The 56,297-nt window shown below is 73.8% G+C and carries 51 protein-coding genes (2 of these 51 only partly in view); 40 read left to right on the top strand and 11 right to left on the bottom strand.

What is annotated here, in order from left to right; all coding sequences use genetic code 11:
- Nucleotides 1-784: the 5' portion of an aromatic acid exporter family protein gene (locus tag ACFYXU_RS17280; protein WP_389405659.1), read on the bottom strand. It extends 464 nt beyond the left edge of the window; only the first 784 of its 1,248 coding nucleotides appear in the window; the start codon lies at nt 782-784; its stop codon lies beyond the left edge, outside the window.
- Between the two features lie 343 nt (nt 785-1,127).
- On the opposite strand from ACFYXU_RS17280, the gene ACFYXU_RS17275 reads away from it, so the two are divergent.
- The 4 genes from ACFYXU_RS17275 to ACFYXU_RS17260 all read left to right on the top strand — a co-directional run bounded on the left by ACFYXU_RS17275 (nt 1,128) and on the right by ACFYXU_RS17260 (nt 4,868).
- Nucleotides 1,128-2,588: a catalase gene (locus tag ACFYXU_RS17275; RefSeq protein ID WP_376516527.1), complete on the top strand. Its 1,461-nt coding sequence runs from the start codon at nt 1,128-1,130 to the stop codon at nt 2,586-2,588.
- A gap of 74 nt (nt 2,589-2,662) precedes the next feature.
- Complete coding sequence (locus ACFYXU_RS17270; RefSeq protein WP_389405660.1) at nt 2,663-3,217, top strand: SMI1/KNR4 family protein; 555 nt, start codon at nt 2,663-2,665, stop codon at nt 3,215-3,217.
- 139 nt (nt 3,218-3,356) lie between these two features.
- A complete protein-coding gene (locus tag ACFYXU_RS17265) occupies nt 3,357-4,259 on the top strand; it encodes a class I SAM-dependent methyltransferase (protein ID WP_389405661.1) in 903 nt (300 codons plus the stop codon).
- Nucleotides 4,260-4,424: 165 nt separating this feature from the next.
- A complete protein-coding gene (locus tag ACFYXU_RS17260) occupies nt 4,425-4,868 on the top strand; it encodes an SRPBCC family protein (protein ID WP_376516520.1) in 444 nt (147 codons plus the stop codon).
- Nucleotides 4,869-4,941: 73 nt separating this feature from the next.
- Here ACFYXU_RS17260 and ACFYXU_RS17255 read toward each other — a convergent pair whose 3' ends face one another.
- Entirely contained in the window at nt 4,942-5,277 is a 336-nt protein-coding gene (locus tag ACFYXU_RS17255) for a UBP-type zinc finger domain-containing protein (RefSeq protein WP_389405662.1), read from the bottom strand.
- Between the two features lie 106 nt (nt 5,278-5,383).
- Nucleotides 5,384-6,328, bottom strand: a complete 945-nt coding sequence (locus tag ACFYXU_RS17250; protein ID WP_389405663.1) for a LysR substrate-binding domain-containing protein — start codon at nt 6,326-6,328, stop codon at nt 5,384-5,386.
- Nucleotides 6,329-6,509: 181 nt separating this feature from the next.
- Here ACFYXU_RS17250 and ACFYXU_RS17245 point away from each other — a divergent pair, with 181 nt between their 5' ends.
- From ACFYXU_RS17245 to ACFYXU_RS17195, 11 genes are all read left to right on the top strand, one after another.
- Nucleotides 6,510-7,925, top strand: coding sequence for a 2-hydroxymuconic semialdehyde dehydrogenase (locus ACFYXU_RS17245; protein WP_389458244.1), 1,416 nt, complete (start codon nt 6,510-6,512; stop codon nt 7,923-7,925).
- Complete coding sequence (locus tag ACFYXU_RS17240; RefSeq protein WP_389458242.1) at nt 7,922-8,737, top strand: 2-keto-4-pentenoate hydratase; 816 nt, start codon at nt 7,922-7,924, stop codon at nt 8,735-8,737. Before ACFYXU_RS17245 ends, ACFYXU_RS17240 begins: the two co-directional genes overlap by 4 nt.
- Nucleotides 8,734-9,486, top strand: coding sequence for a 2-keto-4-pentenoate hydratase (locus tag ACFYXU_RS17235; RefSeq protein ID WP_389458240.1), 753 nt, complete (start codon nt 8,734-8,736; stop codon nt 9,484-9,486). The genes ACFYXU_RS17240 and ACFYXU_RS17235 overlap by 4 nt, the downstream gene beginning before the upstream one ends.
- Complete coding sequence (locus ACFYXU_RS17230; RefSeq protein WP_329857563.1) at nt 9,483-9,926, top strand: RidA family protein; 444 nt, start codon at nt 9,483-9,485, stop codon at nt 9,924-9,926. Before ACFYXU_RS17235 ends, ACFYXU_RS17230 begins: the two co-directional genes overlap by 4 nt.
- Entirely contained in the window at nt 9,923-10,495 is a 573-nt protein-coding gene (locus ACFYXU_RS17225; RefSeq protein ID WP_376516506.1) for a 3-hydroxyanthranilate 3,4-dioxygenase, read from the top strand. The genes ACFYXU_RS17230 and ACFYXU_RS17225 overlap by 4 nt, the downstream gene beginning before the upstream one ends.
- Nucleotides 10,492-11,514, top strand: a complete 1,023-nt coding sequence (locus ACFYXU_RS17220; RefSeq protein ID WP_376516504.1) for an amidohydrolase family protein — start codon at nt 10,492-10,494, stop codon at nt 11,512-11,514. The genes ACFYXU_RS17225 and ACFYXU_RS17220 overlap by 4 nt, the downstream gene beginning before the upstream one ends.
- Nucleotides 11,511-12,425 (top strand): acetaldehyde dehydrogenase (acetylating), encoded by a 915-nt coding sequence (locus ACFYXU_RS17215; protein WP_389458237.1) that lies wholly within the window; start codon nt 11,511-11,513, stop codon nt 12,423-12,425. The genes ACFYXU_RS17220 and ACFYXU_RS17215 overlap by 4 nt, the downstream gene beginning before the upstream one ends.
- Nucleotides 12,422-13,501, top strand: coding sequence for a 4-hydroxy-2-oxovalerate aldolase (gene dmpG / locus ACFYXU_RS17210; RefSeq protein WP_389458235.1), 1,080 nt, complete (start codon nt 12,422-12,424; stop codon nt 13,499-13,501). Before ACFYXU_RS17215 ends, dmpG begins: the two co-directional genes overlap by 4 nt.
- Before the next feature lie 4 nt (nt 13,502-13,505).
- Entirely contained in the window at nt 13,506-14,804 is a 1,299-nt protein-coding gene (gene kynU, locus ACFYXU_RS17205; RefSeq protein WP_389458233.1) for a kynureninase, read from the top strand.
- A gap of 180 nt (nt 14,805-14,984) precedes the next feature.
- Nucleotides 14,985-16,748, top strand: coding sequence for a hypothetical protein (locus ACFYXU_RS17200; protein ID WP_389405671.1), 1,764 nt, complete (start codon nt 14,985-14,987; stop codon nt 16,746-16,748).
- A gap of 74 nt (nt 16,749-16,822) precedes the next feature.
- Nucleotides 16,823-18,274 (top strand): amino acid permease, encoded by a 1,452-nt coding sequence (locus tag ACFYXU_RS17195; RefSeq protein ID WP_389405672.1) that lies wholly within the window; start codon nt 16,823-16,825, stop codon nt 18,272-18,274.
- A 69-nt stretch (nt 18,275-18,343) separates the two neighbouring features.
- Here ACFYXU_RS17195 and ACFYXU_RS17190 read toward each other — a convergent pair whose 3' ends face one another.
- Nucleotides 18,344-19,942 carry an alpha/beta hydrolase gene (locus ACFYXU_RS17190; RefSeq protein ID WP_389458231.1) on the bottom strand — a complete coding sequence of 533 codons (1,599 nt, stop codon included), beginning with the start codon at nt 19,940-19,942 and terminating at the stop codon, nt 18,344-18,346.
- A gap of 302 nt (nt 19,943-20,244) precedes the next feature.
- On the opposite strand from ACFYXU_RS17190, the gene ACFYXU_RS17185 reads away from it, so the two are divergent.
- From ACFYXU_RS17185 to ACFYXU_RS17130, 12 genes are all read left to right on the top strand, one after another.
- Entirely contained in the window at nt 20,245-21,459 is a 1,215-nt protein-coding gene (locus ACFYXU_RS17185; RefSeq protein WP_389458229.1) for a 4-hydroxybenzoate 3-monooxygenase, read from the top strand.
- Between the two features lie 271 nt (nt 21,460-21,730).
- Nucleotides 21,731-23,425, top strand: coding sequence for a methyltransferase (locus ACFYXU_RS17180; protein WP_389405675.1), 1,695 nt, complete (start codon nt 21,731-21,733; stop codon nt 23,423-23,425).
- A gap of 771 nt (nt 23,426-24,196) precedes the next feature.
- Complete coding sequence (locus ACFYXU_RS17175) at nt 24,197-26,191, top strand: BTAD domain-containing putative transcriptional regulator (RefSeq protein WP_389405676.1); 1,995 nt, start codon at nt 24,197-24,199, stop codon at nt 26,189-26,191.
- A 262-nt stretch (nt 26,192-26,453) separates the two neighbouring features.
- Entirely contained in the window at nt 26,454-28,700 is a 2,247-nt protein-coding gene (locus ACFYXU_RS17170; protein WP_389405677.1) for a TOMM precursor leader peptide-binding protein, read from the top strand.
- Between the two features lie 92 nt (nt 28,701-28,792).
- Nucleotides 28,793-30,715 carry a TOMM precursor leader peptide-binding protein gene (locus ACFYXU_RS17165; protein WP_389458509.1) on the top strand — a complete coding sequence of 641 codons (1,923 nt, stop codon included), beginning with the start codon at nt 28,793-28,795 and terminating at the stop codon, nt 30,713-30,715.
- 41 nt (nt 30,716-30,756) lie between these two features.
- The gene (locus tag ACFYXU_RS17160; RefSeq protein WP_389458227.1) at nt 30,757-32,385 is read left to right on the top strand and encodes a nitroreductase family protein; all 1,629 of its coding nucleotides are present in this window, start codon (nt 30,757-30,759) and stop codon (nt 32,383-32,385) included.
- A gap of 10 nt (nt 32,386-32,395) precedes the next feature.
- On the top strand, nt 32,396-35,212 hold the full coding sequence (locus ACFYXU_RS17155) for a lantibiotic dehydratase (protein WP_389458225.1): 2,817 nt from the start codon (nt 32,396-32,398) through the stop codon (nt 35,210-35,212).
- Entirely contained in the window at nt 35,200-36,366 is a 1,167-nt protein-coding gene (locus ACFYXU_RS17150; protein WP_376517254.1) for a lantibiotic dehydratase C-terminal domain-containing protein, read from the top strand. Before ACFYXU_RS17155 ends, ACFYXU_RS17150 begins: the two co-directional genes overlap by 13 nt.
- Complete coding sequence (locus tag ACFYXU_RS17145) at nt 36,363-37,460, top strand: metalloprotease (protein ID WP_389458223.1); 1,098 nt, start codon at nt 36,363-36,365, stop codon at nt 37,458-37,460. Before ACFYXU_RS17150 ends, ACFYXU_RS17145 begins: the two co-directional genes overlap by 4 nt.
- Nucleotides 37,461-37,586: 126 nt before the next feature.
- Nucleotides 37,587-38,576 carry an ABC transporter ATP-binding protein gene (locus tag ACFYXU_RS17140; protein WP_389458221.1) on the top strand — a complete coding sequence of 330 codons (990 nt, stop codon included), beginning with the start codon at nt 37,587-37,589 and terminating at the stop codon, nt 38,574-38,576.
- 2 nt (nt 38,577-38,578) lie between these two features.
- Nucleotides 38,579-39,334, top strand: a complete 756-nt coding sequence (locus ACFYXU_RS17135; RefSeq protein WP_389458219.1) for an ABC transporter permease — start codon at nt 38,579-38,581, stop codon at nt 39,332-39,334.
- Nucleotides 39,316-41,313: a TOMM precursor leader peptide-binding protein gene (locus ACFYXU_RS17130; RefSeq protein ID WP_389458217.1), complete on the top strand. Its 1,998-nt coding sequence runs from the start codon at nt 39,316-39,318 to the stop codon at nt 41,311-41,313. Before ACFYXU_RS17135 ends, ACFYXU_RS17130 begins: the two co-directional genes overlap by 19 nt.
- Before the next feature lie 91 nt (nt 41,314-41,404).
- Here the strand turns inward: ACFYXU_RS17130 and ACFYXU_RS17125 are convergent, their stop codons facing one another.
- Nucleotides 41,405-41,575: a thiazolylpeptide-type bacteriocin gene (locus tag ACFYXU_RS17125; RefSeq protein ID WP_030757923.1), complete on the bottom strand. Its 171-nt coding sequence runs from the start codon at nt 41,573-41,575 to the stop codon at nt 41,405-41,407.
- Between the two features lie 155 nt (nt 41,576-41,730).
- On the opposite strand from ACFYXU_RS17125, the gene ACFYXU_RS17120 reads away from it, so the two are divergent.
- Complete coding sequence (locus tag ACFYXU_RS17120; RefSeq protein WP_389458215.1) at nt 41,731-43,032, top strand: amidohydrolase; 1,302 nt, start codon at nt 41,731-41,733, stop codon at nt 43,030-43,032.
- Nucleotides 43,033-43,265: 233 nt separating this feature from the next.
- On the top strand, nt 43,266-43,523 hold the full coding sequence (locus ACFYXU_RS17115) for a DUF6213 family protein (RefSeq protein ID WP_376517711.1): 258 nt from the start codon (nt 43,266-43,268) through the stop codon (nt 43,521-43,523).
- Between the two features lie 90 nt (nt 43,524-43,613).
- Here ACFYXU_RS17115 and ACFYXU_RS17110 read toward each other — a convergent pair whose 3' ends face one another.
- Nucleotides 43,614-44,006, bottom strand: a complete 393-nt coding sequence (locus ACFYXU_RS17110; protein WP_389458213.1) for an ATP-binding protein — start codon at nt 44,004-44,006, stop codon at nt 43,614-43,616.
- Nucleotides 44,007-44,137: 131 nt separating this feature from the next.
- Nucleotides 44,138-44,515: a thiol-disulfide oxidoreductase DCC family protein gene (locus tag ACFYXU_RS17105; RefSeq protein ID WP_389458211.1), complete on the bottom strand. Its 378-nt coding sequence runs from the start codon at nt 44,513-44,515 to the stop codon at nt 44,138-44,140.
- A gap of 155 nt (nt 44,516-44,670) precedes the next feature.
- Between ACFYXU_RS17105 and ACFYXU_RS17100 the strand changes: the two genes are divergently transcribed.
- The 3 genes from ACFYXU_RS17100 to ACFYXU_RS17090 all read left to right on the top strand — a co-directional run bounded on the left by ACFYXU_RS17100 (nt 44,671) and on the right by ACFYXU_RS17090 (nt 45,729).
- Entirely contained in the window at nt 44,671-44,952 is a 282-nt protein-coding gene (locus tag ACFYXU_RS17100; RefSeq protein ID WP_389458209.1) for a hypothetical protein, read from the top strand.
- Nucleotides 44,953-45,070: 118 nt separating this feature from the next.
- Nucleotides 45,071-45,265 carry a hypothetical protein gene (locus tag ACFYXU_RS17095; protein ID WP_376517722.1) on the top strand — a complete coding sequence of 65 codons (195 nt, stop codon included), beginning with the start codon at nt 45,071-45,073 and terminating at the stop codon, nt 45,263-45,265.
- A 203-nt stretch (nt 45,266-45,468) separates the two neighbouring features.
- On the top strand, nt 45,469-45,729 hold the full coding sequence (locus tag ACFYXU_RS17090) for a GlsB/YeaQ/YmgE family stress response membrane protein (RefSeq protein ID WP_329857608.1): 261 nt from the start codon (nt 45,469-45,471) through the stop codon (nt 45,727-45,729).
- Between the two features lie 211 nt (nt 45,730-45,940).
- Here ACFYXU_RS17090 and ACFYXU_RS17085 read toward each other — a convergent pair whose 3' ends face one another.
- Together ACFYXU_RS17085 and ACFYXU_RS17080 are read right to left on the bottom strand one after the other, a co-directional pair.
- Nucleotides 45,941-46,114: a CsbD family protein gene (locus ACFYXU_RS17085; RefSeq protein WP_361398202.1), complete on the bottom strand. Its 174-nt coding sequence runs from the start codon at nt 46,112-46,114 to the stop codon at nt 45,941-45,943.
- Between the two features lie 84 nt (nt 46,115-46,198).
- Nucleotides 46,199-46,624, bottom strand: a complete 426-nt coding sequence (locus ACFYXU_RS17080; protein ID WP_376507791.1) for an SsgA family sporulation/cell division regulator — start codon at nt 46,622-46,624, stop codon at nt 46,199-46,201.
- Between the two features lie 351 nt (nt 46,625-46,975).
- On the opposite strand from ACFYXU_RS17080, the gene ACFYXU_RS17075 reads away from it, so the two are divergent.
- Both ACFYXU_RS17075 and ACFYXU_RS17070 read left to right on the top strand, forming a co-directional pair.
- Entirely contained in the window at nt 46,976-47,581 is a 606-nt protein-coding gene (locus tag ACFYXU_RS17075) for a hypothetical protein (protein ID WP_376507792.1), read from the top strand.
- 916 nt (nt 47,582-48,497) lie between these two features.
- Complete coding sequence (locus tag ACFYXU_RS17070; protein WP_389458207.1) at nt 48,498-50,216, top strand: thiamine pyrophosphate-dependent enzyme; 1,719 nt, start codon at nt 48,498-48,500, stop codon at nt 50,214-50,216.
- A gap of 410 nt (nt 50,217-50,626) precedes the next feature.
- Here the strand turns inward: ACFYXU_RS17070 and ACFYXU_RS17065 are convergent, their stop codons facing one another.
- Nucleotides 50,627-50,851: a DUF6458 family protein gene (locus tag ACFYXU_RS17065; RefSeq protein WP_376507796.1), complete on the bottom strand. Its 225-nt coding sequence runs from the start codon at nt 50,849-50,851 to the stop codon at nt 50,627-50,629.
- 370 nt (nt 50,852-51,221) lie between these two features.
- Between ACFYXU_RS17065 and ACFYXU_RS17060 the strand changes: the two genes are divergently transcribed.
- Nucleotides 51,222-52,124 (top strand): serine/threonine-protein kinase, encoded by a 903-nt coding sequence (locus ACFYXU_RS17060; protein WP_389458205.1) that lies wholly within the window; start codon nt 51,222-51,224, stop codon nt 52,122-52,124.
- Here ACFYXU_RS17060 and ACFYXU_RS17055 read toward each other — a convergent pair.
- On the bottom strand, nt 52,102-52,425 hold the full coding sequence (locus ACFYXU_RS17055; protein WP_376507798.1) for a plasmid stabilization protein: 324 nt from the start codon (nt 52,423-52,425) through the stop codon (nt 52,102-52,104). The genes ACFYXU_RS17060 and ACFYXU_RS17055 overlap by 23 nt on opposite strands.
- Nucleotides 52,426-52,692: 267 nt before the next feature.
- On the opposite strand from ACFYXU_RS17055, the gene ACFYXU_RS17050 reads away from it, so the two are divergent.
- The 5 genes from ACFYXU_RS17050 to ACFYXU_RS17030 all read left to right on the top strand — a co-directional run.
- Complete coding sequence (locus tag ACFYXU_RS17050; RefSeq protein WP_361398184.1) at nt 52,693-52,848, top strand: DUF6131 family protein; 156 nt, start codon at nt 52,693-52,695, stop codon at nt 52,846-52,848.
- Nucleotides 52,849-52,995: 147 nt separating this feature from the next.
- A complete protein-coding gene (locus tag ACFYXU_RS17045; protein ID WP_389458203.1) occupies nt 52,996-53,403 on the top strand; it encodes an STAS domain-containing protein in 408 nt (135 codons plus the stop codon).
- 229 nt (nt 53,404-53,632) lie between these two features.
- Nucleotides 53,633-54,853 carry an MFS transporter gene (locus tag ACFYXU_RS17040; RefSeq protein ID WP_389458201.1) on the top strand — a complete coding sequence of 407 codons (1,221 nt, stop codon included), beginning with the start codon at nt 53,633-53,635 and terminating at the stop codon, nt 54,851-54,853.
- Between the two features lie 64 nt (nt 54,854-54,917).
- Entirely contained in the window at nt 54,918-55,748 is an 831-nt protein-coding gene (locus ACFYXU_RS17035; protein ID WP_389458199.1) for an aldo/keto reductase, read from the top strand.
- 110 nt (nt 55,749-55,858) lie between these two features.
- Nucleotides 55,859-56,297: the beginning of an aldo/keto reductase gene (locus ACFYXU_RS17030; RefSeq protein ID WP_389458197.1), read on the top strand. 572 nt of this gene lie beyond the right edge of the window; the window shows 439 of its 1,011 coding nt (coding positions 1-439); its start codon is at nt 55,859-55,861; its stop codon lies beyond the right edge, outside the window.

Below are 56,297 nucleotides of genomic sequence, written 5' to 3'. Positions count from 1 at the left end.
CGCAGATCTCCAGGGTGTCGAGCCCGGTGCGCAGCACCACCCGGTGGAGGAGGCCCTCCTTCACCCGGGGGTTGAGCCGCAGGCTGTCCTCGGCGGTGCGCAGGGCGCCGTCGACGTCGGCGACGTCGTTGTCGAGGCGGCGGGCCTCGTGGAGCCGGGCCGCGGCCTGTGCGACCGGGGGCGAGCCGGTGAACTCGTCGGCCACGTCGAGGAGCAGCAGGCGCATCCGCCGGGCGAGGTCCTCGATGGAGTCGCCGGCGGTGTCGACCCAGACGGGCGGGGCGAGGAACAGGTTGAACAGCATGCCGACGACCGCGCCGATCAGGGTCTCCAGGACGCGGTCCCAGGCGGTGTCGGAGACCTGGGTGACGCCGAGGACGAGCATCGCGCTGATGGCGACCTCGGGGACGAACTCCTCGACCCGCACGATCCGGCCGACGAGGAGCGAGGCCAGGATGACGAGGGCGAGGCTCCACCAGGAGAGGCCGACGACGACGCTGAACGCGATGGCGATGAGGACGCCGACGACGACCGCGTTCACCCGGCGGAGGCTGGTCGTGAGGGTGGAGTAGAGCGTGACCTGGACGACGAGGAGGGCGGTGAGGGGCGCGGTGAGGGGCACCGGTTCGCTGCTGAGCCGGAGGGCGACGACGTAGCTGAGGGTGGCCGCCGCCGTGGACCGTACGGTCTGGACGGCGAAGGGGTCGCGGCGGAGGCGGGCGAGCCGCCCGTCGCGCGCGAACGGCCCGCCGTCCCGGTCGTGCCGTCCTCGGCCGCGTGCCACGCCCCACCTCGTCCCGTCGCCGCCCCGCAGAAGCCGTCTGGACGTCCGCTTGCCCCGACTCCCCCGGGCCCATGCCCGGGTACGTCCGGGCGGACCAGGGACTGCCCCCGCTTCGGGGGAACGGCGGCGCTCCGTCGCGCCTCGGGGACGTCCCGTGACGGCCCGGCCGGAAGGGAGAACGGAGCCGTCGTCGGCGCTCTGCCGGTCGCGCGGGACCTGAGGGGGCCGGGACCTCTTCGGCCGCGCCCGTTGGCGGCCCGCCAGGAATTAGATCGTCCGTTTTCGGGTAGCGATCTGCGTCGACGGGGCAGAGGGTGGGGAGGCAACGACGAAAGGCAGACCGATGACCGAGAGCCGACCTGCGACGACGACCGACTCCGGGGCCCCGGTGGAGAGCGACGAGCATTCGCTCACCGTCGGGCCGGGCGGACCGATCCTCCTCCAGGACGCCTACCTGATCGAGCAGATGGCGCAGTTCAACCGGGAGCGGATCCCCGAACGCCAGCCGCACGCCAAGGGCAGCGGCGCCTTCGGCCGTTTCGAGGTCACCCACGACGTCAGCCGGTACACGAAGGCGGCCCTCTTCCAGCCGGGCACCCGCACCGAGCTGGTGGCGCGCTTCTCCACCGTGGCCGGGGAGCGCGGGAGCCCGGACACCTGGCGGGACCCGCGCGGCTTCGCGGTGAAGTTCTACACCTCCGAGGGCAACTACGACATGGTCGGCAACAACACGCCGGTCTTCTTCGTGAAGGACCCGATGAAGTTCCAGCACTTCATCCGGTCCCAGAAGCGCCGGGCCGACAGCAATCTGCGCGACCACGACATGCAGTGGGACTTCTGGACGCTGTCCCCGGAGTCCGCGCACCAGGTCACCTGGCTCATGGGCGACCGGGGCATCCCCCGGACCTGGCGCCACATGAACGGCTACACCTCGCACACGTACATGTGGATCAACGCGTCCGGCGAGCGCTTCTGGGTGAAGTACCACTTCAAGACCGACCAGGGCGTCGAGTTCCTGCCCCAGGAGGAGGCGGACCGCCTCGCGGGGGCCGACTCGGACTTCCACATGCGCGACCTGTTCGAGCACATCCGGGACGGGGACCTCCCGTCGTGGACCCTGCACGTGCAGGTGATGCCGTTCGAGGACGCGGCCGGGTACCGGTTCAACCCGTTCGACCTCACCAAGGTCTGGCCGCACGGCGACTACCCGCTCATCCCCGTCGGCCGGATGACGCTCGACCGCAACCCGACCGACAACCACGCCGAGATCGAGCAGGCCGCCTTCCAGCCGAACAACTTCGTCCCGGGGATCGGGCCGAGCCCCGACCGGATGCTGCTGGCCCGGCTCTTCTCGTACGCGGACGCCCACCGGGCCCGGCTGGGCACCAACTACCAGCAGCTTCCGGTGAACGCGCCCGTCGTCGACGTCCACACGTACTCCAAGGACGGGGCGATGGCGTACCGCAAGACCTCCGACCCGGTCTACGCGCCGAACTCCAAGGGCGGACCGGCCGCCGACACGGAGCGGTACGGGACGCCTCCCAGCTGGTCGGCCGACGGGGAGATCACCCGGGCGGCCTACGTCTCGCACCCGGAGGACGACGACTGGGGGCAGGCCGGCACGCTCGTGCGCGAGGTCCTGGACGACGCGGCACGCGACCGGCTCGTGGACAACGTGGTCGGCCACCTCCTCGACGGTGTGACCGAGCCCGTCCTGGAGCGGGCCTTCACCTACTGGACGAACATCGACGCGGCCCTCGGCAAGCGCATCGCCGAGGGCGTCCGCGCCCAGCGGTCCTCCTAGGGACCCGCGGGGCCGGACGTCGGGCGGAACGGCCACCGGGCGGCCTGTCAGTGGGCTCTGGCAGCATCGGCGTCATGACCGACATCGATGACCTCGTACGACGTGTCGCCCGGCGCGCCGTGTCCGACGGCCCCGGGCTTCCGGCCCCGCTCGACGCGGGCCGGATCGCGCGGGCCGAGGGCGAGCTGGGCTTCGCGCTCCACCCGCTGCTCGCGCGGCTGTACCGCGAGGTCGCAGACGGCGGCTTCGGCCCCGACTACCGGCTGCTGCCTCTGCTCGGTCCCGGCTCCGTCGTCGGGGAGTACCTGACGCGGCGGGAGGCCTCCGCCGGGGCCGAGCACCCCGAGTGGCCCGAGGGCGTCGTACCGATCCTGACCTGGGGCTGCGGCATGTACGCGGCCGTCGACTGTCTCGACGAGGACGGCCAGGTCCTGCTGTTCGAGCCCAATCCGTACAGCGGGGGTTCGTGGGAGCCGTGCTGGTTCCTCGACTCCGTCAGCCTGGCGGCGTGGCTGGAGACGTGGCTGGCGGGGACCGGCTGGTTCGAGGAGGACGCGCACGACGGGGACGACGTGGCCGAGCCCGAACCGTGGGCCCAGGCCGCGCGCCGACTGGTCTCGCGCGCGTAGCGGGGCGCCGCCCGTCCTCGGCCCTCCCCGGCGGCAGTCGTTCGAGCGTGTGCGTGGAGTGGAAAGGACCGGCCATGATGCCGAGGATTCCGTCCGACGGGCCTCTCCCCGCGGCGCGCGGGTTCACCCGGGTGGCGGCGTGAGCGCCCGCGCCGGAGGCGACGGGGCGGAGGCGGGCCGGTACGGCCGGGACGTCTTCCGGCCCGAGCAGCCGGGTGAGGACGAGCGGATCGATCTCGGGGCCCTCGCCTACGACGACCTCACCCTGACCCGGTTGCGGGCCCTCGGCGTGGGGCCCGGGTGGCGCTGCCTGGACATCGGCGCCGGTACGGGCACGGTGTCGCGGCGCCTGCTGGGCGAGGCGGGGGTGGCGGGCGTGCTCGCGGTCGACCGTGACGTCCGGTTCCTCGCCGAGCGACCCGTTCCGGGGCTCGACGTGCTGCGGGCCGACATCACCGCACCGGACTTCGCCCCGGGCCGGTTCGACCTGGTCCACGCCAGGTTCGTGCTGATGCACCTGCCGGAGCACGAGCGGATGGTGTCGGTGCTGGCCGGGCTGGTCGCGCCGGGCGGGGTGCTGGTCCTCAGCGACGCGGTGGACCTGACCAGCGGCCGTACGGGTGCCCCCGAGGACCAAGCGGCCGACACGCCCTATGCCGCCGCCATGCGCGCGATGTGGCGGGGGCTGCGCGGTTCCATCGGCACCGACGTGTCCTGGGTGCCGTCGTATCCGCGGCTGCTGCGCGGGGCGGGGCTGCGGGCGGTCGGCGCGGAGATGTACGTGCCGCCGCTCCTGCGGGGCAGCCCGATCAGCCGGTTCTGGGCCGACACGTGGGAGCGGAGCCGGGCGTCGATGGTGGCGACCGGGCTGATCGACGGCGCCGGGATCGACGCGGCGGTGCGCTACCTGGACTCGGACGCGTGCGCGGCGCTGTCGGCCGGGATGCTCACGGTGTGGGGCACGAGACCGGGCGCTCCGGGGCCGGCGGTCCGTCGAGGTCGTTCGTTCGTTCCCGGAATGAGCGTGCTCATGGTGACGTGATCATGAATGATCGACGGGGCTCTCTACCCCCGCGGCGTCGCCGGAAGGCGAATCGACGCGACCGTGGGACGATGCCGGGTCGTGCATCCATGAGCGCCTCACGGTCCGAAGGCAGTAGGTCTGTGAAACATCGATCCGGCCCTGCGAGCCGGCAAGGAGACGGCTGTGCTGATCACGGTGAAGCGGGACATTCTCGTCGGACTTCCCCTCGGCGATCTGATCGCGTACATGGAGGACTTCTCCACGACCGAGGAATGGGATCCCGGGACGGTCAGGTGCGTGCGGGTCGGGGAGGGACCGGTGCGCGAGGGCGCGGAATGGCGGAACACCTCGCGCTTCCGCGGCCGCACCAGCGAGCTGCTCTACCGGCTCGACATCCGTGAACCGGGACGGCTCGTGTTCGTCGGTGAGAACAAGACCGTCACGGCGACCGACGACATGACCTTCACGGCACGGTCGCCCACGACGACCCTCGTCACCTACACGGCCTCGTTCCGGTTCAAGGGCCTCGCCCGGCTGGCCGCGCCCTTCCTCCGGTCCGAGTTCGAGCGGCTGGGGGACGAAGTGGCCGCACAACTCCCTTCGGCGGCCGGGCGCCGGCAGGGCTAGCGCCGGGGCTCCGGCGGCGGCATAGGGACGCCCGCACGCTCAAGTAGGGCGCGGGCGGCCGGTAGAGGACCGCTCACGGTCGGGTCCCTCGCACCAGGAACACCTCGTCGGCGAAGCACCAGGCCCAGTCCTCGTCCGGAGCGAGCGAGCGGACGACCGGGTGCCCGCTGCGGACGTGGTGGTCGTACGCGTGCAGGCCCCGCGAGCTGTCGCAGCAGCCGACGTGGCCGCAGGTCACGCAGCGGCGCAGCCGCACCCAGGTCCAGCCGCGCGCCTCGCAGGCGGCGCAGACGGCCGGCCCGTCGGGCAGGGGCACTTCGGACTCCGTCAGGAGGTCCAGGTGCGCGCAGGGCCGTCCGTCCGGCCGACCGCCGTCGGGCGCGACCACCCATCCCACGTCGCCGTCCATCCGTCCTCCTCCCATGCCGGACCGCCCCGTCACGGTGGCAGCCCGGTCCTCCTTCATGTCTTCGGCCCCCGGGGCGCCGACAGATGCACGCGATGCCGCCGCCCTCCTAGTCCCCGCCCGGCCCGCAGAGCGTCTCGCGCAGGAGGGACGCCTCGTGGTCGAGGTGGTGCAGCAGGGCCTGGAGGGCCGGGGTCCGCGTGCGGTGCGCGGCCTCCGTGGTGCCCACCGTGCGGCCCACCGAGGGGAGTTCGACCGGTAGCGCGGCGAGGTGCTCGTCGGCGCGCAGGACCAGCTCGGGCAGCAGCGCGACCATGTCCGTCTGGAGCAGCAGGGCCCGCATGGTGAGGATCGAGGTGCACTCGACCCGGTCCGCGGGCAGGGCGAGGCCCCGGTCCGCGAAGAGGGCGCCGAGCTCCTGGCGCAGGGCGGTCTGTTCGACCGGGAGGATCCACGGGTGGTCGAGGGCGTCCGTGAGCGTGGTGTCGGGGGCGTCCAGGAGGGGGTGTCCCGCGCGGACGGCGAGCCGGATGCGTTCCCGGTAGAGGCGTCGCTGGCGCAGTCCGTCCCCTTCCTTGGGGGCGGGGCCCACCCGGCCGACGATGACGTCCAGTTCACCCGCGAGGAGGGCCGGGTGGAGGACGTCCGGTGTGCCCTCCCGCACGACGACGGTGACCTGGGGCCGTTCCCGCTTGAGCTGGGCGACGGCGCGGGGCAGCAGCACGTTCGTGCCGGCGAGCAGCGCGCCGACGGTGACCGTCCCCTCCCGGCCCTGGCGCAGCCCGGTGAGGTGTTCCCCGGCGCGCCGCATCTCGGCGATCACGGCGCGGGCGTGTTCGGCGAGCGCGTCTCCGTAGAGCGTCGCCCGCATGCCGCGCGGCATGCGGACGAAGAGCGGCAGGTCGGCGATGCCCTCCAGTTCGCGGAGGGTGCGGGTGGCGGCGGGCTGGGTGAGGTGGAGGGTCTCGGCGGCCCGCCCCACGCTGCCGTGGTCCACGATCGCGACGAGGAGGGTGAGGTGCCGGAACTTCAGCCGGCCGTCCAGGAGATCCATCGCCGGGCTCCTTCCGTTTCCGTGTGCGGACCGCCGGAGGTGTGCATACCGGATTCGGTATGGGTCCAGCGCCTTTTGGCATTGGTTCGGTATGGCTCGGTGGGCGCATGATACCGGCACACGCCGGGGCCGGTTCCGAAGCCCCGGCCCGGCGACGGAGGTCTGCAAGGTGCGCTCACCGGTGCGGCATTACGTGGGGGGCGGGTTCGACACGTCGGGCGTCCCCTTCCCGCTCTTCGATCCGGCCCGTGGGGTCGCCGTCGGCGAAGCGCCGTCGGCCTCGCGGGAGTTGGTCGACCGCGCGGTGGCCGCGGCGCGCGAGGCGCTGCGCGGTCCGTGGGCGGCCTGGAGCCCGGCGGACCGTTCGCGGCTGCTGCACCGGGTCGCGGACGGCATCGAGCGCCGTTTCGAGGAGTTCGTCGACGCCGAGTGCGCGGACACCGGCAAGCCCCGCGACCTCGCCTCGGCGGTCGACATCCCGCGCGCGGTCGCCAACTTCCGTTCGTACGCGGACCTCCTGGCCGGTCGCGGCGAGCGGTCCTGGCACACCGACACCCCGGACGGCCGGGGCGCGCTGAACTACACGGTGCGCAAGCCGCTGGGCGTGGTCGCGGTGATCTCGCCCTGGAACCTGCCGCTGCTGCTGCTCACCTGGAAGGTGGCGCCCGCCCTCGCCACGGGGAACACCGTGGTCGCCAAGCCCTCCGAGCTGACCCCGGGCACGGCGTGCCTGCTGGCGGAGGTCATGGCGGAGGCCGGCGTGCCGGCGGGCGTCTTCAACGTCGTGCACGGCGGCGGCGCGGACGCGGCCGGGCAGTGGCTCACCGAGCACCCCGGGGTGGACGCCGTCGCGTTCACCGGGGAGTCGCGCACCGGATCGACGATCATGCGGGCCGCCGCCGCGCGGCTGGCTCCCGTCTCCTTCGAGCTGGGCGGCAAGAACGCCGGGCTCGTCTTCGCCGACGCGGATCTGGAGCAGGCCGTGGCGGGGACCCTCCGGTCGTCCTTCACCCACAGCGGGCAGGTGTGCCTGTGCACCGAGCGGGTGTACGTGGAGCGGTCCGTGTTCGACGCGTTCGCCGAGGCACTGGCCGCCGGCGCACGGGCGTTGACCGGCTACGGGCCGATGGTCTCGGCGGCGCACCGCGACAAGGTGCTGGGCTATCTCGGGAAGGCCGCGGCGGACGGTGAGGTGCTCGCGGGTGGCGGCACGCCCCGGTTCGGCGACGACCGGGACGGCGGCTTCTGGGTGGAGCCGACCGTGCTGGCGGGGCTCCCGGAGGACCACCCGGTGGTGCGGGAGGAGATCTTCGGTCCCGTCGTCCATCTGGCGCCGTTCGACACCGAGGAGGAGGCCCTGGCGTACGCGAACGCCGGGCCGTACGGGCTGGCCGCCACCGTGTGGACGGGTGACGTCGGCCGGGCGCACCGGGTCGCGCCCGCCCTCGACGTGGGGATCGCCTGGGTCAACACCTGGAACCTGCGGGACCTGCGGACTCCCTTCGGAGGCGTGAAGGCCTCCGGGATCGGCCGTGAGGGCGGCGATCACTCCCTGGACTTCTTCTCCGAGCCGATGAATGTGTGCGTGAAGCTGTGAGCACGGTGGACGAAGCGGTGGCGCGGGCCGCCGAGCGCCTCGACGCGGCGCGCCTGACGGGCGTGCCCTGCGCGCCCGTCCGCGATCTGCTGCCCCCGGGGGACCTGGAGGCCGCGTACGCCGTGCAGAGCCTGCTCGGCGAGCGCCGGATCGCGGAGGGACGTCGGATCACGGGCTGGAAGGTCGGGCTGACCTCGGCGGCCGTGCAGGCCCAGCTGGGAGTCGACCGGCCGGACTTCGGCCGGCTGACGGACGACACGGCGGTACCGGACGGCGCGGAGATTCCCTGGGGCACCGTGCTGCAGGCGCGGGCCGAGGCCGAGGTCGCGCTCGTCCTGGAGCACGACCTCGTCCACGAGCGGCACACGGTGGCCGACGTCATCCGGGCGACCGCGTTCGCGCTGCCCGCCGTGGAGGTGGTGGGCAGCCGGATCCGCGACTGGGACATCTCGGCCGTGGACACGATCGCCGACAACGCCTCCAGCGGCGCCTACGTCCTGGGCACCCGTCCCGTGCCGCTGCGCGACCTGGACCTGCGGACCGCTGGAATGGTCCTGGAGCGGCGCGGTGAGCCCGTGTCCACCGGGGCCGGCGCCGCCTGTCTGGGCAACCCGCTGCACGCCGCCGTGTGGCTGGCCGACACGCTCGCGCGGCTCGGCCGCCCGCTGCGCGCCGGGGACACCGTGCTGACCGGCGCGCTCGGCCCCATGACCGGCGTCGAACCCGGTGACGTGCTCGAAGCCCGCATCGACGGACTCGGTTCGGTCCGCGCGGCCTTCGGCCGGACCGGGCGGGAGGGAGACACCCGATGAACATCACGGCACTGGCCGAGGCGCTCGACGCGGCGGCGCGCGAGGGCCGCCCGCTGCCCGGCGGCGGGAGCGGCCTGAAGGACACCGGGGAGGCGTACGCCGTCCAGGACGCCCTGGTCGCCCTGCGGTTGGCCCGCGGCGAGCGGCTGACCGGGTTCAAGCTGGGCTTCACCAGCGTGGCGAAGATGCGGCAGATGGGCGTGTCCGACCTGATCCACGGGCGGCTGACGGACCGGATGGAGATTCCCGACGGCGGGCGGTTCGACGTCTCGGGTCTCATCCACCCCCGGGTCGAGCCCGAGGTGGCCTTCCTGCTCGGCGGCACGCTGCGCCCCGGCGGCGACCCCATGGCCGCAGTGGCGGCCGTGGCGCCGGCGCTGGAGGTCATCGACTCCCGCTACGACGGCTTCCGGTTCTCCCTTCCCGAGGTGATCGCCGACAACACCTCCGCGGCGGGGTACGCCGTGGGGGCCTGGACCGCACCGGGGGAGCTGGGCGACCTGGGCGACCGCGGGGTCCTCCTCGAACTGGACGGGCGGACGGCCGAGACCGGTTCGACCGCGGCGATCCTCGGTCGTCCGCTGCGGGCCCTCGCGGCCGCGGCCCGGCTCGCCGGAACGCTGGAACCCGGCACGGTGATCCTGGCCGGTGCGGCGACCGCCGCCGTGCCGCTGCCGCCGGGGACGCACGTGCGGGCCACGGTCGCGGGCCTCGGCAGCGTCGCCTTCACCACCGGGGAGGGCGCGTGATCGTGCCCGGCGCCGCACCCCCCCGCGGCCGCTTCCCGCACTTCCGGCGTGCCGGCGACCTGGTCTTCGTCTCCGGTACGAGCTCCCGCCGCCCCGACGGCACGTTCGTCGGGGCGAGCGCGGACGCGATGGGGGTGACGGACCTCGACATCCGTGCCCAGACCCGTGCCGTGCTCGACAACCTGGCGCGTGTGCTGGCCGCGGCGGGCGGCGGCCTGGAGGACCTGGTCTCCGTCACCACGTACCTGGTCGGCATGAACGACTTCGGTGGCTACAACGAGGTCTACGGCGAGTACTTCGACGAGGGCGGCCCGGCCCGCACCACCGTCGCCGTCCACCAGCTCCCCCACCCACACCTGCTGATCGAGATCAGCGGCGTCGCCCACATCCCGCAGCACTCCCCCGAGTCCGCCTCCCGAAGCGAGGAACCGCGCCCGTGACCATGAGACCGTTCAACCTCCAGTCCTGGATCGAGGAACACCGCCATCTGCTCAGGCCGCCGGTCGGCAACGTCCAGATCTGGCAGGACGCCGACCTGATGGTGACGGTCGTGGGCGGCCCGAACCGCCGCACCGACTTCCACGACGACCCGATCGAGGAGTTCTTCTACCAGCTCAAGGGCGACATGGTGCTCCGCGTCATGGACGAGGAGGGGAGCCCGCCGCGCGACATCCACATCCGTGAGGGGGACGTCTTCCTGCTCCCGCCGCACGTGCGGCACTCCCCGCAGCGGCCCGAGGAGGACAGCGTCGGCCTGGTCGTCGAGTTCGCCAGGCCGGAGGGGCAGCGCGACGCCTTCGAGTGGTACTGCACCGCGTGCCACCACCTGGTGCACCGCAGCGAGCTCCAGCTCACCTCGATCGTCGACGACCTCCCGCCGGTGTTCGACTCCTTCTACGGCGACGAGGCGGCCCGCACCTGCGGTCACTGCGGGGCGGTGCACCCGGGCAAGGACTGGCCCGAGGAGCTGCGGCCGAGGACCCGTCGTGACGAGGCGGACGGCGCATGACCGTCGTCGACATCCACGCCCACGTCTTCCCGGAGATCGGCCGGGCCGAGTCGCGCCGGCTCACCGGCTCCGACGACGGCCCCTGGCTGCGGACCACGGACGGTCCGGACGCCGGGATGATGATGTCCGGCTCCGCCGAGTACCGGCCGGTGCGCCGCACCCTGTGGGACCCGGTGGAGCGCGTCGCGGACCTGGACCGGCTCGGCGTGGACATCCAGGTGCTGTCCAGCACCCCGCTGCTCTTCGGCTACGGCCTGGAGGCCGGGCGGGCCGCCGACTGGTGCCGTACGGTCAACTCCCGTCTCCTCGCGTACGGTGCGTACGCCCCCGACCGGCTGGCCCCGCTGTGCCAGGTGCCGCTCCAGGACACCGAGGCGGCCTGCGGTCTGCTCAGCGAGGCGATGCGCGCGGGGTTCCACGGCGTCCACATCGGCAACCACCTCGGCGACCGCGACCTCGACCACGGGGCGCTCGTCGAGTTCCTCACGCACTGCGCCGACGAGGGCGCGGCCGTCCTCGTCCATCCGTGGGACCTGCCGGCCGGTCCGCGGTTCTCGCGGTACATGCTGGCCTGGCTGGCGGGCATGGCCGCCGAGACCCATCTGACGATCCTGTCGCTGATCCTGTCCGGCGCCTTCGAGCGGCTGCCGGCCTCGCTGCGGCTGCTGTTCGCCCACGGCGGGGGCAGCTTCCCGTACCTGCTGGGGCGGGCCGACAACGCCTGGCACCGCCGTGACCTGGTCCGCGCCGACAGTCCTCACCCGCCCTCGCACTACACCCGCCGCTTCTCCGTGGACTCGGCCGTCTTCGATCCCGGCGCGCTGCGCCTGCTCGTGGACGTGATGGGCGCGGAGCGGGTGCTGCTCGGCTCGGACCATCCGTTCCCGCTCGGCGAGGAGGAGATCGGCCGGCTCGTGCGGGAGAGCGCGCTCACCCCCGAGGAGACCGAGGCCGTCCTCGGCGGCAACGCCGTCCGCTTCTTCGGTCTCGCCCCGCTGCTGAAGGAGGCCGTCCGATGAGGGCCGCCGTGATCGGATCGGGCAACATCGGCACCGATCTCCTCATCAAGATCGTCCGTGGCTCGGGGTCCGTCACCGCGGCCGCGATGATCGGCATCGACCCGGACTCGGAGGGTCTCGCACGGGCCCGCCGGCTCGGGGTGCGGACCCGTTCGGACGGTGTGGCCGGGCTGCTCGCCCTCGACGACATCGACGCCATCGACGTCGTCTTCGACGCCACCTCGGCCGCCGCCCACCACCGGAACGCCGCCGCGCTCGCCCCGTACGGCAAGCGGATCGTCGATCTCACCCCGGCGGCCCTCGGCCCCTATGTCGTCCCGCCGGTCAACCTCGACGAGCACCTCGACGCCCCCAACCTGAACATGGTCACCTGCGGCGGGCAGGCCACCGTCCCGATCGTCGCCGCCGTCTCGGCGGTGGCACCGGTGCACTACGCGGAGATCGTCGCCTCGATCGCCTCCAGGTCGGCGGGCCCCGGTACCCGGGCGAACATCGACGAGTTCACCGAGACCACCTCCCGCGCGCTGGAGCGGGTGGGCGGCGCGGCCCGGGGCAAGGCCATCATCGTCCTCAACCCGGCGGAGCCGCCGCTGCTGATGCGCGACACGGTGCACTGCGTCGTCGACGACTGCGACACGGAGCGGGTGGCCGCCTCGGTCCACGCGATGGCCGCGTCCGTCGCCGCGTACGTGCCCGGCTACCGGCTCAAGCAGGAACCGCAGTTCCGCGCACTGCCGGCCGGCGATCCGCTCACGGGCCTCGCCGGCGGCGGGCGGCTGCTCGTCTCCGTCTACCTGGAGGTGGAGGGCGCCGCCCACTACCTCCCGGCCTACGCCGGAAACCTCGACATCATGACCTCCGCCGCGCTGCGCACCGCCGAGCGCCTGGCCGAACGGAGTCCGGCCCGATGACCTCGGTCTACGTCCAGGACGTCACCCTGCGGGACGGCATGCACGCCGTGTCGCACCGCTATACCCTCGCCCAGGTGCGGGCGATCGCGGCCGCGCTGGAGGCCGCCGGCGTCGACGCCGTCGAGGTCGCCCACGGCGACGGCCTCTCCGGCTCCTCCGTGACGTACGGGCCCGGCGCGCACTCCGACTGGGAATGGCTGGAGGCGGCGGCCGAGGTCCTCGACCGGGCCCGGCTCACCACCCTGCTGCTTCCCGGCGTCGGGACGGCCGCGGACCTGCGCCGCGCGCACGCCCTCGGGGTGACGTCCGTGCGCGTCGCCACGCACTGCACCGAGGCGGACATCTCCGCCCAGCACATCGGTCTGGCCCGGGAGCTCGGGATGGACGTCGCGGGCTTCCTGATGATGTCGCACATGGCTCCGCCGGCCGAACTGGCCGCGCAGGCGCGGCTCATGGAGTCGTACGGCGCGCACTGCGTCTACGTCACCGACTCCGGCGGGCGGCTGACCATGGACGGCGTGCGGGACCGGGTCCGGGCGTACCGCGATGTCCTCGACCCCGGCACCGAGATCGGCATCCACGCCCACCACAACCTCGGTCTGGGCGTGGCCAACAGCGTCACGGCGGTGGAGGCGGGCGCGTACCGCGTGGACGCCTCCCTCGCGGGCCAGGGCGCCGGAGCGGGGAACGCCCCGCTGGAACCGACGGTGGCCGTCTTCGACCTGATGGGCTGGGAGCACGGCTGCGACCTGTTCCCGCTGATGGACGCGGCCGAGGAGCTCGTACGGCCGACCCAGGACCGGCCCGTGCGGGTGGACCGGGAGACGCTGACGCTGGGCTACGCCGGGGTGTACTCCAGCTTCCTGCGGCACGCGGAGGCGACCGCCCTGCGGCACGGCGTCGACACCCGGGACCTGCTCGTCGCGGCCGGCCGGCGGCGGCTCGTCGGCGGGCAGGAGGACCTGCTCGCGGACATCGCGCTGGACCTGGTCCGGGACCGTGACGCCGCAGCACCCGTCCTCGCCGCGCCCGCCTCCCCCACCTCCCCCGCCGCCTCTTCCGCACCGATGGAGTGATGTCGTGCCGACCGGAACACCCTTCGAGAACCTCACCGGAACCCCCGCCGACGCGGAGCTCGTCGCGGCCCATGCCGAGCGCGCCGCCGCGCTCGACGCCGCCGACCCGCTCGCGCACGTCCGCGACCGGTTCCTCATGCCCGAGGGGGTCGTCTACCTCGACGGCAACTCCCTCGGCGCCCTGCCCGCCGCCGTCCCCCCGGCCGTCGAGGACGCCGTGCACCGGCAGTGGGGCACCGACCTCATCCGCTCCTGGAACGCCAACGGCTGGTGGGACGCCCCGGTGCGGACCGGCGACGCCATCGGCCGACTGATCGGCGCGGCCCCCGGACAGGTGGTGGCCGGGGACTCCACCAGCGTCCAGCTGTTCAACACCCTGCTCGCCGCCGCCCGGCTGCGGCCCGGGCGGCGGCTGCTGCTGACCGATCCCGACCACTTCCCCACCGACCAGTACATCGCCGACTCGGTGGGGCGGCTCCTGGGCCTGGAGGTCCGCCGGGTGCCCGCACGCGAGGCCGCCGCCGTGCTGGCCGCCGAGGGGGCGGACGTCGCGGTCGCCGCCTACGCCCCGGTGGACTACCGCACCGGCGAGCTGTACGACATGGCCGCGCTCACCGCCGCCGCGCACGCCGCGGGGGCCCTCGTCCACTGGGACCTGTGCCACGCGGCGGGCGCCCTGCCGGTCGCACTCGACGCCGTGGCGGCGGACTTCGCGGTCGGCTGCGGCTACAAGTACCTCTCCGGCGGTCCCGGCGCCCCGGCGTTCGCCTACGTCGCGGAACGCCACCAGGGGGCCTTCGACCACCCGGTCACCGGCTGGCACGGGCACGCGGAGCCGTTCGCCATGGCCGGTGCGTACGCGCCCGCCGACGGCATCACCCGGGCCCGCATCGGCACGCCGGCCCTCCTCTCGCTGGTCGCCCTGGAGGCCGCGCTGACGGCGTACGACGGGGTGGACATGGAGTCCGTGCGGGCCAAGAGCCTCTCCCTGACGGGGTTCTTCCAGGAGTGCGCCGACTCCCTCCTCGACGGGATGGGCTTCTCCTCGGTGACCCCGCGCGAGCCCGGCCGCCGGGGCAGCCAGGTCGCGCTGCGGCACCCGGAGGCGTATCCGCTGGTCGCCGCGCTCACCGCGCGGGGGGTCATCGGCGACATGCGCGCCCCGGACCTGCTGCGGTTCGGCTTCAACGCCCTCTACGTCACGCACGCGGACGTCCTGAGCGCGGTGCGCGCGCTGCGGGACGTCGTCGCCACGGGCGCCCACCGGGCCGCCGCGTTCCAGCGGCGCCCGACGGTCACCTGACCGGTCCGCACGATCTCCCGGCCCGCGCGATCCCCGAGGTCACCGCATCCGCGTGACCACCGCGCGACCGGGTCCACGCCGGTCGGTCCCGTCCGCGCCGGCGGGCCGTGCCGTGCCTCCGCACGGCCGGCCGGTCCTTCGCACGTCCACGCTCAGCCGCCGAGAACCCGAGGACAGCCCATGCGATCCCTCCACCCCCGAGCGACCCTGGCCGCGGCCGTGGCCGCCGCCACCGCCGCGACCCTCCTGGTGCCGGGCAGCTCCGGCGCCACCACCACCGCCACCGCCGACCCGAACATCCCCGAGGTCTGCGCCGACCGGCGCCCGGAGCCGGCGGACACCGGCGCGTACGGCATGCAGCTCGACAAGTCGTTCCGCCACCCGGCGCTGACCCCGGTCGACGAGGAGCACGAGCACTCCTTCCCGGGCCGCAACGAGCGGTACGACACCCGCTCGTACATCAAGAACATGAAGGTCGAAGCCGCCTACGAGGGGGCGGACTTCACCCCCGACTACTTCCACACCTGGCAGAACATCGTCGACTTCGACGGCCGCCGCTACATGTTCCAGTACGACCGGTCCGAGGGCCGCGTCTACGACATCACCGACGTGAAGAAGGTGAAGGTCGTCGAGCGGATGAGCCGGGGAGACGTCGACGGCGACGAGACGCGGTCCAACGGCACCTGGGCGGCCAACGACTACTGGGGCGCCTCCACCATCCAGTGGAACGACAAGCTCCGCGCCTACGTCATGGTGCAGAGCTTCGAGGACAAGCGGCAGATCCAGGAGCTCACGGACGACCCCGCGCACGACAAGTACAACAATCCGGAGGGCGTCAGGAAGCTGCGGGAGAAGCCGGGGCTCAAGGGGTTCAAGGTCTTCCGCCTGGACGGCCCCCGGAAGAAGGACTGGAAGCTCCTCGCGACCGTCTCCACCGACGCCACCCAGAAGGACCCCCTCAGGAGCGACCCCGACTCGGCGCAGCAGGGGTCCGGCTCGCTCGACACGCCGTACTGGACCGGTCGGCGGTACATGTTCATCGCGACGGCCCCCGACGACACGTACTCCCGCACCGAGTACCCCACCAACCTGCACTCGGCGGGCTACCAGTCCTGGGACATGGCCGACCCGGCCCACCCGAAGCTGCTCGACACCTGGCACCTGCCGGGGCAGCGGACCGGTGAGGACGCCGCGTACCGGAAGAACCCGCGCTGCGGGAACCGCACCAGCTGGATGGGCGCGCGCATGCCGCTGTTCATCCCCAAGCCCGTGGAGCAGGGCGGGCGTTACGCGTTCGCGGCCATGGGCGGCTACGGCCTGACGGTCCTCGACATCTCGAACCCGGCCGACCTGAGGACCGTCAGCCACCTGGACCTGCCGCCGTCGGTCTCGGGCACCGAGGGCGACAACATCGACGTCTCGCAGTACGAGCGGACCGGGATCATCTACTACTCCGGCTACCCGCTCACCGAGGACTGTTACGAGCCGTACAAGGACGTCTACCAGATCGACGCCAAGGACCCGAAGAACCCGCGCGTCGTCGGGGTCCTGCCCCGCCCGACCCCGCCGCCGTCGGCCGGCTTCACGGACTTCTGCCAGCGTCGCGGCAGCTTCGGTCCCAAGCGCACCGGCTCCTACACCAACCCCGGCCGGCACACCCCCGGCGTCCTCGGCTACGGCTTCTACAACGCGGGCGTGCAGTTCTTCGACGTCTCGGACCCGGCGGCGCCGAAGATCGACGCGTACTTCGTGCCGAAGGCGTACGGCACCGGGACCCCGGACTACGCGTACGGCAACCAGACGCACGGCGTGTACGTGGAGTGGGACCGCAACATCGCCTGGGTGCTGACCAACCACGGCATCTACGCCCTGTCCTCGCCGAAGGTGCTGGGCAAGCCCGATCTGGACCGGCCCGAGAAGCCGTTCCGCACCAGCGAGTTCTGATCCGGGAGCGGACCCGCGCGTCCGCTCCCGCCCCCTCCCCACCCCGCTCGCACCCGTACGGAAGGACAACCGTCATGGCCGCTCCGGAAAGACCCGCCCAGGCCCCCGCGTCCGCGCAGGACCCCGCCTCGCCTCCGCCTCCCGGCGTCCCGGGGAAGGACACGGGCCTCGTCCGCTCCCTCACCCCCCGCCAGACCACGATGATCGGCCTGGGCTCCGCGCTCGGGACGGGTCTGTTCCTCGGCTCCGGGTCGGCGATATCCGCCGCCGGACCGGCGGTGATCATCTCGTACGCGATCGGCGCGGTGCTGGTCGCCGTGATCGCGGTGCTGCTCGGCGAGATGTCGGCCGCGCATCCGGTGCAGGGCTCGTTCGGTGCCGTCGCGCACCGCTACCTCGGCCCCTGGGCCGGCTTCGTCACCCGCTGGACGTACTGGTTCAGCGCGGTCGTGGTCATCGGCACGGAGGTCGTCGCCTCGGCGCTCTACCTGCGCTGGTGGTGGCCCGGCGTGCCGATGTCGGCGGCCATCCTGGCGGTCGCGGCGCTGGTGCTCGCCGTCAACGTGATCAACGTGAAGTCCTTCGGCACCACCGAGTTCTGGCTGTCCGCCATCAAGGTGACGGCGCTCGGCGCCTTCATCCTCTGTGCCGCGTTCCTGGTGTTCTTCGGGCTGCCGGACCACGAGTCCACCGGCCTCGCGCACCTCACCGACGACGGCGGGTTCGTGCCGCACGGCGCCAAGTCCGTCTGGATCGCGATGTCGGTGGTGATGTTCGCCTACGCCGGCTTCGAGGTCGTCGCCATCGCGTCGGCCGAGGCCACCGACCCGCAGCGCTCGATCCGCACGGCCATGCGTCAGCTCGCCTGGCGGCTCAGCGTCTTCTACGTCCTCGCGATCACCCTGGTCGTGGCTCTGATCCCGTGGCGGCGGCTGGCCGCCGGTGACGGCAGCGTCGAGGCCAGTCCGTTCGTCCGGGTCTTCTCCGACGTCGGCGTGCCGGCCGCCGCGACCCTCACGAACCTCGTCGTGCTCATCGCGGCCGTGTCCGCCGCGAACGCCCACCTGTACGGGGCCTCCCGGCTGCTGCACTCCCTCGGCGACGACGGCCTCGCCCCGGCCCCGGTGGCCCGTCTCACCTCGCGCGGCGTCCCGGCCAACGCGCTGGCCGCCTCCACGCTGGGCATCGCGGCCGCCGCGCTGCTCGCCTTCTACGACGTCGGCGGCATCTTCGGCATCCTGATGTCCATCGCGCTCTTCGCGGTGCTGCTGGTGTGGCTGCTGATCCTCGCCTCGTACGTGGCCTTCCGGCGCCACCGGAACGCGCATCCGGAGGAGTTCACCGGGTTCAGCGTCCCCGGCGGGACCAAGCTCGCCTTCGTGGCCGGGGTCGGCGTGCTGGCCGTGGCCGCCACCGCGATCGAGGTCCCGGACATGCGCCAGGCGGCGGGCGTCGGGCTCACCTTCACCGTGGTCCTGCTCGGCTGCTACGCCCTGACCGTCCTCCGCCGGACCCGGCGGACCTGAGAGGGCGGACGGCACGGGGCCCCCGCGTCCGTGCGGGGGCCCCGTGCCGCGCGTGGTGCGCCACCTCGGTCAGAAGCGGTCCTGCCGCCCGGGCAGGCCGGGGGGCGTCGGCAGCGGGAGGTCCAGGCTGTTGCGGGCCTGGGCGGGCGTGGCCCGGCAGGTCAGGTCCGCGGCCGGCAGCCGGCCCGTCGTCAGGTAGGCGGTGGCGGTCTTGTCTGCGCAGGACTTCGAGCCGTAGACGCCGTGGCCCTGGCCGTCGAGGACGGTGACCATGCGGGAGCCCTTCATGCTCCGGTGCAGCCCCTGTCCGCTGACGAGCGGCGTCTGGGAGTCCCACTCGTTCTGAAGGACGAGCGCGCCGACACGGTTGTCGACCTTGGTGGCGGGCTCGGAGCCGTTCTTCCAGAACGCGCACGGCATGATGTTCGACGCGAAGTCCCCGTACAGCGGGTACCGGACCTTGTCGCGGATCGCGTCGCGGCGGTACTGCTCCGGGTCGCGCGGCCACGCGCGGGTGTCGGCGCAGGCCACGGACCAGAAGGCCGCCTCACCGTTGTCGGCGGGGACGGCGCGGGCGAACGACGGCGGTACGGGACGGGGGGACGCGCTCCGCCGGGACGGCGCCGCGGACGGAGCCCCCTCGGCGGCCTTCTTCAGCTCGGCGATCGCCTCGGCGGCGCCCTTCGCGTCGAAGAACACGGCCCGGCCCGCCCGGATGTCGTCGCCGCTCAGGAGCGTGCCCTGGAAGTCGATCGGCTTGCGGTCCGCCTGGGCGACGAGGTCCCAGAAGGTCTTGCCGACGGCGGCCGGGGTGGCGCCCAACTTGTAGGTGGCGTGCCGCTCGGCGGTCCAGGTGGTCCAGCGCTTGAAGGCCGGCTCGGCGCCCTCCGCCCACACCTGGATCATGCCGCGCCAGATCCTCTGGGGGTCGACCGCGCTGTCCAGTACGAAGCGGTCGGCCCGCTGGGGGAACATCTGCGTGTAGACGGCCCCCAGGTAGGTGCCGTACGAGTACCCCAGGTAGGAGACCTTCCGCTCGCCGAGCACGGTTCGGATCAGGTCCATGTCCCGCGCGGTGTTGCGGGTCGTGAGGTGCGGCAGGACGTCACCGGCCTTCGCGCGGCACTTGTCGGCCACGGTGCGCGCCCACCGGACGTCCTTGGCGAACGTGGCGGCCTTGTACGGGCGCTGCCAGTTCAGCTCCTCGTCGTTCATCCCGCAGGTGACGGGGGAGCTCTGGCCGACGCCCCGGGGGTCGAAGCCGATCAGGTCGTAGCGCTCCTTCACCGCCGTGGGCAGCTCCGGGCCCATCCACTGGGGCATGTCGAGCCCCGGACCGCCGGGGCCGCCCGGGTTGAGCAGGAGGACGCCGTGGCGCTTGCGGGGGTCGGTCGCCTTGATCCGGGAGACGGCGATCCGGAGCTTCTTGCCCCCGGGGCGGGCGTAGTCCAGCGGAACCGTGAGCGTCGCGCACTGGAAGTTCGCCGGGCCCGCGGCCTCGCAGCGCTTCCAGTGCGGCTTCTGCTGCGTGTACTGCTTCCAGGGGTCGGCGGATATCGCCCGACGGGGTGCCGGGGCGTCGGCGAACGCGACGGCGGGCGTGAGAGCGGGGACGAGGGCCGCGGCCGCGCCGAGGGCCACGAGGGGTGCTGTTCGTCTGCTGCGCACAGTGAGTCAGATCCTTGCGGGAGGTGGATGATTCGTCGCATGAACCCTTGTGCAACCGGTAGTTGAGCACATCCCCCCGCCGGACGGCATCGTGTCCGACCACAGGAGGAGACCGCCCGCAGGAATGGTTCCCGAGGCGGAGAACGCGAGGCGCCGTTTCCCCGTCCGCTCCCCCGTCGTCCGCTCACACGTGAAGTCGGGGGAATGCCCCTCTCCGGCGCTCTTCTGATTTTCTCGCTATTGCGGCATTCGAATTACTCATGATCATCCGCGGGATTCTCCGTGCTTATCATTCCCAGGCTATGACAGAAGATCAGAACGGCCTGGAATCGCGTGCGTCGGCGGATGTCGTCGTCCTCGGCGCCGGCCCCGCCGGCCTCGTGCTCGGGAACCTCCTCGTGGCCGCGGGAGTCGACTGCGTCGTCCTCGAACGGGCCTCGCGCGCCCACATCCGGAACCGGGCCAGGGCGGGATTCCTCGCGCCGAACACCGTACGGGTCCTGGACCGCCACGGGCTCGCGGACGGTCTGCACCGCGACGGCCGCTCCCACGGCACGTGCGAGTTCCGCACCGGGGACGGCCGCTTCCGCCTCGACTACGGCACCCTCGGCCGTCACGAGCGGCACACCGTCTACCCGCAGCAGCACCTGGTGTCCGACCTTCTGGAGCGGTACGTCGGCGCGGGCGGGCGGATCCGTTTCGGCACCGAGGCGGTGACCGTGCACGACGCCGACGGCACCCGCCCCCACGTCACCTCGCGGGAGCCGGACGGGCGCCCCGTCCGGTGGGACGCGCGCTACGTCGCGGGCTGCGACGGGCGCCACGGCGCAGCCCGCCGCTCCCTGCCGCCGGACGCGGTCCGCCACCGTCACGACCACGGCGTGAGCTGGCTGGGCCTGCTCGCGGAAGCTCCGCCCAGCCTCGACGCCGTCGGGTACGCCGTGCACGACCGCGGCTTCGCCGGGCACATGGCCCGTGGGCCCGAGGTCACGCGCTACTACCTGGAGTGCCATCGCGGCACCCCGGCCGACGCCTGGTCCGAGGAGCGGATCTGGGACGAACTCGACCTCAGGATGCGGGCCGAGAAGTACGGTCCGCTGCGCCGGGGGCCGATCGTCGAGCGCGGTGTCGTCGACCTGACGTGCGACGTGGTCGAGCCCCTGCGTCACGGCTCGCTCCTGCTCGCGGGCGACGCGGCGAGCCTGACCGCCCCGGCCGCCGCGAAGGGGGCGAACCTCGCCGTCCTGGAGGCGGAGCTCCTGGCCGACGCCCTGACCGACGCCCTCCGCCGGGGGGACGCCGGAGCGCTCGACCGCTACTCGGCGCGGTCCCTGGCCTTCATCTGGCGAGCCCAGGAGTTCACCCAGTGGATGACCGGGCTGCTCCACGCGCTGCCCGGTCAGGACCGGTCAGGAGGATCGTTCTTCCAGGCCTCGGTGCGACGCGCCCGCCTCGATTCCCTGCGCACCTCGCGCGCGCACCAGGACTGGTTCGCGGAGAACTACGTCGGCGTCTGAGCCGGTGGCGCGCCGGGGCTCCTTTCCGGGTCTCGCGCGCCGAGCGCCGCGTCTCCTGGCGGGCATCGCACCGGGGCTCCCTCCCCGGCGCCGCTCCCCTTCGTCCGGCCGTACTCCTGGCCCTTCCATGTCCCTTTGCCTCTTTCCCCCTTTCCCTCTTTCCGCCTTTGCCCCTTTGCCCCAGCACCCACCTGAGGACACGCCCGTCATGACAACGACACTTCCTGCGGAAGCCCATCTCCCCGGCGCAGTTCCGCTGTCGGGTGAAACGATGCTGCTCGACGACGCCGCGCGCCTGAGCGCGGCGGCGGCCTTCGTACGGCACCACCAGAGCGCCAACCTGCTGCCCCTCCTCCTGCCGGGCCTGCGCGGTGCCGAGCTCGCGTCCGTGTCCGCGTACTGCCGGTTCGCCCACGTCGGCATCCTGCTCTTCCCCCGGGACCCGCTGCACCTGCGGGAGCTGCTGGCCGCGGGCGGGCTGGCCACTGACACCCCGTCGCGGCCCAGCGTCGTCGTACGGGAGCGGCTGGCCCGGCGGCACCGCCGAGACCTGGCCGACCTCGACGTGCGGATCCTGCGCCCCCGCGTCGACGGTCCGGCGGACGAACCCCGCGCCGTGGAGGTCTTCGCCCTCTCCGTACCCACGGGATCCGGTCTGGAGGCGGTCGCGGCGCACGAACGCGCCCTCGGTCACGAGACCCACGTGGCCTTCGATCTGGAGGCCCCCGAGCCGCTCGTGCTGCGCGGCCTGTGCGCCGTGCTGGCCCGGCACGGCGCGCGACCGGACGGCGGCGGGTACAACCCGCACGAGAACGGAACCGTCCTCTACTTCAGCACGCCCGACTCGACGTGCGGGTACCGCCGCCTCGAGCTCTACGCACCCGGCGACCACCGCGAGGTCCTCACCGCCCATGTGGGGGAACACCCCGGCGCCGAGCGGCCCGCGGAAACGCTCCTCCACCTGCTCACCGGCGCCTGGACCACCCAGGCCCTCGCCGCGTTCGCACGGCTCCGCCTTCCCGAGGCCATGGACCCCGCCGGTGCCACGGGCCTGCGGGAGCTCGCCCGGCGCACCGGCACGCACCCCGAGGGCCTCGGCACGCTCCTGCGCTACCTGACCATGCTCGGCGCCGTGGCCGAGGAGCCCGAAGCCGCCGACGACGAGGCCGCGTTCCGCCTCACCCCGCTCGGCCGGCTGCTCCGCGCGGACCGCCCGGACTCGATGCGCTCCCTGGCGCTGATGTACGGAGGGCCCTTCTACCGCTCCTTCGGCGCGCTCGACCACGCGGTGCGGACGGGACGGCCCGGCTTCGACCACCTCTTCGGCGAGAACCACTTCGACCACTTCGCCCGGGAACCCGAACTGGCCGACCTCTTCGACCGGTCGATGGCCGCGAGTTCTCTCATGTTCGAGCCGCTCTCCGAGCACCCGGTGATCACCGCGGCGGCCCGGTCCGCCGTGCCCCGGACCGTCGTCGACGTGGCCGGCGGCACCGGAGAGCTGCTCCGGCGCCTCCTGACCGCTCACCCGGCCCTGCGCGGCACGCTTCTCGAACGCCCCCACGCGATCGAGGCGGCCCGTCGCGCGCTCGGCTCGTCGGAGTGCGGGGCCCGCTGCGACTACCGCAGCGGCGACTTCGCCGACGTCCCGGACGGCGGGGACGTCTACGTCCTCTCCCGCGTGCTGCACGACTGGGACGACGACCGGTGCCGGGAGATCCTGCGCCACTGCGCCCGCGCGATGCCCGCCCACGCCGACCTGCTGATCGTCGAGCGGCTCCTGCCCACGGACGGCTCGCCCTCGCTGGCCACGGCCTGGGACCTGCACATGTTGTGCAACGTCGGGGGACGCGAGCGGAGCGCCGAGGACTACGCCCGGCTGCTCGCCGACACCGGCCTCACGCTCGTCGACCGCAGCCCCCTGCCGCTGGATGCGCACGTCCTGCACGCCCGCAAGGCGCGCTGACGGGCCCGGCGTACACCCATCAGGCCATGCTGGCCTGAAGTCGCCCAACGGGCCTCGCGGTCGATGATCCTCCGGAGGGTCCGGAGGAGTGCGGGGGCCGGCTCATCCGCCGTTCGCCCAGGGGACGTTCCGTGGGGGCGCGTCGTTCACGCTGGTCACCGACGGCGGGGCGGACGGACCGGCGGGGGCGGACGCGCCCCGCGCCCCGGGGACCCCCGGGGCGCCCACCGGCGAGGACCTCGGGCGCCGTTGCCGGACGGTCGGAAAGCGGCCATTCTTTGCCTCGGGCGTACCTCGGGGAGCGACGCGCCGGGGTGGCGGCTCGTTCTCGACGGTCGTCCGGATAGCGGGCAGCGAGTGTCATGACCTCATCACCCCGCATCTCGGCCCCCTCGCCCGACACCGCCGCACGGTCCTCACCGCGCGTAAACCTCACCCCTGTGGATGTCCGGAAGCGCGCACGCCCCATCCCCTCCACGGCGTCGCCGCTGTACCTTCCTCCTGCACCCTGCGGACCTCGAACCCGACCAGGAATCGCGGCCCCCCACGCTCTCGCTCCTCCCCGGGCCGCTCCGGCGGCCTCAGCAGCTCCAGCGCACCGCACCTGCCCCGTGCCTCCCTCTGCCTTCCCCGGTGGTTCGTCATGCCCGCTGCCCCCGCCCGGCCCCCCACCTCCCGCTCCAGGCCGTACGACTCCGGCCACTCCTAGGGCGTGTCGTCACACCCCGGGGACACACCTGGCACCAGCGGACGAGGAAGGCGGACACGACGGTGCGATTCCAATTGCTCGGGCCCTTGAGCGTCACCGACGGACGGGACGTGGTGATGCTCCCGCCCTCCAAACCGACGGCGCTGCTCGCCGCGCTGCTCGTCCGGCCCGGTTCCGTCGTCTCCGGCGACCGCCTGCGGGACGTCGTCTGGGGCGAGGAACACCCCCCGACGGCCAAGACCGCGCTCCAGAGCTGCGTCCTGCGCCTGCGCCGGCTCTTCGCCAAGTACGGCATCGAGGACCAGGCCGTCACCGCCGTCGCCGGCGGCTACCGCGTCGACGCCGACGCCGAGACGCTCGACCTGCTCCACTTCCGCCGCCTCGTCGAGCGGGCCGCCGCGTCCGGGACCGGCTCCGAGCTCTACACGCTGCGCAGCGCGCTCGCCCTGTGGCAGGGCGGCCTGCTCTCCAACGTCCCCTCCGACCTGCTGCACCGCGACGAGGTGCCGCGCCTCGCGGAGGAGCGGCTCAGGGTGCTGGAACGGGTCTGCGACATCGAGCTGGAGCACGACCGATGTCGGGAAGCACTCGTTGATCTTTGGGAGGTTACGCGCGTATACCCGGCGCACGAGCGGTTCGCCGAGCAGCTCATCGAGGCCTTGTACCGGACGGGCCGGCAGACCGAGGCCCTGGCCGAGTACCGCAGGATCAAGGGGCACCTGCGCGAGCGCCTGGGCGTCGATCCGCGGGCCGAACTCCAGCGCCTGGAACTGGCGATCCTGCGCGGCGAGGACCTCGGCCGCGCCGGGGCGGCGCGAAGACCGGACGCGCCGACGAGACCGGGAGCGATCGACCCGTCCCCGTCCTCGACCCGCCCCCCGGCTCCGTCGGACGACGGCTCCGCGCCGCTCCCGCGCACTCAAGTCCCCGACGCCCGGGATGAATTGTTCCGGGTCTCGGCCCCTTCGGGCTCCGTCGAGCCCGGCGCCCCCACACTCGCCGTCCCCGGCGCCGCCGGTCCGTACCCGCCGCTCCCCACCGTCCCCGGCTTCACCGGACGCGAGCACGAAGTCGCCTCCCTGGTGCGGTTGCTCACGGCCGGGAGCCCCGGCGGCGGCTCGGAGCGGGCGCCGCTCGCCGTCCTCTCCGGCGCTCCCGGCATCGGGAAGACCGCCCTCGCGCTGCGGGTCGCCCACCTGGTGAGCCGTCACTTCCCGGACGGCTGCCTCCTGGTGCCGCTGACCCGGCCGGACGGCAGTCCGCGACCGGCCGAGGAGGCCGCCGACGAACTCCGTACGGCACTGTCGGCCGGGCCCGGAACGGGCCGGGTCCTCGTGGTCCTGGACGACGTCGTCCACCCCGATCAGGTCCGCCCGCTGCTGACCGCGTACGCGTACGGGGCGGCGATCGTCACCAGCCGGATGGGGCTCCCCGCGCTCGTCGCCACCCACGGCGGCACCGTGCACCGGCTCGGAGCCCTCGATCCGGAGCAGTCGCGGGCGCTGCTCGCCGCCGTCCTCGGCCGGGACCGGATGGCCGCCGAACCCTCGGCGGCGATCCCCCTCGCGGCCGCCTGCGGCCACCATCCGCTCGCCCTCCGCATCGCCGCCGCCCGGCTGCTGACCCGGCCGCGGCTGCGCCTCGCCGACTACGCCGACTGGCTCCGGCACGACCCCGTCGGCCGGCTCAGCCTCGCCGACGACCCCCGCATGTCGGTGCCGCAGCGGCTGGACGAGGCGCTGCGGCGGCTCCCTCCCGCGCTCGCCGAGGCCCATCTGCGCCTCGCCTCGTCGTCCCACGACCCGGTGACCGCCGACGGGGCGGCCCGGCTCCTCGGTCTCCCGGAGGAGGCGGCGGAGCAGCTGATCGAGCGCCTCCTCGACGCCGGTCTCCTGGAGGAGGGGCAGCCCGGCTCCTTCTGGACGCACGAGCTGCTGCGGGCGCACGCCCGCCGCGCGGCGGGCTCGTCCGCCGGGCACGTCCCCGCGCTGCTGCGGCCGCCCCGGCACGGGGAGCTCCCGCGCCTGGACGGGAGCAGGCCGGCCGCCGTGGGGTGACGCCGGGACGGCCCGCCGTCCGCCGGACACGGCACCCCGGGACACCCGGCAGACCACACAGGCCCCCCAGGCCCCAGAGACCCGAACTCACCCCGTACGCCCCGAAGGCCCCTGGGCCCCACACACCCGCACCCACCCCGTACGTCCCCCCAGTCCCGTCCCCCGTCCGTCCCCCGGAAGACCCCGAGCCGAGCGGTCGGCAGTCGGTTCCCGCCACCCCCGGCTCCGGCTCCGTCCCGCACACGAGAGGTGTGACGCACGCATGACCCTTACGTCGTACGCGGAGATCGCCGCGACCCGGCCCCGAGTCCGTCGCGATGTCCTGTTCACGCAGACCCCCGGCGGCGTGATCTTCCACAACGCCGACGGCGGTTTCCAGCTCACCGCGAAGTCCGGCTACCGCTTCGCCACGCTCCTCATGCCGTACCTGGACGGCAGCCGGGCGGTCGAGGAGATCTGCGCGGGGTTCGGCGACACGCAGAAGGCCATGGTGGGCGAGCTGGTGCAGGCGCTCTACGGGCGGGGCTTCGCCCGCCCGGTGCCCGCGCCGGACGACACGGCCGCGGACCCCGCGCCCGCTCCGGAGGCGGCGGCCCGCTTCGCACCGCAGATCGCGTACATCGACCACTACGCCGACGGCGCCGCGAGCCGGTTCGCGCGCTTCCGGGACACCCGGGTCGCGGTCGTCGGCGACGGTCCGGTGGCCCGCTGGTGCGTGCTCTCCCTCGTCCGGAACGGCTGCGCCACGGTCGGGGTCGACCGCTCCCTCGCCGAGGGCACGGCCGCCGTGACGCCGGAGGAGTTCGCGGCCGTACGGGCCGAGGCGGCCGCCCTCGCCGGGGAGGGCTGTCCCGTCGAACTGCCGCTGCTGCCGGGACGGGACACCGGCGCGGGCGGGGACGCCTGGGCGGCGTACGAGGGGTACGACGTGGTGGTGGCCGCCGCCGGGCCCGACGTACCGGCTCTCGTGCTGCCGCTGCTGCGGCAGGGCGTGCCCCGGGGCCGGACGCTGCTGCCCGCCTGGACGTTCGGGGGCTCGGCCGTCGTCGGTCCCGTGACGACCGCGGACTCGTCGTCCTGCTGGTCCTGCGCGGCGCTGCGGCTCGGCGCGACCGGGAATGCCGCCGCCTCGGACGCCGCCGAGCTGTGGAGCGGTCTCGCCCTCGGCACGGGCACGCCCGGCCCGGGGCCGACCGGACCGCTCGCCGCGATGCTCGGGAACCTGCTCGGGTACGAGGTCTTCCGGCTGGTCACCGGGGCCCTGCCGGGCGAGACCCGGGACCGGGTGCTCGTCCAGTCCATGGCCAGTCTCGACGTCGCGTCGGAGCCGCTGCTCCCCCACCCGCGCTGCCCGTTCTGCGCCTCCGCCGCGGGCCTGCCCGAGCCGGTCGACGTGACGGCGGCGGCGGCGCGCCCCGCGTTCCTGCCGACGGTCGCGACCGCGCCCGACGACGAGGCCGCCGAGGGGCCGCTCGCCGAACTGGAGCGACGCTCGGCGCTCGTCCGCCCGTTCACCGGGGTCTTCACGTCGTACGCCGACGAGCCGCTGACGCAGACGCCCCTCAAGGTGGGTGCGGTCGTCCTCGGGCTGGGTCACCGGGGCGCCCGGACGATCACGGCCTTCGACGTGCACCACACCGCCGGAGCCCGGCTGCGGGCGCTGAACGCGGCGGCGGCGGTCTACGCCGAACACGTGGTCCCGTCCCCCGTCCTCGCCGAGCCGACGGCCGCGCTGCCGCCGGTCGACCCCGACCTCCTCGCCCTTGCCTCGGGCACGGGCGGCTCCGGCGGTGCGACCCGCTGGACGCCGGCCGTCTCGCTCCTCACCAAGGAGCTCGTGCGGGTGCCGGCCGGCGCGGTGCGTCCCTTCGGCCCGGACAACGCCGACCGTCGCTTCGAGCCCACCCGGGCGGGGGCCGGGGCCGGGTCGGACCTCCCGGAGGCGGCGGCCGCGGGGCTGTTGTCGGCCCTCGCCCACGACGCCCTGCGCCGGGCCGTGACGGGCTCGGGCGACACCACCGGGATCGCGCCCGAGGTCTTCGGCGGGGATCCGGAGACGACGTTCCTGCTCCGTTCGGCCGCGCTGCTCGGCCTCACCGTCGAGCTGCTCGACCTCGGCGAGCGGGCGCGCTCCGGCGCGTCGGTCGTCCTGGCACGGACGGCGCCCGACGGCGCGGCCCCCGGGCGCTGGGCCGTCGGCGCCGCCCTCGACCTGACCTCGGCCGCCGTCGACGCGGTCCGGGACCTGCTGGGGGAGGCGCAGCTCGCCGGGGAGGGGCGGACCGCCGACGAGGGCGATCCGCTGCTGCGCGACCTGGCGGCCTCCCTGGTGCCGGTCACCGGGAGCGGGCCCGCCGGGTCACCGGGCGCGCCCGTGGAGTGGGCCCACGTCCTGGAACGCCTCGCCGCCACGGGCCGGGACGCGTTCGTCGTCCCGACGCACGCCGGGGACCTGCCGACGGCGGGCATCCACACCGTGCGCGTCCTGCTGACCCGGGACGCCCGTTGAGAGCCGGCACCGTGACCCGGGCGCGCTCCGGGGCAGCGGGTGCCCCCGGCGCTCCGGCCCGCGCCGGGTCCGCCTCCCGGTTCGCCGTCGCCCTGCGCGCCGCGCTCGACGAGCTCGGGTCCCCTCCGGGACGGAACGCCGGACCCGTGCCGGACGAGCCCGGGTCCGCACGGGGAGGGACCGCCGGACCGGTGCCGGCCGTGGCGGTCGCCGCTCTCGGCGTGCGGGACGCGTACGCCGAGAGCGGCGACGGCTCCGGGGCCGGCGACTCTCCGGTCCCCGTGCACCTCTACGGGCGTCAGGTGCTCGTCGGGCCATGGCCCGCGCCGTCCGGGGCCGGTGGGCGGGCGGACCGCGCGGGCTGCGCGACCTGTCTCCGCCGCCGCTGGCAGGGAGTGCGCTCCGTCCCCCTCCGGGAGGGTCTCGAACTCGGGTCGGAGACCCGCTCCGCGGGCGACTGGCCGTACGACGTCCCCTTCGCCGCCGCCACCGTCGCCGCGCTCGTCGCGGGGCTCGCGGCGCGGGACCCGGAGCCCGGCCCGTACCCCCGGGTCCATCTGGTCGATCTCGACGCCCTGACGGTGCGGAGCCATCCGCTCGTCCCCGACCCGGAGTGCCCGTCGTGCGGAAGGCCCGAGGAGGACACCGCCGAGGCCGCCGGGCTGACGCTGCGTCCGGCCCCCACGTACCGTCCGGGTGTCTTCCGGGTGCGCCGGATCGAGGACTACCGGCTGCCCCTGGACGCGTTCGCCAACCCGCACTGGGGCGCGATCGGCTCGTCCGTCGTCTGCGACGTCGCCTCGACCACCACCTCGGCCACCGTCGGATGCTTCTCCTCCCGCTCCGGGGAGTACCTGCGCGAGACGTTCTGGGGCGGGCACGCCGACACGTACGCGCACAGCCAGCTCATCGGCGTCCTCGAAGGGCTTGAGCGCTACGCGGGGATGCGGGCCCGGACCCGCCGGGCGCGTCTGCGGGCGTCGCTCGACGAGCTCGGCGCGGTCGCCGTGGACCCGCGCGAGACGGGGCTGTACGCGGACGCGTTCCACCGCGACAACCCCCGGGTGCGGCCCTTCGCGCCGGACCGGGAGATCCCCTGGGTGTGGGGCTGGTCGCTGCGCGACGCGGCGCCGCGCGCGGTGCCGGAGATCCTGGCGTACTACCACGCCCCGGGGCTGGAGAACCGGTTCGTGCAGGAGAGCTCCAACGGGTGTGCGTCCGGCGGCAGTACGGAGGAGGCCGTCTACTTCGGCCTGATGGAGGTCGTCGAGCGGGACGCCTTCCTGCGTGCCTGGTACGGGCAGGTGCCGCTGCGCGAGATCGACCCGGCGACCAGCACCCGGGCGGGCACCCGGCACATGGTCGACCGGCTGGCCATGTACGGCTACCGGGCACGCTTCTTCGACACCCGGGCCGACCTCCCGGTCCCGGTGGTCACGGCGTGCGCCGAGCGGTTCGACGGGGGCGTGGGCCGGATGTGCTTCGGCGCGGGCGCGGGCCTCGACCCCGAGTCGGCCCTGGACTCGGCGCTCTGCGAGATCGCCACGGACTCCGTCAACCTGGTCGGCCGGACCCGGCGCGACGAGGCCCGGCTGCGGGCGATGGCCGCCGACTTCGACCTGGTCACCACGCTCCACGACCATCCGCTGGTCTACGGCGTCCCGGAGATGGGCCGGCACGCCGACTTCCTGCTGCGCCGACCGGAGCGCCCGCCCCTCCTGGCCGTCGCCGACCTCGCGTGGCCGGACGCCGACGGTGCCACGGGCGGCACGGACCTGCGCGAGGACCTGCTGCGCGCCGTGGGCGCGGTGACCTCGGCCGGCTTCGACGTGGTGGTGGTCGACCAGACCCTGCCGGAGCAGCGGGCACTCGGTCTGCACACCGTCAAGGTCCTGGTGCCCGGACTCCTCCCCATCGACTTCGGCTGGTCCCGGCAGCGGGCCCGCCACATGCCCCGGATGCGCGCGGCCCTGGGCCCCGCCGGGCTCCATCCCGCACCCCACCCCTTCCCGTAGCGGCGCCCGTCCCGCACGCCGTCCGAAAGGAGGCCGACCCCATGGGGTACGCCCATGAGTACGCCGATGCCGTCCTGCACCGCGGCCGTGTTCCGATGGAACCCGCCGACTTCGTCCCCGACTGGCCCGACGGGCCGCGCCGGGGGAAGTTCTACCCGGGCGCGGAGTGCTACGCCCTGCCCGACGGGGACGGCCGGGCCGACGCTCCCGTCCGTGCCGGACTGCTGCCCGGGCGAGGCGACGGATCCGCGCCCGCCGGTGCGGACGGTCCGCCGGGAGGCTTCACCCTGCCCCTGTTGTCCGCGATGCTGAAGGACTCGTACGGGCTGACCGGCCGCCGTCTCGGCGTCCAGGCGAACAGCGACCTGTCCGGGCTGCCGCTCTACCCGCACGCCAACTGGTCGCGGGGCACGGCGGGCGGCGGTGGCCTCTACCCGGTCGGGGTCTACTGGGCTTCGGGGCCCTCGGGCCCGCTCACGCCGGGCATCCACCACTACGACGTCCAGCGGCACGCCGTGCAGCGGCTGTTGACGGGGGACGTGACGGCCCGGGTGCGCGAGGCGCTGGGGAAGGACGCCCCGGCCGAGGCCCTGGAGACCGACCAGTACCTGATCCTCGGGGTGAAGTACTGGCAGACGGCGTTCAAGTACAACAGCTTCGGCTACCACGTGGTCTGCACCGACGTCGGGACGCTCGTGCAGACCTGGCGCGTCTGGGCCGCCGCCCACGGGCTGCGGACGGCGCCCGTCCTGTGGTTCGACGAGCCCCGGCTGAACGGCCTGCTCGGCACGGTGGGCGAGGAGGAGGGGGTGTTCGCCGTCGTGCCCCTGCGCTGGGACGCCGCGGCCGGCGCGCCGCGTACGCCGGTGGCCGGGGGCCCCGACCCGGCGGTGCGGCACCGGGACGTCGAGCGGTCCCGTACCGTCATCGCGTTCCCGACGGTGCTCGCGATGCACGCGACGGCCCTGGCCGGTGCCGCCGACCGGCCCGCGCCCGGCGCGCTCGCCCCGGCGGCCGCCCGGCCCGTCCCGTCGGGCGGAACCCGCGTCCCGCTGCCCCCGCCCGCCTTCCCCGAGGTGCCGGTGCGCAGCGTCCTGCGGCGCCGGCGCAGCAGCTTCGGGCGCTTCGACGCGGCCGTCCCCGTGACACCGGGGCAGTTGTCGTCCGTGCTCGCGGCCTGCGCGGCGACCTCGCTCGGCGGGGAGGCCGATCCGGACGGCACGCTGCGCCAGGTCCGGCTGTACGCCTTCGTCAACCACGTCCGGGACGTCGCGCCCGGCGCGTACGTCTACGACCCCGAGGCGGGCGACCTCGCGCTGGTCGTCCCCGGCCCGCAGGGGGCGTTCCTCCAGGAGAACTACTTCCTGGCCAACTACAACCTGGAGCAGGCCGGGGTCGTCCTGGTGCCGACGGTGCGGACGACGGCCGTCCTGGACGCGGTCGGCGACCGGGGCTACCGGCTGGCGGTGGGCACGGCGGGCGCCGTGGCCCAGACGTTCTATCTGGCGGCGTCCGCGCTGTCGCTCGGCGCGGGGGTGGCGCTGGGCTTCGACAACGTGTCGTTCGTCGAGAAGCTCGGCCTGGCGGGCACCTCGGAGGCGCCCCTGCTGATCATGCCGCTCGGCAACGAACGACCGCGCCCCGCCGACTTCCGTCACGAGATCGCCTGAGGGGGCCGCGATGACACAGCTGACCAGCACCGGCACCGGGTCCGGCGACGGGCCCCCCGCGAGCACCGGGGGGCCGGTCACCTGGGAGGTGGGACGGCGCTTCCTGCTCCGCGCCGCCGGACTGCCCGTGGAGACCGTGCAAGGGCTGCGCTGCCCCCGGGCCCACGCCTGGACCGAGGAGGTCCTGGCCCGCGAGGAGCGCCTGACCGAGGGCGGCGCCGCGCTCAGCGAGGAGCTCCACGCCCTGGTCGAGGCGGCCGACGCCGTCGGCGACGACGCCCGCCGGGCGCTCCTCTCCCTGCGCCGCCAGATCTTCAACGGGCGGCTGCCCGCCGACCCGGCCGCGGCCGTGCGCCTGGTGACCGGGCTCGACGGCGCGGCCGGCGCGCACGTCTCGGCCTGGCTGGACGAGCGCGTCGCGCACGGCGAACTCCTCGGCGAGGGACCGGCCCTCCTCGCGGAGGACCTGCGGTCCGCGCGCGCCGCCCTGCGGTCCGCGCTCGCCGACGAGCCGCTGCGGAAGGGGCTGCTCCTCGCGTCGCCGGTGCTCGACGGCCGGCTCGACGCGTACCTGGCCGACACCCGTGCCGATCCGGGCGGGCGGATGCGCAAGATCGAGCGGTCGGCGCTGGCGTACCTCTCCCGCACGGCGTGCAAGACCAGCCCCTTCAGCACCCTCACGCCGGTCGCGACCGGGGTCTTCGACGCCGGGCCCGGCCAAGACGTGGGCCTGCGCGTCGACGGGCCGGAGACCTGGACGGGTCACGTACGGCTCAACGTGATCGCCCTGGGGCGGCTGGCCGAGCTGATCCTCGCCGACCCCGTGCGCCGCCAGGACCTCCCCGTCGTGCTGTCCCCGGGCTGGGGCCGCGACGAGGACCGGATCCGCTACGTGCGGCAGTGGGTGACGAGCGGCGACGACGACGCGTCCGTCACCTTCGACGCCGTCCGCGACCGGCTGTTCTACCTGCGGGGCAGCGGCACTCTGGAGCGTCTGCTCGCCTTCCTCGACGGGCGGACGGAACTGCGCCACCGCGACCTGGTCGCGTGGCTCGGGACCGAGCACGGGGCCGGGCCCGCCGAGTGCGAGCGGTACGCCGCCGCGCTGCTCCAGCTCGGCATGGTCCAGGTGCCGAGCCTGCGCACCGACGTGCACAGCCCGGACCCGCTGCGGTCGTTCCAGCGCGCCCTGCGCGACCTCGACGCGCCGTGGGCCGACGCGGTGGCGGACGCCCTGGACGGACCGGCCGGGTGCCTGGCCGCGTACCCCGCCGCCTCTCTCGCCGAGCGACGCGCGCTGCTGCGGAGCCTCCGTGAGCGACTCCTCGCGATCCAGGGCGAGTTGGGGGCGGAGAAGCCCACCTTGCCGCGCACGCTCCTCTACGAGGACGTCAGCGCGGGCGACGACCTGGGCTGCGGAGCGGGACCCCTGGCCGGCGCCACGGGACGGGACCTGCGGGCGGTCGAGGGCATCCTTCCGATGTTCGACCTCACGCTCCCCCACCGCGTCACCCTGCACGGCTTCTTCCTGGCCCGCTTCGGACGCGGCGGCCGCTGCGACGACCTGCTCGGCCTCGTGCACGACTTCCACGAGGACTTCTTCGACCAGTACGTCTCCTTCGCCGCGAAGCGCACGACGTTCGACGCGGACGGCGAGTACGTCCCCGAGGAGAACTGGCTCGGGCAGCCCGCGCTGCGCGTCCTGGACGGCGCCCGCCGCCGCTTCGTCACGGGGATGCGGGAGCTGTGGGAGGCATGGGAACGGAGCGGCACGGACGACGAGCTGCGGCTCCCGGCGGATCTGCTGTCCGCCGTCGCCGGGGAACTGGAGCCGCTCGTCGCCGACTTCGTGCCCCGGAGCCACCATCTCCAGGTGGCGCTGCCCGTGCCGGGCCGCGAGGAGCGCGCCCGCGTGGTCCTCAACCGGTCGTACGGCGGGCTCGCCTTCCCCTTCAGCCGCTTCACCCACGCCTACGACGGGACGCCGGGGTCCGTCCCGCACGGCCGGGCCGGACTCTCGGAGACGCTGCGCGCGGAGCTGCGCGACCGCCTGCCCCCGGGGGCCGTGTTCGCCGAGCTGACCGGTGGCCCCGTCACCAGCAACCTCAATCTGCACGGCAGGCTGACGGACCACCAGATCGTGTGCCCCGGCGAGACGTCCACGGTGCCGGAGGACGCCCGCATCGACCTGAGCGACCTCTCGCTGGAGCACGACGAGCGCACCGATCGTCTCGTCCTGCGCTCGCGACGGCTCGGCCGCGAGGTCGTGCCGGTCTACCTCGGGTACCTCGTACCGGTGGCGCTGCCGGAGATCCCCCGCACCCTGCTGCTGCTCTCGCCGAGCTCCATGACCCCGGCCGATGTCTGGGGTGGCGTTCCCGAGGGTCCCGCCGTCGACGGCGTCACGCGCAGACCGAGGGTGGTCCACGGCGACCTGGTGCTGAGCCGGCGCTGCTGGACGGCGGACGCCGCCGTGCTGCCGGTCCGCCGCCCCGGCGCGGACGAGGCCTCGTGGTACCTGGAGTGGCGGCGCTGGCAGCGCCGGCACGGCCTGCCGGACCAGGTCTTCGCCACGGTGCAACGCGAGGGTCGCAGGGCCCTCGGCGCCAAGCCCGCGCACGTGGACTTCGCCAGTCCGCTGTCGCTGTCCTCGTTCGAGGCCCTGGTGGACCGCGAGCCCGGCGCCGGAGTGGCGCTGCGCGAGATGCTCCCGGCCGGGGACGCGCTGCACCTGACGTCTCCCCGGGGCCGGCACGTGGCCGAACTGGCCGTGGAGACCTTCACCGCCCGCCATCGCACCGAGGACGGCCCGACATGCCCGAACTGACCTCCCCGCACCCCGCCCCCGCGCCCCGCGTGACGACCGGCACCGCCCCGGACCGTCCCGGATCCCCGGCCCGGGAACCGGGAGAGTGGATCGCCCTGCACGTCTTCTACGCCGCCAGCCCGCGGCCGATGCTGGTGGACTGCGTCCGGCCGCTCGTCGCCGCGCTCACCGAGGAGGGGCTGCTCGCCGGTCACTTCTTCATCAACTACTGGCTGGAGGGGCCGCACGTGCGGCTGCGGCTGCGCCCCGCGAGCCCGGCGGCCTCCGCCGAGGTGCGGCGGCGGGCCGAGGAGGCGCTCACCGCGTTCCTCCGGAGCCGTCCCGCGCTGTACGAGGTGGACTCCGGTTTCCTCAAGGACTTCTACAACGCCCTGTTCGACATCGAGTTCCCCGGGGAGGACCGGCGGCGCTACATGGGCGACGACGGCCGGATGCGGCTGCGGCCGAACAACAGCTTCAGCGTGGAGCCGTACGCCCCCGAGTACGCCAAATACGGCGGCCCGGCCGGCGTCGAGCTCGCCGAGTGGCACTTCCGCCACTCCAGTGAGCTGGTCGTCGACGCCTTCCGCACGATGAACCTCCACCTCCGCTCCGTGCTCCTGGGGACCTCCGCGCAGCTGATGATGGTGATGGCGAGCTGCTTCCTGCCGGAGGAGGAGCGGCTCTCCGACTACCTGGACGGCTACTACCGCTTCTGGCACCACGCCTTCCCGGGGACCGGGTTCATCGGCTCGGAGGAGTACGAGCGGAACTACGCCGAGACGGCGCCGGCCCTGGGCCGCCGCTTCGCCGCCGTCCGGGCCGCCGTCGCGAGCGGCGAGCTGGGGCGGCTCCCCTCCTTCCTGCGGGGGTGGGCGGAGCACTGCCTCGAACTGCGCGCCCGGGTCGCGGAGTCGACGAGCCGGGGCGAGCTCGTGTTCCCGCTGCGGGAGGGCCCCGCGCGTGAGGACACCGGCCAGGTGCGCGCGGAGGCGGCGGACGCCGTCCCCACGGCGCCGCTCACCCATCTGCCGTCGGTCCTCCCCCGGCTCCTCTCCCCGTACATGCACATGACCAACAACCGGCTGCACGTGACGATCCGCGACGAGGCCTACCTGTCCTTCGTCCTCGGCCAGGTCCTCAGAGACCCGCACCTCGCGGCGGCGGACGCGTGACCGCCACTGCCGCGCGGGCCTACCGCCCCGCCCTCCGTCCGGGCGTGCTCCTCGGCCCGCCGCTCCTGCGCGGCCCCCGGACCGTGCACCTGGTGCGGCACCCCGTCACCGGGGCCGCCTTCGAGGTGGGCATCAAGGAGCACTTCCTCATGGCGCGCCTCGACGGCACGAGGAACCTCGACGACCTCGCTCCCGTGTACGCGGAACGGTTCGGGCGCAGGCTCGGCGAGGAGCACTGGAACCGGCTGCTCGGCCTGCTCGGCGCCCGGGGCCTGCTGGTCGGCGCGCCCGATCCGGTGGTCCCGGCCCCGGCTCCCCGGCGCCCCAACTCCTTGTGGCGCGGCACCCGTCCCCTGGTCGCGGACGCCGACGCGACCACCGCGCGCCTCCATCGCCTGCTGCGTCCGCTCCTCCACCCCACCGTCCAGCTTCCGCTCCTCGCCGTCGTCCTCGTGCTCGTCGGGATGCTCGCGTGGCGGTCGGGGGAACTGCTCGACGGCACGGCGGAACTGGTACGGCAGCCGTTCGCGCTGACGGGCGTCGCGCTGTTCCTCTGGGCGAGCATCACGCTCCACGAACTGGCGCACGGCGTCGCCGCCCAGCACTACGGGGGGCACGTCGCCGAGATCGGCCTGCGCTGGCGGCTGCCCGCCGCCCTCCTCTACTGCACGGTGGACGACTACCTGTTCCTGCCGGGGCGGCGGGCGAAGCTGGTCGTCGCGGGGGCCGGCGCCCAGCTGAACATGGTGCTGCTGCTGCCCTTCGGCGTCTGGTGGTTCCTGCTGCCCGCCGACGCGGCGGAACGCTCCCCGCTCGCCGGCCTCCTGGTGCTCGGCACGATCCAGGCGCTGAGCAATCTCGTACCGCTGCCTCCGCTCGACGGGTACCGGATGCTGGGGCACGCCCTCGGCGCCGATCACCTCGCCCCCGAGACCCGGACCTATCTGGCGTCGCGCCGCCGGGGGGCCGAGGCCCTCGCCGGTTACTCCCCTCGCGCCCGGCGCATCTACACGGTGTACGCGCTCGGCTCCGTCGTCCTCGTCCTGCTCGTCGCGGCGGCCACGACCGGGCTCGTACTGCGCCTGATCGGCTGACCGTACAGCGCCTGCTCGGCTGACCCGTTCCCGCCGCACCCGCTCGGCCGTCCCGTCCATGCACCGCGAGTTCGGCCGACCGTCCGTACACCGCCCGCACGGCTGACACGAAGGACCACGCACCACATGAGTGAGGTACAGGCCATGTCCACCACATCCGCCACGGGCGGTCCGACGACCGCCGCCGTCCAGGTCCGGGGAGTCTCCAAGCGGTACGGGGACCGCCGGGCCGTGGACGACGTCTCGCTGGAGATCCACCGGGGCGAGTTCTTCGGTCTGCTCGGCCCCAACGGCGCGGGCAAGTCCACCCTGATCGAGATCATGGAGGGGCTGCGCCGGGCAGACACCGGCACGGTCGCCGTGCTCGGCGAGTCCCCCTGGCCCCGCAACACGGCGCTGCTGCCCCGGCTCGGCGTGCAGACCCAGAGCTCGGCCTTCTTCGTCCGCCAGACCGCGCGCGAGCATCTGCGGACCGTCGCCGCGCTCTACGGCGCGCCGCGCGCCGCCGTCGACGCCACCCTCGCCTCCGTGGGGCTCACCGAGCAGCGGGCGGTGCGGGTCGAGGACCTCTCGGGCGGTCAGCGGCAGCGGCTGGCGATCGCCTCCGCACTCGTCCACCGCCCCGAGCTGATCTTCCTCGACGAGCCGACCGCCGCCCTCGACCCGCAGGCCCGCCGCGCGCTGTGGGAGGTGCTCCGCGGGCTGAAGGCGGAGGGGCGCACGATCGTGTACACCACCCACCACCTCGACGAGGCGGAGGCGCTCTGCGACCGGATCGCCATCCTGGTGGAGGGGCGGATCGCCGTGACCGACTCGCCGCACCAGCTGATCGGGGCGTCACAGGCCCCGAGCCGGCTCCTGCTTCCCCTGGGCCGCCTGGACGAGGACCGCGCCGCGGCGATCGAGGGCGTCGAGCGGGTCAGTGTCGAGGGCGGTTCGCTGGTCCTGGAGACGCACGCCTCCGGCCGTGTCCTCTCCGCCGTGGACCGGCTCGTCGGACTCGACGGCGTCCAGACCCGCTCCCCCGGCCTCGAGGACGTCTACCTCGACCTGACCGCCCGCCTCACCGGGGCCGGACGGTCCGGCCACCCGCAGACCGAGACCACGGAGTCCTGACCATGAGCGCCTACGCCGCACTGACCGGGGCGGGCTACCGGGCCCAGGTCCGCGACCGGACCACCCTCTTCTTCACCTTCGCCTTCCCCCTGCTCTTCCTCGTCGTCTTCGGGCTGATCTTCCGCGGCCAGGCCGTGGAGGAGAGCGGCCTGTCCTACCTCTCGTACACCGCGGCCGGCGTGCTGTCCTGGGGCGTGGCGAACGCCGCCGTGTTCGGCATCGCCTTCACCCTCATGCAGTGGCGGACCGACGACATCCTGCGGCTGATCCGGATGTCCCCGGCCCCGCTCTCCGCCGTCATCGGCTCCCGGTACGTGATCGCGCTGGTCGTCGGCGCCGTCCAGTCGCTGCTGTTCGTCGGTGTCGCGATGCTTCCGGTGTTCGGCCTCGAACCGGCCTCCGGATGGCCGCTGTTGATCCCGGTCCTGGTCCTCGGCATCACCACCTTCCTGCTGCTCGGAGTGATCATCGGGTCGTTCGCGAACACGCCCGAGTCGGTCGCGGCCGTCGCCAACTTCCTGATGCTGCCCATGGCGTTCCTGTCCGGTTCCTTCTTCCCCCTCGACTCGATGCCGTCGTGGCTCCGGAACGTCTCGCTCGTCATGCCGCTGCGCTATCTCAACGACGCCGTGTCCCACGCGCTCGCCGGCCGGGGCGACGCCTCCGACGTGTGGGTGGGCTGCGCCGGACTGCTCGTCTTCGCCCTGGTCTTCGGCGCGGTCGCGGTGAAGACCTTCCGATGGACCAGGTCGTCGTGAGCGCCGCCGGGCGTACCCCGGGCGTCACCGCGCCGCCCCCGCCGCTACCGCTGCCGCTGGACGAGGCGCGGTCCGCGCTGCGGGCCGCGCTCACCGCGCGGATCGGCCGCGACGTGCCCGTCGTCCCGGTCGGGGTCACCGACGCCGCCGCCCCGCTCGGCGGCGGGGGAGCCCCCGACCCCTGGGCGGCCGAGCGGGCCGGCGCCCGCGTCCACCTCACCGCCTCCGCGGTGCTCGTCGGGCCGTGGGGCGGCGACGGCACCGCGCCCGCCTGCGGCCGCTGCCTCGCCCTGCGCTGGCAGCGGCTGCGCAGCCGCAGCGAGCGCGACGCGCTGGAGACCGGCGGTCCGGACGGGCCGCGCCCGGCCGGTGTGTGGCCGCTGCTCACCGACCACGTGTACGACGCGGTCGCGGCGCTCCACCAGGCGGTGCTCGACGGCCGCCCCGGGGCCGAGCCGGCCTCGTCGGAGCCCGCCGACCGGACGCTGCCCCAGGTGTCCCGGGTCGACCTGACGACGCTCGCGGTCCGCACCTACCCGCTGCTCGCGGATCCGCTCTGTCCCGACTGCGCGCCCGACCGCGTCCCGGCCGGACCGCGCCCGATGCGACTCGCCGAGCGGCGGAAGCCGGACCCGGGCACGTACCGGCTGCGTGCCGCGGCCTCGTACCCGCTGCCGCGCGAGGCGCTCGCCAACCCGGTGTGCGGGGCGCTCGGCGGCGGCACCTGGATCAGCGTCACCTCTCCGACGACGGCCCCGGTCGCCGGAAGCGTCTTCGTCCGCGGTTACGCGGGGCTCAACGACGTCACGTGGAGCGGCCAGGAGAACACCTTCTCCACCAGCCGCACCCTGGCCTTCCTGGAAGGCCTCGAACGGTACGCGGGAACCCACCGGCGCGGCCGGCACTCCCCGGTGACCGGCTCCTGGAACCAGCTCCGTGACGACGCCGTCGACCCCGCGACCTGCGGCTTCTACGATCCGCGCACCTACCGCGACGATCCCCTGGTGGACCCGTTCGACCCGGACCGCGCGATCCCCTGGGAGTGGGGGTGGTCGCTCCGCGACGAGCGCCCGGTGCTGGTCCCCTCCCGCCTCGTCTACTACAGCGCGGGGCTGGCCGCCGACAACTTCGTCTTCGAGTGCTCCAACGGCTGCGCCATCGGCGGCAGCCTCGAAGAGGCGGTCCTCGGCGGACTGCTCGAACTCGTCGAGCGGGACGCCTTCCTGAACGCCTGGTACGGCGACGCCCGGCTCACCGAGATCGACCTGGGCACCGTCGGCGGCCGGACGTCCGCGGCCATGGCGGAACGCGCGGCGCTCCAGGGGTACGACGTCCACGTCCTGGACAACCGCATCGACCTGCCGGTCCCCGTGGTCACCGCGGTGGCCGTGCGCCGGGACGGCGGCCCGGGGACCCTCTCGTTCGCGGCGGCGGCCTCGCTCGACCCCCGGTCGGCGGTGGAGGGCGCGCTGTCGGAGGTGCTCACGTACATCCCGCACCTCTCGCGCCAGACGCGTGAGCGCCGGGCCGAACTGGAGGCCATGGCGGAGGACTTCGACCTGGTCCGCCATCTGAAGGACCACGCGCAGTTGTACGGGCTGCCGCGGATGGCGGTGCACGCCCGGGGCTTTCTGGAGCCGTCGGCGGTGCGTCCCTTCGACGCGGTCTACCGGGACTGGGAGTCGTCCGGACGGCCCCGGACGGACGACCTGCGGGACGACGTCCGGGCGGTGACGGACCTGCTCGCGGGGGCCGGGCACGACGTGATCGTCGTCGACCAGACCACGCCCGAGCAGGAGCGGATGGGGCTGTGCACGGTGAGCACCCTCGTACCGGGTCTGCTGCCGATCGACTTCGGCTGGAACCGGCAGCGGGCGCCGCTGCTGCCCCGGCTGCGGACGGCCCTGCGCCGGGGCGGCCACCGTGCGACGGACCTGACCGACGCCGAGATCCGCCGGGTCCCGCACCCGTTCCCGTAGCGGTCCCCGTGGCTCTCGGGCCCCGGAAGTGGCCCGAAAGCGGCGCGCCCGGTGTCCGGGGACCGGACACCGGGCGCGCCTGCGGCCGTGATCAGGCCGAGCAGGAGGTGGTGCTGGTGGTGGAGCTGCAGGTGGAGGTCGAGCTGGTGCTGGTGGAGCCGGCCAGCACGACCTCGCTGGCGTCCGAGTAGTCGGAGATCTCGAACGTCTCGGCCTCCAGCTCGAGGATCTCGTCGGCGAGCGTGCTCAGGTCCTTGTTCATGGCGCCTCCTGTTGACCACGGTCCCTCGCGGGACCGCCCGGGGGTGGGTTCGTCTCCCATTCCACCGCCGCCCGCTCACCGTTCGGCACGTCTCCCGCACGCACATCGCTGGCGCGCGACGCCAGCGCCGCGCCTCCCACCCCCTCTGGAGCCCCGTGAACCAGCCCGAGCCCCCCACGCCCGCCGCACCCGCGCTCCCCCACCCCGCCCTCGCCTCGGCCGGGGAGGCCCTGCGTCCCGCGCTCACGCTCTATCTGGACGTCCACCGGAACCCCGAACCGTCCGGCGAGGAACGCCGCACGGCCGCGCTCTTCGCGGACCGGCTCGCCGCCCTGGGCCTCGCCGTGACCCGGGGCGTCGGCGGTCACGGCGTGGTCGGCGTCCTGCGCAACGGCGACGGCCCGCGGGTGTACCTGCGGGCCGAACTCGACGCCCTTCCCCTGGAGGAGCGGACCGGGCTGCCCTACGCCAGCGGGAACGGCGCCATGCACGCCTGCGGACACGACCTGCACCTCGCCGCCGCGACCGGGGCGGCGGACGTCCTGGGCCGCGCGGCCGGGCGGTGGCGGGGGACCCTGGTGGTCCTCGGACAGCCGGCCGAGGAGACGCTGACGGGGGCACGGGCGATGCTGGAGGACGGCCTGTACGAGCGGTTCGGCAGGCCGGACGTCGTGCTCGCCCAGCACGCGGCGCCGCTGCCCTCGGGCATGGTCGCGCACGGCACCCCGTACGCTCCGATGACGGCGGCGAGCGCCGCGCTCGACGTCGTACTGCACGGGCGGGGAGGACACGCCGGGACGCCCCACCTGGCCGTGGACCCGGTGGTGACCGCCGCCGCCGTGATCACCCGTCTCCAGACGATCGTGTCCCGCGAGACCGCGCCGGCCGACCAACTCACCCTCACCGTCGGCACGCTGCGCGCGGGCACGGCGGTGAACGTGGTGCCGGACACGGCACGGCTCGGCATCGGCCTGCGCGCGCTCACGGACGCGTCCCTGGACCGCGCGCTCGCGGCGGTGGAGCGCGTCGTCCGGGCCGAGTGCGCCGCCTCCGCCTGCCCGCGCGAACCGGAGATCAGGACCGTCTCCCGCGCACCGGCGCTGTGGGGCGATCCGGCCGCGACCCGGGCGGTCCGCGCCGCGCACACGAGGCTGTGCGGTTCCGCCCGGGTCGCGGACTGGCCGCCGTCGCTGGCCTCGGAGGACTTCCCGCTGTACGGCGGCGCGGGCGCAGCGCTCCACGGCGAGAAGGACGTCCCGCTCGTCTACTGGATGGTCGGCACCGCGAGCCCGCGTCAGTGGGCGGCCTCGGCGGGCCGGCTCCCGCCGAACCACTCCCCCCTCTTCGCCCCCGACCCGCGCACGGCCCTGGAGCCCGCCGTCACCGCCCTGGCCGCGGCGGCCCTCAGCGGGCTCGCGGGCGCCGAGGACTCCGGCCCCCTGATCGACGGGGAGTGAGCGGCCGAGCACGGTACGCCCGGCCCGACACCCCTGGCGTACGCCCCGGGCGCCCGGCGAGCGATGCTCACGCAGGTCTGCCTGGCGTACGCGTCCCGGGGCCGGGTAGTCGGTCGAGGAGGAGGCGACGGATCCCGGTCCGGTCGTCGGCAGTCCGGGCGAAGGCTCCGTGCCCACGGACCACGGACCGCCCTCGTCCCGTAGCGCGGAGGGCGGTTGCCATGAACCCGTCGATGACTCTCGTCCATGTCCCCGGAGGTCCGCTCCTGCTCCCCGCCGAGCAGGTGACCGACCTCCTGCGCCGCCTCGCGACCTGTTGGCTGGACTCCGCGGGCACGGGGGAAACCGACCTCGAAGCGGAGACCGTGGAGGCGCTGGCCGATTCCCTGACGGAGGTCGCGGACCGGATCGACACCGAGTGCATCGGCCTGATGCCGTTCGGCGACGGAGGCGGCGGAGGCGACTCGGGCAGCGTGGCGCGGGAAGGGTGAGGACGTCCGACGCGGGGGCGCCCTCGCCTCAGGTCCGTGAGCGCCCTGCGTCAGGCCGGTGACTAGCCCGGCGGCAGGTCGGGCCTCGCCTCAGGTCCGTGAGCGCCCGGCGCCGGGTTCCACCTCCACCTCGAACCAGACGGCCTTGCCGCGCCCCCGGGGGACGCAGCCCCACGCCTCCGCGAGCTGTCCCAGGAGGTAGAGGCCGTGCCCCGAGGGGCGGTCGGCCCGGTGCCGGCCGTGGGGGCGGGGGCGCACCGGGCTGGTGTCGCTGACCTGCACCCACAGCCGGCTCTCGATCCCGTCGAGTCGCAGTTCGTACGGGACACCACCGTGGGTGAGCGCGTTGGTCACGACCTCGGACACCAGCAGCAGTACGTCGGTGGCGGCCCTGCCACGGCCTCCGGCGGTCCCGAACCAGTCGCGTACGGCCTGCGCCGCGAGTTCGCGGCACTCCCGCACCACGCCCTCACCGGCGGTCAAGTCGTACCGGCGTGTCCGGGAGATGCTGGGCCGAGTCCTCGGACTGGTCATGTGGTGCGGGTGCCCTGCCCCGGCCGGGTGAACCGTGGGAGGCGCGGATTCCCGCGAGGAGGTCGTGGAGTCTCAGGGGCTCATGGAGGAGGAGGCATCCTGCACGCCGGAGTTCCTCCCGGCAGCCGGTGGCGGTGGGTCGCGACGAGCCGGTAGACGCGTCGGGCGACCCACCGCACGCCGGGCAGCAAGGACATGGCCCCCAGCGGCGCCCAGACCCCGCCCGCACTCAGGAGGGCCTTCGCCACGGCCCGGTCCCCTCCTTCCACCGGGCCGGCGGGCGGCACCCACAGCACCTCGTACGAGGCGCGCTCCGGGGTGACGCCCAGGGCGTCGAGGTCCGCGAACTGCCACGGGACGATGTCGCAGCGGGGCCGGACCACCCGCTCGGCGAACCGCGCCGATGTCGTGCAGAAGCCGCAGTCTCCGTCGTAGACGAGCACAGGCCGAGGACGCATGACTCCATCATCCCGCCACTTCCTCGTCCGTCGCGGATGCGGGGCGCCGTCGCCGTCCCCCTCCGGCCCGATGTGCGCGCCCTCGTGCGTCTGCCAGGCTTGTACGGGTGACGGCTGACGCACGACGGATCTCCCGCACCCCTGACGGACGGTACGTGATCGTCAAGGGCAGGCGCTGGCGGGCCACCGACCCCGACGTGCCCGAGGACATCGCCGCACGGCTGCAGTCGCATCTCATGAGCGCCCGTCGTGCCGTGGGGGCGGCGCTACGGGCCCAGGACCCGGAGGCCGAACGCGCCGCCCGACACCGGGTGCACACGGCGAAGCTGGCTCTCGGGGAGCGCGGCACGCCCTGGTGGGACCAGAGCGGGACGGAGCGCCGCACACGGTGGAGCGAGGGGCTGGCGGCGCTTGACGGAGAGCATCCGAATGTTTGAAACCGACGCGGTGGTGCACTCGCAGGTCGAGAGCAAGGAGCCGCCGCCCGGGACGACGGCTGGGGCCGCTCCAGGCCTCTGACAGCTGCCCGACCGAGCCGAGCGTCAGGAGGATCGGGTGAAGAACAGATCGAGCCACCACCACCGCCGCCGACGCCGCCGGATCTCCCGATGGAGACCGAAGAGCGTCCTGCGCCGGAGCCTCGTGCGCGTCACCAAGTGGGAGCTCAGCCTGATGGTCTGGAGCGCCCGGATGACCGTCCGGCGGGCCCTGCACACCGTGGCGGCACCGGCGACGATCCGGCACAGATGACGGGATCGGGCGCATCCCGGACGGGACCGCGCGAGGACCGGAACGAAGGGCGGCGCACTGCGGGAGCGGGGGGCGCGCCGCACGGCCTGGCGGGCGGAAGGAGGGCACGGAGGACAGGCTTTCCGGAGTCGATCGGGGGTACGCGCGGAAGTGCTGGTCGCTTCCAGCACGTCGGAACGTCACATCGGGAGACAGAAGGAATCATGGGAATTCTGGCTTGGATACTCCTCGGGCTCCTCGCGGGCGTCATCGCCAAGATGCTGATGCCGGGCAAGGACCCGGGCGGCATCATCATCACCACGCTCATCGGCGTCGCGGGCGCGCTGCTCGGCGGGTGGTTGGGCAAGGTCATCTTCCACGTCGACTCCGTCGACGGTTTCTTCGAGGTCTCCACCTGGATCGCGGCCATCGTCGGGTCGCTCATCCTGCTCGCGGTGTTCCGCATGGTCTCGTCGCGCAGATGACGTCGGAGCGGATCCCACGACGCAGATGACGCGCCGGCGGTCCGTGTCCGATCCGCACACGGCCGAGCGGCCACTCCTCCCCTGTCGGGTGAGGGGTGGCCGCTCGGCCGTTCGGCGCCGTCGCGACCGTTACGCGGCAGGGCCGTCGCGACCGTCACGCGGCAGGCAGGAGGCCGACCACGGGTGTGGTCGGCCTCCTGCCTGCCGTGGATCAGTGCCGGAACGCGTCCTTCGCCTTCTCGCCGGCCTGCTTCGCATCGGCGACAGCCTGCTCGGCGCGCCCCTTGGCCTCCAGCCGCTCGTTGCCGACGGCTTTGCCCGTGGCCTCCTTCGTCTTGCCCTTCACGGACTTGCCCATGTTCTTGGCCTTCTTGCCAGCGGCCATGTGCGTCACCTCCAGAGAGTGCTAATGGTCCGCTACCCACATATTCACTAAGAAAGCATGCTCATTCGGACACGCTCGACTCACTCAGTGACTGAGGGAATCGAGCAGGGGCTGCCAGTCGATGTGACGCCCCTCCGTACCCTGCGGGACCAGGCGGAAGGTGTCGCGTACGAGACGCGCGAGCTGTTCCTGCCCGCACCTGACCACGGCGCAGTGACCGGCCACTCCGAGCCGCAGGTGGAGCATGCCCCCGGGCGCGGGCGTGACGCGGACCTCTCCGTCACCGGTGGCGCCGAGGACCCCCGCGAGAAGCATCTCCCGGTCGATGCGCCACAGGACGGGCGCGTCGCCCGGGAGGTGGAAGAGGACGCTCAGGGCGAACGGGTCACGGGAGCTGTAGCCGACGGTCGTCTCGACCTCGACCGCTACGTCCGCGCTGAGCAGCTCCATGACCATGGACCGGGTGAGGGAGCGCGGCGTCGGGAGCTGTTCGACGGGGAGCTGGGGCATGGTGGTCCTCCGGCTGAGGGCGTGACGGGTGGCTGCGATGTCCACCTGACCCGCCACGGCCCGGTTACACCTCGCGCCCGCACCTCGGCTGTGCCCATGGTGGTGTGCTTTCGTGAAGACGAAGGACACACAGGGCCGGGGACGCGGAGACAGCACTGTGAGGGCCTCGGACGCGATGGGTACGGGAAGCCGACCTCAGGGCACACCTGACGCCGTCTGGTTTCGCCCCGTCCACCCGGGGAAGTCGCGGGCGTGACGCAGCCGTGGGGTCGGGCGGTTCCTTCGGTCCGATCGCCGCGCCCCTCGTCGGTCCGCCCCTGGAGGACCGTTGTCTCGACAGGAGTCGGTGACATGCTTTTCGATCGCGATCGTTCTCGGTCCCGTTCTCCGGATCCGGACCGCCTGCTCCGCATCTATCTGAACGACCACTACGCCGGGTCCTCCGCCGGTGGCGCGCTCGCCCGCCGCGCGGCCCGCGCGAGCGACGGCCGGCCCGCCGACCCCCGGCTGCGGGCGCTGGTCGGCGACATCGCCGACGACCGCCAGAGCCTGGTGCGGATCATGACCGCACTCGACGTTCCCGTGATGCGGGTCCGGGCCCTGGTCCTGCGCTGTGCCGAGACGGTCGGCCGGGCAAAGCTCAACGGCCGGCTCGTGACCCGTTCGCCTCTCAGCGACGTGCTCGAACGGGAGGCGCTCCTTCTCGCGGCGCAGGGAAAGCTGGCCCTCTGGCGGGCCCTCGGCGAGGTCGCACGCGGCGACGACCGGATCGACGTCGACACGGTGCGCCGCTTGGCACGCCGGGCCGAACGTCAGATCCAGCAGCTGGAGGAGCTGCGACGCGCCGCGGTGGCCGCCGCCCTGGCTCCCGGCGCCCGGCCGGCGCCTCCCCGCTCGACGGCCGAGGGTCCCCGACGGGCCCGTCTCCCGTGCGACCGGGTCAGATGGGTCACCTGAAGGTGCTACGGAGCTCCGGGGTCCCCCGGCCCCGGCGGGCCGGGGTTCGGGGGCTCGGGGGTGGGCGCGCCGGGGTCCGGCGGACCGGGCGGGACCGGTTCGGGACCCGGCGGGACGGGGTCGGGGCCGGGCGGTACGGGCTGGGGACCCGGCGGCACGGGCTCCGGCCTGCCGGGCGGCACCGGCTCCGGTGGGCCCGGGGGGTGCGGCGGGGCGGGCGGGGGCACGGGCGCGATGTCGGGGTCGGGCGGCAGCGGAACGGTGTCCGCGGTCAGCGGGAGCTGGCCCCCGCGCTCGTACCGCAGACTCGGTACGGCGCTCGTTCCTCGGTTCATGGTCACACCTTCCTCACGTGCGGTCGTGCGGGTGCACCTCGACGGTGATCGCCTCGGCCGCGCCCACTCGCCCGAGCGGCGTCATGTGACGCGCCGTGGAGACCGGTGCGGTCGGCACGGCCCCGGGCGCCGAGCCCGGCGAACGCCGCCGCGCGGCCGCGGCCGCCGATCACGACGTGTCGTGGTGCGATTCCCACATCGTCCATGTCCCTCCGGCTTTCCGCGATCTCGTGACGCAAACGGCCGCCGCCGGGTGGTTCACTCCGCCTCCTCCCCTCCGTGCTTGGTTCCGTCCATCCGGGACAGACGGCGGTCCATGGTGATCCTTTCGAGGTCCGGGTGGGCGGCCCCGACTGCGCCCGGCCCGACGACATGGCTCTGCTCAACGTGTCGGCGATGAGCTTCGGTGCCCTGTCCGACCGGGCGAACGCGGCCTCGACGTCGAGGCCTCGAACCGGGGCAGCTCCTCTCCGCCGCGTCGATGCCGACCGCCTGGGCCGGCGACCGGAACGCGGCTCATCACGACCGGTTCACGCTCTCGTGAACCGTCCTCCGTCCTTCCTGAAGGGAGACCCCACCCCATGACTCGTACCGTCGCGCAGGTGATCGTCGACGGCCTCGCGGACCTCGGCGTCGGCCACGTCTTCGGCGTGGTCGGCGACGCGCTCAATCCCGTCACCGACGCCATCCGGACCACCGAGGGCATCGACTGGACCGGCTTCCGGCACGAGGAGGCGGCGGCCTTCGCCGCCGGCGCCCGGGCCCAGCTCTCCGGCGAACTCGCGGTCTGCATGGGCACCGTGGGGCCGGGGTCGGTGCACCTGCTCAACGGGCTGTACGACGCGGCCAAGAGCGGTGCGCCCGTCCTGGCGATCTGCGGCCAGGTGCCGCTGTCGGAGCTGGGCGGAGACTACTTCCAGGAGGTGGACAACGACCTCCTCTTCCGGGACGTGGCCGTGTACCGGGCCACCGTGACCTCGCCCGCCCAGATGCCGCGGCTCCTGGAGTCGGCGGTACGGGCGGCGGTGACACGGCGGGGCGTGGCCGTGCTGACCGTGCCCGGGGACATCGGCGACCAGCAGGTCGACGAGGACCGGCCCGTGCGGTTCGCGCTCCCCCGCCCCGCCGTGACCCGTCCCGACGACCCGGCGCTGGCCGAGGCCGCCGAGGCGATCGCCGCCGGGTCCCGGGTCACGCTGCTCGTGGGGCGCGGCGCGCAGGCCGCCCGCGCGGAGGTGCTGCGCACCGCCGAGCTCCTGGCGGCCCCCATGGTGCTGACCCTGAAGGGCAAGGAGGGCTTCGAGGAGGACAACCCCTACGAGGTCGGCCAGACCGGCCTGATCGGGAACCCGGGCGCCTCGCACGCCATGGACAGCTGCGACACGCTGATCATGCTGGGGACGGACTTCCCCTACCGGGACTGGTACCCGAAGGACTGCCGTGTGGTGCAGGTCGACGTGCGCGAGGAGCACCTCGGCCGTCGCGTCCCGGTGGACGTCGGCCTCACCGGGGACGTGGCCGCGACCCTGCGGGCGCTGCTGCCCCTGCTCACCCCCGTCTCGTCGCGGGAGCACCTCGACGAGACGCGCGAACGGTACGCGCGCTGGGAGGAGGGGCAGGCGGACCTGGCCGACCCCGCCCACGACACGCGTCTGCTCGGTCGCGTGCGGGCGATGTTCGACAACCGCGAGGAACAGATCCGCCCCGAGGCCCTGGCGGCCTCGGTCGACCGCCACGCCGCGCACGACGCGATCTTCACGTCGGACACCGGGATGGCCACGGTGTGGCTCTCGCGGTTCGTGCGGATGCGCGGCACCCGCCGGCTGATCGGCTCCTACAACCTGGGGTCCATGGCCAACGCGATGCCCCAGGCCATCGGGGCGCAGCTCTGGGCGCCCGACCGCCAGGTGGTCGCCTTCTGCGGCGACGGCGGCCTCGGCATGCTGCTGGGCGACCTGATGACCATCCGCTCGGAACAGCTGCCGGTCAAGCTGGTCGTCTTCGACAACCGCCGTCTCGGCATGGTCAAGCTGGAGCAGGAACAGGCCGGGCTGCCCGAATTCGGCACCACCCTCGACAACCCCGACTTCGCCGCGGTCGCGGAAGCCCTCGACCTGACCGGCATCCGCGTCACCGAACCCGGCGAACTGGACGAGGCCGTCCGCCGGGCGCTGGCCCTTCCCGGCCCGGTGCTGCTGGACGTCCTGACGAACCCCGAGGAGGTGGCGGTGCCAGGCAAGCCGACGGTGTCGCAGGGCTGGGGCTTCGCCATCGCCAAGATCAAGGAGAACCTGCCGTAGGTCGAGGAGCGCGCACGGGCGCGCCGCCGGTCCGGACAGCGGTCCAGGATCGGCGGCGCGCGTGCGTGGGGCCGGGTGGGCGGGACGGTGGTCGGGGGCGAGACGGCCGGCAAGGCCCCCTGGGGCGGTGGCGGTGTGCCCGGGTGCCCGGGTGCCCCTCAGGAAGTACCCGCGTACGGCACGTACCGTCCGAGGTGTCGTGGCATGCGTGGGGGCCCGCATCCCAGCCGGGTGCGGGCCCCACACGGATGCCGACGCGTTCACGGCACGGGGGGCCGTGGATCGCGCGGCGTGAGCGTGTCCCTTCGCTCACGGTTCTTGTGCCCCGGCGCCCGGAATCCATGCCTCCCTTTTTCGGGCGGACCGCGCGGGCCGGGGACCGCGGCCCCGGGTGGGGCCTTCGGACAACCTCAGAGCAGGTCGCGCCGTTCGGTTTCGGTGACCGTCGGCGCCACGGGCGGCACGACCATCCGGCGCCGCCGGAGGACGCTCGTGTAGACGGCGGTCCCGAGGAATCCGACCGCCATCAGGATCAGACCGACCAGGTCGAGGTCGACGGCGTTGATGTTCCAGTCGGTGGCGAAGGTCAGGATGGCCCCGACGGCGATCATGATGATGAACACTCCCAGACCCATGTGAGGGCTCCCTCCCTGGCGGATCGAACAGCGTCCGCGTACCCGGGTCTGCAGTGATCATGCCAACGTCCCGTACCGGAGAATCCTGGCCGCCCCGCTCCCCGCCAGGGCGTCCGATGGTGGCTCGCCTGGCGGATTTACCTTCTTCCAGGGGATGTTCATGGACCGACGGGGCACGCGTCTGCCGCGAGCCCGCGCACGCACCGGCGGGCGACGCGCCGTCCGATCCGCCCGTCGGCAGCGGCCGACCCCAGCCCCGGGAGAACCGATGCAGGTCCGTGCGACGCCTTCCCCTCCGCATCTCATACGGAGCGCGGGCGCCGGACGTTATCGGCTCGACCGCCCCCTGGGAAGCGGCGGCGCGGCCGACGTGTTCGAGGCGCTGGATCTGAGACTGCGCCGCCCGGTGGCGGTCAAGGTGTTCCGCCCCGAGGACTCCGGCCGGGCCGGTGCGCGGCACGGCGAGGAGGCCCGGCTCCTGGCGCGGATGCACCATCCCGGCGTGGTGAGGCTTTACGACACGGGTGACGACGAGGGCCTGCCCTATCTGGTGATGGAGCTCGTCCGGGGGACGACACTGCGGGAGCGCCTTCGCAGGACGGGTGTCACGCCCGCGCAGACCTGCCGCATGGGCGCGGACCTGGCCTCCGCTCTCGACCACGTGCACACCCGTGGGGTCGTCCACCGCGACGTCAAACCGTCGAACGTCCTCCTGGACCGGACGGATACCCCGCACCTGTCGGACTTCGGCATCTCCCGCCGCTTCGACGAGCCCTCCGATTCCGTGTCCGAGGGCGAGGCCGACGGGGCGTTCATCGGGACCGCCTCCTACATGGCGCCCGAGCAGGCCCTGGGCCAGGACGTGGGGCCGGCGGCCGACGTCTACAGCCTCGGCCTGGTACTCCTCGAAGCGCTGAAGGGCGAGGCGGAGTTCGGGGGCGCGCCGCTGGAGGCGGCGCTCGCCCACCTGCACCGCTCCCCTGTTCTTCCGCCGGATCTTCCGGCGGGTCTCGCCGGTCTGCTGTCGGCCATGACCGCGCGGTCGCCGGAGGCCCGGCCCGACGCGGCGACCTGCGCCCGCGTCCTCGCGGCCCCGCAGGACGGCGGACGCTCCTCGCGGCCGGTCTCCGGGCGGATCTCATGGGGCCGGCCCGCGGTGCGACGCGTCACCGGGGTCCCGGCCGAAACGCTCGTCACCCGCCCCCTCAGCCGCGCGGCCGAGGCAGCTGGCCCCACGGGCCTCCCGGACGTCAGTGACCGAGCTCGCGCTTGAGTTGGGCCTTGTTCATGGACGAGCGGCCATGCAGGTTGCGGCGCTGGGCCTCGGCGTAGAGCTGGTCGTAGGTGAGGCCCTGCGCGCCGCTGTGCGAGCGCAGCCCGCCGCGCCGACCGGAGGAGATGTCCTCGGTGGAACTCTTGCTCGCCGTCTTGGACTCGCCCGCGCGGGCCCTCTCCTTGTTGACGGTCCGCGCCGCGATCTCCTTCGCCCGCTCGGGGCTCTCGCCGCGCTCCTCGGCACTCTCCTTGATGTGCTCGTACTGTCGCTCACGCTTCGGGCTGGATCCTCGGGGCATGACGGACTCCTCTCCTGGACGAGGGAAGCGGGCGCTGCGCGCCGTGGCCGATCAGGATGGCGTCGCGCGTCTACCCACCCCCCACGTTCGCATTCGCCGTGCCCCGGCGCCCGCGCTCGGCCGCACTCCGTCCCGATTCACAGGGAGGCAATCGAATAGAGCGCGGCAGAGTGGGCAACCGACCTATCAGAAGCGTTCCCCCGACCGGCGCGCCCCGCGACCGGACCACGAACGCACTCAGGTCGGAAACAGAAATGGGAGGACATCATGATCGTCCTTGGTCTCATTCTGCTGATCGTCGGCTTCGTCACAGGACTCAGCATCCTGTGGACCATCGGCATCATCCTGCTGGTCATCGGAGCCGTCCTGTGGATCGTGGGCTCGCTCGGCCACGCCGTCGGCGGACGCAAGCACTACTGGTAGCGGCTGCCCCCACGCGGGATTCCGGCCCCGTCTGGGGCTCAGCCAGGGGTACGGGGTTCGTGGCGGTCTGCGTGATCTCCTAGTTCACGAGGCACGTCGGCAGGCCGCCACACCCGCCGTACCACGGCTCACGAAGTCAGCAGGACCATGCCTGTGCGGGCATGGAGCGCACCGCGCAGGGCACGCCCAGCACGTAGGAGGTGCACCATGGGCACCGACGCCGCGGCCACGGATCGCCCGCGCACAGGTTCCGCATCCGGACAGAGTGTGGTCCGGGTGAGCGGTGAGATGGATTTCGAGCACGCGCGGGCGCTGACGGCCTCGCTCACGGCGGCTCTGGAACAGGCCCCTGCGGGCGCGATCATCGTCGTCGACCTGCGGTACTCCTCCTTCTGCGACTCCTCGGGGCTCAACGCGCTCCTGGCGGCCAGGCGGCGAGCGCTGCGGAAAGGACAGCGCCTCGTCCTGGCGGCGCCCAGCCACCAGATGATCAGGCTGCTGGAACGCACCCACACGGACACCCTCTTCACCTACGTCCCCGCCGTGACGGACTGATACGTCCGTCCCTGCCGCCGAGACCGACTGAGCGGCTTGCGGGGAACTTTCCTGTCACGGACCGATCCCCGCCCCGCCACAGAACACCGCCCCACCCCCCGACCGATTGAGCCGCGCCCGGCATCTTCCGGACCGCACGACCTACCTGCGCTTGCACATATAGCGCGCATGCAATTATTGTCGAAGCATGCAAAGGGATCGTTCAAGCAATTCCGGGAAGGGGCCGACCATGCCGCTCGCCCTGCTCGCTCTGACCGTCGGGGCCTTCGGCATCGGTACGACCGAGTTCGTGATCATGGGGCTCCTGCCCCAGATCGCCACCGACTACGGGGTCACCATCCCCACCGCCGGCCTGCTGGTCACCGGCTACGCGCTCGGCGTAGTCGTCGGCGCGCCCCTCCTGACCGTCCTGGGCAACAGGATCAGCCGCAAGAAGATGCTCATGGCCCTGATGGGCCTGTTCGTCCTGGGCAACCTCGCCTCCGCCCTCGCGCCGAGCTTCGAGCTGATGCTGGCGGGCCGCGTGATCGCCTCGCTCGCGCACGGCTCCTTCTTCGGCATCGGCTCGGTCGTCGCCGCCGGACTCGTCGCCCCGGACAAGAAGGCCGGCGCCATCGCCACCATGTTCACAGGGCTGACCGTCGCCAACATCGTCGGCGTACCGCTGGGCACGTTCATCGGGCAGGCCGTGGGCTGGCGCGTCACCTTCGCCATCGTCGCCGCGCTCGGTGTGATCGGGCTCCTCGGCATCGCCAGGCTCGTGCCTCCCATGCCGCGCCCCGAAGGCGCCCGCGTCCGCGGCGAGCTGAAGGCCTTCCGCAACCCGCAGGTCCTGCTGGCCATGGCCATGACCGTGCTGGGCTTCGGCGGTGTGTTCGCCGCGATCACCTACATCGCCCCGATGATGACCCACGTCGCCGGTTACGCCGACGGCTCCGTCACCTGGCTGCTCGTGCTCTTCGGCATCGGCATGTTCCTCGGCAACCTGATCGGCGGACGCTTCGCCGACCGCGCCCTGATGCCCCTGCTGTACATCACGCTCGGCGGCCTCGCGGTCGTGCTCGCGCTCTTCACCGTGACCGCGCACCACAAGGTCCTGGCGGCGATCACCATCCTGCTCGTCGGGGCGCTCGGCTTCGCGACCGTGCCGCCGCTGCAGAAGCGCGTCCTCGACCAGGCCCACGGCGCGCCGACGCTCGCCTCCGCCGTGAACATCGGCGCCTTCAACCTCGGCAACGCCCTCGCCGCCTGGCTCGGCGGGCTCGTCATCGCCGCGGGCCTCGGCTACACCGCCCCGAACTGGGTCGGCGCGGCCCTCGCCGGCGCCGCGCTCCTCCTCGCCTTCTGGTCGGCGGCGCTGGAGCGCCGGGGGCCCGCGAAGGACGCGGAAGCCGCCCGGGCCGCCGGGGTCACGGCGGCGGCCCCCACCCCCGTACCCGTACGTCACTGAACCCACCCGATCCACCCGCACCGCCGAGCGCGCCGCGCTCACCCCATCGAGGAGCACCCCCACCATGGCACCGTCCACCGTCCCCACCGTCACCCTGAACAACGGCGTCGAGATCCCGCAGCTCGGCTTCGGCGTCTTCCAGGTCGCCGACGACGCGACGACCGCCGCCGTGACGACCGCGCTGGAGGCCGGCTACCGCAGCATCGACACCGCGGCCGTCTACGGCAACGAGGCCGGTGTCGGCCGCGCCCTCGCCGCGTCCGGACTGGCCCGCGAGGAGCTGTTCGTCACCACCAAGCTGTGGAACGCCGACCAGGGTTACGACTCCACCCTGCGCGCGTTCGACGCCGGCCTGGCCAAGCTCGGCCTGGACCACGTCGACCTGTACCTGATCCACTGGCCGACCCCGGCCCGCGACCTGTACCGCGAGTCCTGGCGCGCCCTGGAGCGTCTCGCCGAGGAGGGCCGGATCCGTGCCGCCGGCGTCTCCAACTTCCAGCCCGAGCACCTGCGGCGGCTGATGGACGGCTCCGCGCTGACCCCGGCCGTCAACCAGATCGAACTGCATCCCGCGCTCCAGCAGTCGGAGCTCCGCTCCTTCCACGGCGAGCACCGTATCGCGACCGAGGCCTGGAGCCCGCTGGCACAGGGCGCGGTCCTCGACGACCCGGCGATCGTGACGATCGCCGCCGCCCACGGCAAGTCGCCCGCCCAGGTCGTCATCCGCTGGCACCTCCAGCTCGGCAACGTGGTCATCCCGAAGTCGGTCACCCCGGCCCGCATCCGCGCCAACCTCGACGTCTTCGACTTCGCCCTGAGCGAGGAGGAGATGGCGGCGATCGCCGGTGTCGACCGCGGCCTGCGGACCGGTCCGCACCCCGACGAGCTGAACTGACCCCGGAAGCGCCCCGCACGTCGTCAGCCGGGCGCGGACGTCCGAGAGGACCCACCGCGCCCCGCCCTCCCTCTCCCCCACCCCCACCGAGAACCCAGAAGGCAAGCTTCATGTCCCTCACCGACATCCTCCCCGGCCGGCTCGGCTTCGGCACCGCTCCGCTCGGCAACATGTTCCGCGCCATCCCCGAGGACGAGGCCCTCGCCACCGTCGAGGCGGCCTGGGACCAGGGCATCCGTCTGTACGACAGCGCCCCGTTCTACGGAGCGGGCCTGGCCGAGGAGCGTCTCGGCCGGGTGCTGGCCGGGAAGCCCCGCGACGCGTACGTCCTGTCCACCAAGGTCGGGCGGGTCGTCCTCGACGAGCACGAGACCGCCGCGCGCGACCTCGGCGAGAAGGGCGGCCTCTTCGAGCACGGCAACCCGAACAGGTTGGTCCACTCGTGGACCGCCGAGGCCACCGAGCGCTCCGTCGAGGACAGCCTCAAGCGGCTGGGAACCGACCGGCTGGACATCGTCTGGGTCCACGACATCGCCCAGGACTTCCACG

Source organism: Streptomyces sp. NPDC002232, from assembly GCF_042890295.1.
In the GTDB taxonomy this organism is placed as follows: Bacteria; Actinomycetota; Actinomycetes; order Streptomycetales; family Streptomycetaceae; genus Streptomyces.
This window is presented reverse-complemented; position numbering and strand designations above follow the sequence as displayed.

Excerpts from the sequence above, each read along its gene's own strand:
- ACFYXU_RS17275 (WP_376516527.1), top strand. The coding sequence starts at position 1,128 with ATGACCGAGAGCCGACCTGCGACGACGACCGACTCCGGGGCCCCGGTG.
- ACFYXU_RS17270 (WP_389405660.1), top strand. The coding sequence starts at position 2,663 with ATGACCGACATCGATGACCTCGTACGACGTGTCGCCCGGCGCGCCGTG.
- ACFYXU_RS17255 (WP_389405662.1), bottom strand. The coding sequence starts at position 5,277 with ATGGACGGCGACGTGGGATGGGTGGTCGCGCCCGACGGCGGTCGGCCG.
- ACFYXU_RS17250 (WP_389405663.1), bottom strand. The coding sequence starts at position 6,328 with ATGGATCTCCTGGACGGCCGGCTGAAGTTCCGGCACCTCACCCTCCTC.
- ACFYXU_RS17235 (WP_389458240.1), top strand. The coding sequence starts at position 8,734 with ATGAACATCACGGCACTGGCCGAGGCGCTCGACGCGGCGGCGCGCGAG.
- ACFYXU_RS17220 (WP_376516504.1), top strand. The coding sequence starts at position 10,492 with ATGACCGTCGTCGACATCCACGCCCACGTCTTCCCGGAGATCGGCCGG.
- ACFYXU_RS17215 (WP_389458237.1), top strand. The coding sequence starts at position 11,511 with ATGAGGGCCGCCGTGATCGGATCGGGCAACATCGGCACCGATCTCCTC.
- dmpG (WP_389458235.1), top strand. The coding sequence starts at position 12,422 with ATGACCTCGGTCTACGTCCAGGACGTCACCCTGCGGGACGGCATGCAC.
- ACFYXU_RS17200 (WP_389405671.1), top strand. The coding sequence starts at position 14,985 with ATGCGATCCCTCCACCCCCGAGCGACCCTGGCCGCGGCCGTGGCCGCC.
- ACFYXU_RS17195 (WP_389405672.1), top strand. The coding sequence starts at position 16,823 with ATGGCCGCTCCGGAAAGACCCGCCCAGGCCCCCGCGTCCGCGCAGGAC.
- ACFYXU_RS17185 (WP_389458229.1), top strand. The coding sequence starts at position 20,245 with ATGACAGAAGATCAGAACGGCCTGGAATCGCGTGCGTCGGCGGATGTC.
- ACFYXU_RS17180 (WP_389405675.1), top strand. The coding sequence starts at position 21,731 with ATGCTGCTCGACGACGCCGCGCGCCTGAGCGCGGCGGCGGCCTTCGTA.
- ACFYXU_RS17170 (WP_389405677.1), top strand. The coding sequence starts at position 26,454 with ATGACCCTTACGTCGTACGCGGAGATCGCCGCGACCCGGCCCCGAGTC.
- ACFYXU_RS17160 (WP_389458227.1), top strand. The coding sequence starts at position 30,757 with ATGGGGTACGCCCATGAGTACGCCGATGCCGTCCTGCACCGCGGCCGT.
- ACFYXU_RS17155 (WP_389458225.1), top strand. The coding sequence starts at position 32,396 with ATGACACAGCTGACCAGCACCGGCACCGGGTCCGGCGACGGGCCCCCC.
- ACFYXU_RS17150 (WP_376517254.1), top strand. The coding sequence starts at position 35,200 with ATGCCCGAACTGACCTCCCCGCACCCCGCCCCCGCGCCCCGCGTGACG.
- ACFYXU_RS17140 (WP_389458221.1), top strand. The coding sequence starts at position 37,587 with ATGAGTGAGGTACAGGCCATGTCCACCACATCCGCCACGGGCGGTCCG.
- ACFYXU_RS17135 (WP_389458219.1), top strand. The coding sequence starts at position 38,579 with ATGAGCGCCTACGCCGCACTGACCGGGGCGGGCTACCGGGCCCAGGTC.
- ACFYXU_RS17130 (WP_389458217.1), top strand. The coding sequence starts at position 39,316 with ATGGACCAGGTCGTCGTGAGCGCCGCCGGGCGTACCCCGGGCGTCACC.
- ACFYXU_RS17125 (WP_030757923.1), bottom strand. The coding sequence starts at position 41,575 with ATGAACAAGGACCTGAGCACGCTCGCCGACGAGATCCTCGAGCTGGAG.
- ACFYXU_RS17115 (WP_376517711.1), top strand. The coding sequence starts at position 43,266 with ATGACTCTCGTCCATGTCCCCGGAGGTCCGCTCCTGCTCCCCGCCGAG.
- ACFYXU_RS17105 (WP_389458211.1), bottom strand. The coding sequence starts at position 44,515 with ATGCGTCCTCGGCCTGTGCTCGTCTACGACGGAGACTGCGGCTTCTGC.
- ACFYXU_RS17090 (WP_329857608.1), top strand. The coding sequence starts at position 45,469 with ATGGGAATTCTGGCTTGGATACTCCTCGGGCTCCTCGCGGGCGTCATC.
- ACFYXU_RS17085 (WP_361398202.1), bottom strand. The coding sequence starts at position 46,114 with ATGGCCGCTGGCAAGAAGGCCAAGAACATGGGCAAGTCCGTGAAGGGC.
- ACFYXU_RS17080 (WP_376507791.1), bottom strand. The coding sequence starts at position 46,624 with ATGCCCCAGCTCCCCGTCGAACAGCTCCCGACGCCGCGCTCCCTCACC.
- ACFYXU_RS17075 (WP_376507792.1), top strand. The coding sequence starts at position 46,976 with ATGCTTTTCGATCGCGATCGTTCTCGGTCCCGTTCTCCGGATCCGGAC.
- ACFYXU_RS17070 (WP_389458207.1), top strand. The coding sequence starts at position 48,498 with ATGACTCGTACCGTCGCGCAGGTGATCGTCGACGGCCTCGCGGACCTC.
- ACFYXU_RS17065 (WP_376507796.1), bottom strand. The coding sequence starts at position 50,851 with ATGGGTCTGGGAGTGTTCATCATCATGATCGCCGTCGGGGCCATCCTG.
- ACFYXU_RS17055 (WP_376507798.1), bottom strand. The coding sequence starts at position 52,425 with ATGCCCCGAGGATCCAGCCCGAAGCGTGAGCGACAGTACGAGCACATC.
- ACFYXU_RS17050 (WP_361398184.1), top strand. The coding sequence starts at position 52,693 with ATGATCGTCCTTGGTCTCATTCTGCTGATCGTCGGCTTCGTCACAGGA.
- ACFYXU_RS17045 (WP_389458203.1), top strand. The coding sequence starts at position 52,996 with ATGCCTGTGCGGGCATGGAGCGCACCGCGCAGGGCACGCCCAGCACGT.
- ACFYXU_RS17040 (WP_389458201.1), top strand. The coding sequence starts at position 53,633 with ATGCCGCTCGCCCTGCTCGCTCTGACCGTCGGGGCCTTCGGCATCGGT.
- ACFYXU_RS17035 (WP_389458199.1), top strand. The coding sequence starts at position 54,918 with ATGGCACCGTCCACCGTCCCCACCGTCACCCTGAACAACGGCGTCGAG.